Annotated in this window: 47 protein-coding genes (1 of these 47 running past the window's edge); 31 read left to right on the forward strand and 16 right to left on the reverse strand. The window is 71.7% G+C overall.

From position 1 onward, the window contains the following. Positions 1-36 precede the first annotated feature (36 nt). From AH6_RS45500 to AH6_RS32435, 6 genes are all read left to right on the forward strand, one after another. A complete protein-coding gene (locus AH6_RS45500; protein WP_067487845.1) occupies positions 37-966 on the forward strand; it encodes an AAA family ATPase in 930 nt (309 codons plus the stop codon). A gap of 284 nt (positions 967-1,250) precedes the next feature. Continuing rightward, the gene (locus AH6_RS43010; protein ID WP_083983696.1) at positions 1,251-2,057 is read left to right on the forward strand and encodes a TIGR04255 family protein; all 807 of its coding nucleotides are present in this window, start codon (positions 1,251-1,253) and stop codon (positions 2,055-2,057) included. Next, positions 2,057-2,692, forward strand: coding sequence for a helix-turn-helix domain-containing protein (locus tag AH6_RS44320; RefSeq protein ID WP_157431862.1), 636 nt, complete (start codon positions 2,057-2,059; stop codon positions 2,690-2,692). Before AH6_RS43010 ends, AH6_RS44320 begins: the two co-directional genes overlap by 1 nt. Positions 2,693-2,727: 35 nt before the next feature. Continuing rightward, entirely contained in the window at positions 2,728-3,696 is a 969-nt protein-coding gene (locus AH6_RS44325) for a hypothetical protein (RefSeq protein ID WP_157431863.1), read from the forward strand. Positions 3,697-6,401: 2,705 nt separating this feature from the next. After that, positions 6,402-6,677, forward strand: coding sequence for an ArsR/SmtB family transcription factor (locus AH6_RS32430; protein WP_067487847.1), 276 nt, complete (start codon positions 6,402-6,404; stop codon positions 6,675-6,677). Beyond that, positions 6,674-7,060 (forward strand): VOC family protein, encoded by a 387-nt coding sequence (locus AH6_RS32435; RefSeq protein WP_067487849.1) that lies wholly within the window; start codon positions 6,674-6,676, stop codon positions 7,058-7,060. The genes AH6_RS32430 and AH6_RS32435 overlap by 4 nt, the downstream gene beginning before the upstream one ends. Before the next feature lie 11 nt (positions 7,061-7,071). Here the strand turns inward: AH6_RS32435 and AH6_RS32440 are convergent, their stop codons facing one another. Beyond that, positions 7,072-7,332, reverse strand: coding sequence for a hypothetical protein (locus tag AH6_RS32440; RefSeq protein ID WP_067487851.1), 261 nt, complete (start codon positions 7,330-7,332; stop codon positions 7,072-7,074). Positions 7,333-7,421: 89 nt separating this feature from the next. On the opposite strand from AH6_RS32440, the gene AH6_RS32445 reads away from it, so the two are divergent. The 3 genes from AH6_RS32445 to egtC all read left to right on the forward strand — a co-directional run bounded on the left by AH6_RS32445 (position 7,422) and on the right by egtC (position 12,555). Continuing rightward, on the forward strand, positions 7,422-9,935 hold the full coding sequence (locus AH6_RS32445) for a carboxylate--amine ligase/circularly permuted type 2 ATP-grasp protein (protein ID WP_067487912.1): 2,514 nt from the start codon (positions 7,422-7,424) through the stop codon (positions 9,933-9,935). Between the two features lie 16 nt (positions 9,936-9,951). Then, the gene (locus AH6_RS32450) at positions 9,952-11,724 is read left to right on the forward strand and encodes an N-acetylglutaminylglutamine amidotransferase (protein ID WP_067487853.1); all 1,773 of its coding nucleotides are present in this window, start codon (positions 9,952-9,954) and stop codon (positions 11,722-11,724) included. 63 nt (positions 11,725-11,787) lie between these two features. Further along, a complete protein-coding gene (gene egtC / locus AH6_RS32455; RefSeq protein WP_067487856.1) occupies positions 11,788-12,555 on the forward strand; it encodes an ergothioneine biosynthesis protein EgtC in 768 nt (255 codons plus the stop codon). A gap of 58 nt (positions 12,556-12,613) precedes the next feature. Here the strand turns inward: egtC and AH6_RS32460 are convergent, their stop codons facing one another. Continuing rightward, on the reverse strand, positions 12,614-15,598 hold the full coding sequence (locus AH6_RS32460; protein WP_067487858.1) for an AAA family ATPase: 2,985 nt from the start codon (positions 15,596-15,598) through the stop codon (positions 12,614-12,616). Between the two features lie 113 nt (positions 15,599-15,711). Here AH6_RS32460 and AH6_RS32465 point away from each other — a divergent pair, with 113 nt between their 5' ends. Beyond that, positions 15,712-16,188, forward strand: coding sequence for a macro domain-containing protein (locus tag AH6_RS32465; RefSeq protein WP_067487860.1), 477 nt, complete (start codon positions 15,712-15,714; stop codon positions 16,186-16,188). A 42-nt stretch (positions 16,189-16,230) separates the two neighbouring features. On the opposite strand, the gene AH6_RS32470 is transcribed toward AH6_RS32465, so the two are convergent. The 3 genes from AH6_RS32470 to AH6_RS32480 are packed head-to-tail and all read right to left on the reverse strand — an operon-like array spanning position 16,231 to position 18,458. Next, the gene (locus tag AH6_RS32470; protein WP_067487862.1) at positions 16,231-16,707 is read right to left on the reverse strand and encodes a hypothetical protein; all 477 of its coding nucleotides are present in this window, start codon (positions 16,705-16,707) and stop codon (positions 16,231-16,233) included. A gap of 57 nt (positions 16,708-16,764) precedes the next feature. Beyond that, positions 16,765-17,547, reverse strand: coding sequence for an ABC transporter permease (locus AH6_RS32475; RefSeq protein ID WP_067487864.1), 783 nt, complete (start codon positions 17,545-17,547; stop codon positions 16,765-16,767). Next, a complete protein-coding gene (locus AH6_RS32480; protein ID WP_067487866.1) occupies positions 17,544-18,458 on the reverse strand; it encodes an ABC transporter ATP-binding protein in 915 nt (304 codons plus the stop codon). The genes AH6_RS32475 and AH6_RS32480 overlap by 4 nt, the downstream gene beginning before the upstream one ends. 143 nt (positions 18,459-18,601) lie before the next feature. Between AH6_RS32480 and AH6_RS32485 the strand changes: the two genes are divergently transcribed. Continuing rightward, the gene (locus AH6_RS32485) at positions 18,602-20,677 is read left to right on the forward strand and encodes a phage holin family protein (RefSeq protein WP_083983697.1); all 2,076 of its coding nucleotides are present in this window, start codon (positions 18,602-18,604) and stop codon (positions 20,675-20,677) included. Continuing rightward, the gene (locus AH6_RS32490; protein WP_067487868.1) at positions 20,674-21,429 is read left to right on the forward strand and encodes an MBL fold metallo-hydrolase; all 756 of its coding nucleotides are present in this window, start codon (positions 20,674-20,676) and stop codon (positions 21,427-21,429) included. Before AH6_RS32485 ends, AH6_RS32490 begins: the two co-directional genes overlap by 4 nt. Before the next feature lie 7 nt (positions 21,430-21,436). Here AH6_RS32490 and recQ read toward each other — a convergent pair whose 3' ends face one another. Together recQ and AH6_RS32500 are read right to left on the reverse strand one after the other, a co-directional pair. Next, positions 21,437-23,599 (reverse strand): DNA helicase RecQ, encoded by a 2,163-nt coding sequence (gene recQ / locus AH6_RS32495; protein WP_083983698.1) that lies wholly within the window; start codon positions 23,597-23,599, stop codon positions 21,437-21,439. A gap of 53 nt (positions 23,600-23,652) precedes the next feature. Beyond that, the gene (locus AH6_RS32500; RefSeq protein ID WP_067487870.1) at positions 23,653-24,306 is read right to left on the reverse strand and encodes an HAD family hydrolase; all 654 of its coding nucleotides are present in this window, start codon (positions 24,304-24,306) and stop codon (positions 23,653-23,655) included. A gap of 139 nt (positions 24,307-24,445) precedes the next feature. On the opposite strand from AH6_RS32500, the gene AH6_RS32505 reads away from it, so the two are divergent. Together AH6_RS32505 and AH6_RS32510 are read left to right on the forward strand one after the other, a co-directional pair. After that, a complete protein-coding gene (locus tag AH6_RS32505) occupies positions 24,446-24,865 on the forward strand; it encodes a hypothetical protein (protein ID WP_174555145.1) in 420 nt (139 codons plus the stop codon). A gap of 93 nt (positions 24,866-24,958) precedes the next feature. Then, on the forward strand, positions 24,959-25,330 hold the full coding sequence (locus AH6_RS32510; protein WP_067487871.1) for a phage holin family protein: 372 nt from the start codon (positions 24,959-24,961) through the stop codon (positions 25,328-25,330). Here the strand turns inward: AH6_RS32510 and AH6_RS32515 are convergent. The 3 genes from AH6_RS32515 to AH6_RS32525 form a co-directional block, all read right to left on the reverse strand. Then, a complete protein-coding gene (locus AH6_RS32515) occupies positions 25,317-28,244 on the reverse strand; it encodes a coiled-coil domain-containing protein (protein WP_157431864.1) in 2,928 nt (975 codons plus the stop codon). The two genes, AH6_RS32510 and AH6_RS32515, sit on opposite strands and share 14 nt — an antisense overlap. Positions 28,245-28,360: 116 nt before the next feature. Continuing rightward, a complete protein-coding gene (locus AH6_RS32520) occupies positions 28,361-29,359 on the reverse strand; it encodes a hemolysin family protein (protein WP_067487875.1) in 999 nt (332 codons plus the stop codon). Further along, on the reverse strand, positions 29,356-30,759 hold the full coding sequence (locus AH6_RS32525; protein ID WP_157431865.1) for a hemolysin family protein: 1,404 nt from the start codon (positions 30,757-30,759) through the stop codon (positions 29,356-29,358). Before AH6_RS32525 ends, AH6_RS32520 begins: the two co-directional genes overlap by 4 nt. 392 nt (positions 30,760-31,151) lie before the next feature. On the opposite strand from AH6_RS32525, the gene AH6_RS32530 reads away from it, so the two are divergent. From AH6_RS32530 to AH6_RS32560, 7 genes are all read left to right on the forward strand, one after another. Then, entirely contained in the window at positions 31,152-32,486 is a 1,335-nt protein-coding gene (locus tag AH6_RS32530; protein WP_245679562.1) for a hypothetical protein, read from the forward strand. 638 nt (positions 32,487-33,124) lie between these two features. Continuing rightward, positions 33,125-35,185: a serine/threonine-protein kinase gene (locus AH6_RS32535; RefSeq protein ID WP_067487877.1), complete on the forward strand. Its 2,061-nt coding sequence runs from the start codon at positions 33,125-33,127 to the stop codon at positions 35,183-35,185. A gap of 2 nt (positions 35,186-35,187) precedes the next feature. After that, entirely contained in the window at positions 35,188-36,276 is a 1,089-nt protein-coding gene (locus AH6_RS32540; RefSeq protein ID WP_067487879.1) for a PP2C family protein-serine/threonine phosphatase, read from the forward strand. After that, positions 36,273-37,610, forward strand: a complete 1,338-nt coding sequence (locus AH6_RS32545) for a VWA domain-containing protein (RefSeq protein WP_067487880.1) — start codon at positions 36,273-36,275, stop codon at positions 37,608-37,610. Before AH6_RS32540 ends, AH6_RS32545 begins: the two co-directional genes overlap by 4 nt. A gap of 3 nt (positions 37,611-37,613) precedes the next feature. Further along, the gene (locus AH6_RS32550) at positions 37,614-38,405 is read left to right on the forward strand and encodes an FHA domain-containing protein (RefSeq protein ID WP_067487882.1); all 792 of its coding nucleotides are present in this window, start codon (positions 37,614-37,616) and stop codon (positions 38,403-38,405) included. Beyond that, the gene (locus AH6_RS32555; protein ID WP_083983699.1) at positions 38,402-39,925 is read left to right on the forward strand and encodes a GlnX family signal transduction membrane protein; all 1,524 of its coding nucleotides are present in this window, start codon (positions 38,402-38,404) and stop codon (positions 39,923-39,925) included. The genes AH6_RS32550 and AH6_RS32555 overlap by 4 nt, the downstream gene beginning before the upstream one ends. A 9-nt stretch (positions 39,926-39,934) precedes the next feature. Beyond that, positions 39,935-40,765: a glutamate ABC transporter substrate-binding protein gene (locus tag AH6_RS32560; protein ID WP_067487884.1), complete on the forward strand. Its 831-nt coding sequence runs from the start codon at positions 39,935-39,937 to the stop codon at positions 40,763-40,765. Positions 40,766-40,871: 106 nt separating this feature from the next. On the opposite strand, the gene AH6_RS32565 is transcribed toward AH6_RS32560, so the two are convergent. After that, the gene (locus AH6_RS32565) at positions 40,872-41,222 is read right to left on the reverse strand and encodes an STAS domain-containing protein (RefSeq protein ID WP_067487886.1); all 351 of its coding nucleotides are present in this window, start codon (positions 41,220-41,222) and stop codon (positions 40,872-40,874) included. A gap of 306 nt (positions 41,223-41,528) precedes the next feature. Here AH6_RS32565 and AH6_RS32570 point away from each other — a divergent pair, with 306 nt between their 5' ends. Continuing rightward, positions 41,529-42,203, forward strand: coding sequence for a lysophospholipid acyltransferase family protein (locus AH6_RS32570; RefSeq protein WP_083983700.1), 675 nt, complete (start codon positions 41,529-41,531; stop codon positions 42,201-42,203). Between the two features lie 90 nt (positions 42,204-42,293). Here AH6_RS32570 and AH6_RS32575 read toward each other — a convergent pair whose 3' ends face one another. After that, entirely contained in the window at positions 42,294-42,878 is a 585-nt protein-coding gene (locus tag AH6_RS32575; protein ID WP_067487888.1) for a hypothetical protein, read from the reverse strand. 143 nt (positions 42,879-43,021) lie between these two features. Between AH6_RS32575 and AH6_RS32580 the strand changes: the two genes are divergently transcribed. The 8 genes from AH6_RS32580 (at position 43,022) to hisC (ending at position 51,075) form a co-directional block, all read left to right on the forward strand. Next, positions 43,022-43,726, forward strand: a complete 705-nt coding sequence (locus AH6_RS32580; protein WP_067487924.1) for a hypothetical protein — start codon at positions 43,022-43,024, stop codon at positions 43,724-43,726. Between the two features lie 144 nt (positions 43,727-43,870). Continuing rightward, the gene (locus AH6_RS32585) at positions 43,871-44,071 is read left to right on the forward strand and encodes an NfeD C-terminal domain-containing protein (RefSeq protein ID WP_067487925.1); all 201 of its coding nucleotides are present in this window, start codon (positions 43,871-43,873) and stop codon (positions 44,069-44,071) included. A 139-nt stretch (positions 44,072-44,210) separates the two neighbouring features. Then, positions 44,211-45,557 carry a flotillin family protein gene (locus tag AH6_RS32590; protein ID WP_067487890.1) on the forward strand — a complete coding sequence of 449 codons (1,347 nt, stop codon included), beginning with the start codon at positions 44,211-44,213 and terminating at the stop codon, positions 45,555-45,557. 79 nt (positions 45,558-45,636) lie between these two features. Next, the gene (locus AH6_RS32595; RefSeq protein WP_067487892.1) at positions 45,637-46,347 is read left to right on the forward strand and encodes an NUDIX hydrolase; all 711 of its coding nucleotides are present in this window, start codon (positions 45,637-45,639) and stop codon (positions 46,345-46,347) included. Positions 46,348-46,428: 81 nt separating this feature from the next. Further along, positions 46,429-47,994 (forward strand): serine/threonine-protein kinase, encoded by a 1,566-nt coding sequence (locus tag AH6_RS32600; RefSeq protein WP_067487894.1) that lies wholly within the window; start codon positions 46,429-46,431, stop codon positions 47,992-47,994. After that, the gene (locus AH6_RS32605; protein ID WP_067487896.1) at positions 47,991-49,577 is read left to right on the forward strand and encodes a serine/threonine-protein kinase; all 1,587 of its coding nucleotides are present in this window, start codon (positions 47,991-47,993) and stop codon (positions 49,575-49,577) included. Before AH6_RS32600 ends, AH6_RS32605 begins: the two co-directional genes overlap by 4 nt. A gap of 65 nt (positions 49,578-49,642) precedes the next feature. Further along, entirely contained in the window at positions 49,643-49,927 is a 285-nt protein-coding gene (locus tag AH6_RS32610; RefSeq protein ID WP_157431866.1) for a DUF6401 family natural product biosynthesis protein, read from the forward strand. Between the two features lie 38 nt (positions 49,928-49,965). After that, the gene (gene hisC / locus AH6_RS32615) at positions 49,966-51,075 is read left to right on the forward strand and encodes a histidinol-phosphate transaminase (RefSeq protein ID WP_067487900.1); all 1,110 of its coding nucleotides are present in this window, start codon (positions 49,966-49,968) and stop codon (positions 51,073-51,075) included. A gap of 134 nt (positions 51,076-51,209) precedes the next feature. Here the strand turns inward: hisC and AH6_RS32620 are convergent, their stop codons facing one another. Both AH6_RS32620 and murA read right to left on the reverse strand, forming a co-directional pair. Next, positions 51,210-52,556: a transcriptional regulator gene (locus AH6_RS32620; RefSeq protein ID WP_067487902.1), complete on the reverse strand. Its 1,347-nt coding sequence runs from the start codon at positions 52,554-52,556 to the stop codon at positions 51,210-51,212. Between the two features lie 523 nt (positions 52,557-53,079). Further along, positions 53,080-54,372 (reverse strand): UDP-N-acetylglucosamine 1-carboxyvinyltransferase, encoded by a 1,293-nt coding sequence (murA, locus tag AH6_RS32625; protein WP_067487904.1) that lies wholly within the window; start codon positions 54,370-54,372, stop codon positions 53,080-53,082. Positions 54,373-54,750: 378 nt separating this feature from the next. Between murA and AH6_RS46215 the strand changes: the two genes are divergently transcribed. After that, complete coding sequence (locus AH6_RS46215; protein ID WP_067487905.1) at positions 54,751-55,845, forward strand: suppressor of fused domain protein; 1,095 nt, start codon at positions 54,751-54,753, stop codon at positions 55,843-55,845. Between the two features lie 52 nt (positions 55,846-55,897). Here AH6_RS46215 and AH6_RS32635 read toward each other — a convergent pair whose 3' ends face one another. Next, positions 55,898-56,692, reverse strand: a complete 795-nt coding sequence (locus AH6_RS32635; protein WP_067487907.1) for an MOSC domain-containing protein — start codon at positions 56,690-56,692, stop codon at positions 55,898-55,900. Positions 56,693-56,732: 40 nt separating this feature from the next. Further along, positions 56,733-57,671, reverse strand: the 3' portion of a protein-coding gene (gene purB / locus AH6_RS32640) for an adenylosuccinate lyase (RefSeq protein WP_067487909.1). Its footprint extends 384 nt past the window's final position; only the last 939 of its 1,323 coding nucleotides appear in the window; its start codon lies off the right edge, out of view; it ends in the stop codon at positions 56,733-56,735.

Genomic DNA, 57,671 nt, shown 5'->3' on the forward strand with positions numbered 1-57,671 from the left:
GGAGGGGGCCAGACTGGAAGGCCGGGAGGCCACTGGATGACCACTCAGCGACGCAAGGAGTTCGGCACCTACCTGGCTCGGCTACGCGGAGACCGCAGCCAGCGCGCCGCCGCAGCGCTCCTGTGCGACCTGTCAGGTTCCAGCACCTTGACCCGCAACGAGATCTCCCGATGGGAGCGCGGCGGACGCGTCCCTGACGACTGGCTTCCCCACATCGCCCGCGGCTACGGCGTTCCACTGGCCGTCCTGGAGCACAAGGCGGCATGGGCACGAGGAGCCGACTCGGAGACGGGTTCCCTGCCCGTCGACCTGTCGCCGTTCTTCCCTCAGGCTGACGCGTTGAAGGCCCGCATCGCCAGCGCCCTGCACGCCCGCGCGGCCACCAACGCGGGAAGCCGCCCGATCCTGGTCTTGGTAGGGGGCTACGCCGGCTCGGGCAAGACCGAGTTCGCCCGCTTCCTGTCGGACCTGACCGGCTGGGCGGTGCTGGACAAGGACGCCCTGACCCGCCGCATGACCGAACGCCTGCTGCTCTCGCTGGGCGGCGACCCGCACGACCGGCACACCGACTTCTACCGGGCCGAGGTCCGCCCGCACGAATACCGATGCCTGATGAGCGCCGCCCACGGCAACATCGACTGCGGGGTGTCGATGATCCTGGCGGCCCCGTTCATCACCGAGCTGCACACCCCCGGATGGCTGGACCGCCTCACCCACCGGTGCCAGGGCCGAGGCGTAGAAGTCGCCGCCGTGTGGATCAACAGCGACATCGACACCATGCACGAATACATCGAAACCCGCGACGCCCCACGCGACCGCTGGAAGCTGTCCCACTGGGACCACTACACCAGCACCCTGACAGAAGACCCACCACCAGGCATCACAGCCACGATCGACAACCGCCTAGGCGCAGCCGCCAGCCTCGCAGACCAAACCCGCACCACCCTCCGCAGACTCATCAACTGAGACCAGCAGGACCGGAGGGCTGGATGAGAACTTTCTCTATGTTTTCAAGGGCGCCCGCTACGCGGCCGCCGGCGGCCGCCCGCCCCGGCACGCCGGGCATGCGGCCTGTTCCGTCCGGTCCCGCCGCACCGCGTCGCGCAACCGCCTTCGAAGAGACCAAAGATCTAGCAAGCGGCCAGGTCAGGCCATGTCTTAGCAATCACACATGCTGAACAAGGTTTGGTTCATCCATAGTCTCCAGATTTAGCTAGGCAGACCCGAGAGTGTGAAGTACGGTGTGAAGCATGAGTGCTCCGCGCTGGCTCAGCCCCTTCGATGATCACCCCATCGAAGAGATTCCCCTTGCACACGCCCCGCTAGTTCGCGTACTAGCCCAGGTTCGCTTCCCCCGCCTCACCGCACTGGATGACCCTGCGACAATCCGGCAATTTACGTCAAAGATGTCGGAAGATTATCCCCTTCTTGAAGAGAGCAAGGAAATAAGCCTAATCGTTTCTCCGGGATCAATAGCGCAGCAGCAGCAAGAGGTTCCTATTTGGCGCATCCGCAGTCTCGATGAATGCTGGACTGTCACTATAGCTTCCGGATCGCTCGCTATTGAGACTTCTCAATACGAAGGGCGTACAGACTTCGTCGCCAGATTCAATAAGGCATTGGCAGTCTTTTTCGACATTGTCAGTATGCCATTTATTGAGCGACTGGGAATTCGGTACACGAACAGGATCGAGCAAGCTGACCTGGTCGAGCGAATCAAAGATTTCTTTGAGCCAGCAGTTATGGGTGGGGCAGCAATACCCCTCCCCTCAAACGTGACTCAAGGTCACGCATTGTGTGATGCTCTATTCCACCTCAAAGGTAGGTCCATTCAGGTCAGATGGGGTCTGTTGCCAGCCCGCGCAGTGCTTGACCCATCACTCGCTCCAGTCGATAGACCTAGCTGGATCGCCGATCTCGACAGTTTTACGACTGAACGAATGTCATCAGCCCCTCGAGAAATAGAGCTGAAAACAAAAGAGCTTGCCGAGCAAGCTTATCGAATGTTTCGATGGATGGTCACCGATCACTTCATCGATCACTTCAGGGGGTCCTAATGGACGGGTTCTCTAACATCGGCGGTATCCCGACTGGAGGGCAAGTCTCAATAGGAGCTGGAGAAAATAGCCAGGACAAAGCACGTGTTGGCGTCTGGTTGATTACCGGTGGGATGATCGTCGTAGCCTTGAGCGGCTCGACTGTAACGAGTGTAGGAACCCAGCAGCCTCTATCGGCAATCCGCAATGTTACCGACTGGACTTCTTCTGGCAATTTTGATGCCAAACCGGTAGCGCCAAGCCGAGTTCATTGGCCGCCAGCAACAAAGGACGAGGATGTCGATGCAGAGAACGATCTGGCTAGTTCCGTAATTAGACTGCATGAAGAATCTGGTCTTACATGGGAACAACTCAGCCGTCTGTTCGGCGTTAGCCGCCGTGCATTGCATCACTGGGCTGTGGGGGGCCGAATCAGTGCTGGCCATGCCGAACGCCTTGCCATGCTTACATCAGTGATCCAGAGCCTCCCAGCGACCGAGCCAGCCGTGCGACGCGCAAAATTGCTGGCTCCCCGCGACGATGGACGTAGCATGTTTGACATCCTGCGATCTCTCGTAAATCGTGGCGATCCCATCACTGGTAGCTCTTTCCGAGTGGAGGCGCTTATTGATGCTAGGCATGATCGAGATGATTGAATAATCGGACTCTGAAAGGTGGCTTGCGAGAAAAGGTGGACACTGCTGACTTCCCCCGAGAAGGCGAGTGCGATGCAAAGCTGACGCAGTCGCGCATGCGCTTCTTTCGTCAAGGTGACATTGTCTCAGTAAAGTCAATTCCAGTGATTGGTGATGATGGAGCGATAGAAACGACTAAGACCCCCTTTGGCGCCGTCGTTATATCTCAAACCTGCGACCTTGTTCAGGCTGATCGCCTCACCGTTCAACTCGCCACTATTCGAGAACTGTCGCCACAGATTTACAAGGAGGTAGTTGCAGGGAAGCGTCCTCGTTTTGTTGCTCTTCCCATGATCGAGGCAAATCTAGTTGCTGACCTCGAAGTCATTGGCACGATCTCCAAGGCGCAACTCGCTTCCCTTGGTAGAAAGCCAGGAATACCTGAAGGTGATGATGCAGGCGGATGGTTTGGAAGGGCGGTAGGGCGTCGCTTCTCGCGATTTCCCTTCCCGGACGAGATATACTCGTGGATCCGTCCTTTGCAAGAATTGCTGCAGAGCAAGGCGGCGAAGAGGGCCAGTCCTATTGGGAAAATAATGGATTCAGTGACGACTCTACGATTGGAGTGCGTAGGGGGTTGGCGTCAGACGCCTCCCCTTGAGCTAGTCCTGCTGATTATTGTCAAGCCGGGAGTCCTGCCGACGCTCGCGGACCCGTTGACTCCTATACCTGATCAGCTCAGTCGCTGGGCTTACACGGAAGGCGCCCTATCTCGCCAGCCGGCCGAGGTTGCTCAAAAGCTTGTTGAAGCGAAGACGGGCCCGGATCTTCTTCACCTCTGGCAAATGTTTGGCGACTCACTGGCAGAGAAGTGCTATGCTTCGGGCCAGTCAGATGACCGGTATAGCGATGCGGTTGCGTCGATCGAGGCCGAGGTACTGGCCGAGGATGAGTTCACCTTTGACCGTTACCGGCGATCTGAAGAGTTGGATCTTGACCATCTATCTCCGCCCGAACCTGTCTGAACTAAAGCTATCGGACCGGCGAGGTGAGTAAATTGTCCGACTCTGGAGAGTGCTCACCAGTCCTGTTACTCGCTGTTAGATATGTCGGCCACTGTCGATGAAGAAAGCTGCACTTTTGCGTTGCACGGAGAACAGCGGACAGAGCCAGGTCAGAGCAGGTCAGAGCCGCAAGAGTACAGTGGTGTACAGCTACAGAGGCTTCTGACTGCGTACGGCCCCACACACTTTTAGAGCCGCGGCGGGAGACCGCCGGGTTGTGCTGCCTATCTCTTGTAAAGAGAAGGTTAGGGGTTCTAGCCCCTCGTTGGCTCCCAGGCTAAGGTCTCCAAGGTTCCGGATGCGAGTTACCCCACCGATCTAACCAGGGGAGTGAGACCAGAGCCTTCCAGCTTCTGCGGCCACCTGTGACTACGCTGGATCTCTGCCTTGCGCCGTACTGCTTCCCTTCCCCTTGCCCGGACGCCGCCAAGTTCTGAGGCGAGTTGTTCAACTGCTGCTAGCTCGAATTGCTCCTTGAGGAGAGAGGTGAGCCTGTGCGGGCGGAGGAGGTGATGAAGCTCAGCTTCCTTCGATTCACCACCCCCAACCGTGGCAAGTAGCTCAACTTCGCCTCCGAAGGCAAGTTCGAGTTCATTGAGCCGATGGGCGAGTTGCTCAGAGTCGCTACGTGTTACGCAACCGATCTTGCCGTTCCCGTTTGGGAGCCGTACAAGATAAGTGATCCCTCGCGTGTGGCGGCGACCCTCTGAGTAGGCTCTGAGTAGGTTGGTGACTAGATTCTCTCGATCAGTTCCAAAGATATGGTGGACCATCGCACGGTGCTTATCGCACACAGGTATGGGGATGTCGTCGCGGATCCATCCAGTCATCCGTGACTCACAGCCGCTGACAGGACATTCGTTGCAGATAGCTGGAGTCTCGGGGGACTCAACAGGCGATAACTTTTTGGTGTCACAAGTTCTCTCGGCTGGCGAGTGCTTCGTCTCGGGGCTGTTGCTTCGGATCTGGATGGGGCGAAGCTCCCTGCCACGCACTTCCTGCTGGTAGTGGGCTGAACACCAACCGTTTGCGGTGTGCTTTCGTCCACAGGGTACCCCTTCGTTACTGACGAAGTCACACAGCCTCATGCAAATCATGCCTCTCTGGGGCGGAGCGAAGACGAGTCTTGTCCAGTTGCTGGTATCTAAGGCTGGCACTGACAAGCAAAGAAGGGGTCTGATATTATATTTGCGCATGATTCGTAACTCTATGTAGTCAAAATAAGCTTTGCTGCCTATCTCAGACGTGCTTGGCAGAGCAGGAGGGTGAAGCTTGTGGTGCGGCGCTCGCGGAATCGGGCGGCGAGCCGGGGCAGCCTCGTGGTCAGGAGGGTTGGGCGAACTCGAACCAAAGGGCGCGCCGCCCTCTGGACTCCTCGCGGGCCGGAGTGCATGATCGCGCGAGACTGTCTGTCACACATGACGATCGTTCGCGCGATCATTTACTCCGGATCGGGGTTGCGGCGAGGTGGGCTGCTAACGGAGGCGCTAACAACGGCTCTGGATGACCTTGGACGGTTGTGCGTCGAGGAGCGGCCTTAGTGCAGGTCAGAGGACAGGTCTGGATGAGTATGGACAGCCCTGACCTGACTACGGATCAGAAGGTTAGGGGTTCGAATCCCTTCGGGTGCACAGCAGAACGAAGGCCCTCTCCGCAAGGCGGAGAGGGCCTTCGTCATTTCATGTACGGCTGCGAAGTGCAGTTCGCTCGTTCCTGGAGCCGTGGGCCGCGGTGCTGAAGGATCACCGTCGAGGTCGGCGGGATGGTGTTCCGGAGCTCGGGCGGTCCGCTCCAGCGCTGGGTGGGGCACCGGTGGCCGAGGCTGCTGCGCCCAGGGAAGGGCGTGCGTCTGGGCGCCTTCGGGCTTTCGGGGTCGGGCGTGGGCGGATGCTTTGGATCTTCGAGGTCTCTCAGATCGCCGGTTCTCGGCTGCTTCTTCCGCCGGCTTGTGTCGGTTGCTCATTGGGACCGAGCGGTTGTTGTGGGGGCGTGGCTGGTTGTGGGGGGTGTCAGTATCGTCGGGCTTCCGTTGGGTGGGTGTGGGTTGGGGGCTTCGTGGGTGTTGGTGCCGGGGAGCGGCGGGAGCCGCCTGTTGAGTTGGTCGCTGCTGCTGCCGCTCGGCCTGGGGGGTGGGTTTACGAGGTTGATCCTGCTTGGGTTGATGATCCTGGGGGGTTCGTGCCGGCGGCTGCGGTTCGGGGTGGGTGGAAGGTTGATGACGGCGGTGCTCTGACTGGGGAGTATCGGCGGAACGAGCGGTATGGGCCGCCGGGGGACGACTTCGGGGTGTTGCGGGATGTGCCGCTGGGGTGGGTTGGGGATGAGCCTGCTGCGGCTGTTCGGGAGCAGGTTGCTGATCTTCTTAACCGGCAGGTTGAGGGGTCGGTTGTTGAGTGGATGTTGCTTCGGGGGCGGGTCGCTGTTGTCGAGGGGGACGGGGCGGCTGGGTTTGCTGTTGCGTTTGCTCTGTCTGTTCGGCCGCCTGTTGGGGAGCGGGTTCTGCTGCTTGGGGTCTTTTCCTGGGCTGCTGTCTGGGGGGTTCGGCGGCGGGATCGGGTCTGGGTCGATCTTGAGGTTGAGGTCGAGTGGGCTGAGGAGCGGTTGGGGGAGCGGATTTTGCAGCTCGGGGGTTGATAGGCAAGTCGTTGCTTGCCTATGGTGGGGGTGTGGGCGATCTCTTCAAGGCGTTGGCCGACCCTACGCGGCGGGTCATTCTTGACGAGCTCGTTGAGAGGGACGGGCAGACCTTGTTCGAGATCTGCACCCGCTTGACGATGCGGCACGGTGTCGCGTCGTCTCGGCAGGCCATCTCGCAGCATCTCGCCGTGCTGGAGGAGGCCGGGCTCGTCGGCGTCCGCAAAGAGGGGCGCTACAAGTTCCACTACCTCGATGTCGGGCCGCTTCGGCAGATCGGCGAGCGGTGGCTCAAGGAGGAAACGTGAAGCTCTACGTGACCAGCGTCTTCGTGGACGACCAGGCTGAGGCGCTGCGGTTCTACACCGAGGTCCTCGGGTTCGAGAAGAGGACCGAGGTTCCGCTCGGGGAGGGTACTTCCTGGTTGACGGTTGCTGCGCCTGGGCAGGAGGTCGAGCTGCTGTTGGAGCCGGCTGGGCATCCGGCTGTGGGGCCTTATCGGGAGGCGCTGGTGGGGGACGGGATTCCGCTGGCTTCCTTTGCTGTCGAGGATGTCGCTGGTGAGTTCGCTCGGCTTCAGGGGCTCGGGGTGCGGTTCGTCCAGGAGCCGCTGGAGCAGGGGCCTGTCGTCACCGCTGTGTTCGACGACACCTGCGGCAACCTCATCCAGATCGTCCAGACCATGCAGTGATCAGATCCTCGTCATTTTCTGGTGTTCTCCAGGCTTCGGCCTGCGGCCACGCCCATCTCCGCCACCGTCACCAGGTAGTGCCTCAGCACCTCGACGGGGATGTCCGGCGCCAGGGTCCGCACCTCGCACGGGCGGCCCGGGTCCTCGTCCGGGATCAGCGTGTGCGCGAGTGGGCGGCCGTCGGTCAGGTCGGTCAGTTCCACGCTCCACGCGTCGTCCGGCACCGCGTAGAAGGCCAGGAGCTCGTACAGTTTCCCGTCGTCCTCAAGCATCACTCTGACAGTCTCGCGCCCCAAAAGACTGAAACAGTTTCGCCTCCATGTGATATTTCCGCGTAACAAGGGGCACTTACGCTCGCGTGATGGGCGACCGTGCAGAAGTGGTGGCCGTCGGTGTCGAAGAGGAGTTCCACACCGTCGACCTGGACACGCATCGGCTGCTGCCTCGGGCGGACAGCCTGCTGCAACAGCTTCCTCCCGACCGGTTCGGCGCTGAACTCCAGCGCTCGGTCGTGGAGACCAACAGCCGGCCGTTCGTGCGGCTGGTCGACCTGGCCGAGGATCTGGCGGCGCTGCGGCGCGGGGTCGTCGCGGCGGCCGAGCCGCTCGGGCTCGGGATCGTCGCGGCGGGCACCGTGCCCGTGGCTGACCTGGAGGCGCTCAAGGTCACGCCCGATCCCCGCTACGAGAACATGCTGGAGGAATACCAGGCTCTGGCGCGCGAGCAACTGATCTGTGGCGCCCAGGTTCATGTGGACGTGGGGGATCGCGATCTGGCGGTCGCCGTCGCGCATCGGCTGGGACCGCGGCTGCCCGCGCTGCTGGCGTTGTCGGCCAGCTCGCCGTACTGGCAGGGCGCCGACAGCGGGTATGCCAGCTATCGGTCGCTGATCTGGTCGCGGTGGCCTACGGCTGGGCCTTTTGGGGAGTATGGGTCGGCTGCTGAGTACGACCGGGTTGTGGCTGATCTGGTGCGGTCCGGGGTCATCACCGATCCGGGGATGATCTATTTCGACGTGCGGCCTTCGGCGCATCTGCCGACGGTTGAGCTGCGCATCTGTGATGCCTGCCCGCGTGTGACCGACGTGGTGCTGCTGGCGGGGCTGTTCCGCGCCATGGTCATCGAGGAGCTGGAGGGCGCGGAGGCCGGGCGGCCCGCGCCGTCGGTCCGGCCCGAGATGGTGCGGGCGATGACCTGGCGGGCGGCCCGGTCCGGCCTGGAGAGCGAGCTGATCGGCACTGACGGGGTGCCGATGGCCGCGCCCGAGTACGTGCGCGGCATGGTGAACGCGCTGCGGCCCACGCTGGAGCGGCTGGGCGACTGGGATCTCGTCGCCGAGCTGACCGAGGACGTGCTGCGCAGCGGTGGGTCCGCTGCTCGGCAGCGCGCCGCCTTCGCTGAGGGGGGTGTTGGGCGGGTTACTGAGCTTCTCTTGGCCGAGACTCGGGCCAACACCGAGTGGACGGCTGGGGCCGGGCCCGCGCGTCGGCACGTCACCGAGATGTTGTCCGGGTACGACACCGAGGTCGATGAGGCCGTTGTTTTCGACGGCAGCGCCCGGGGTCCCTACGGCCTGCTGATGAACGCCCTGGACCGCATGGGCCGGGACGGGCTGCTCGAACGTGAGCGGCGGCGGGATGAAGTCCAGCGCCAGCTGGGCATGACCTTCCAGGTGGAAGGTGAAGAGGAACGGCTCTTCCCGGTGGACGTCATTCCGCGCATCGTGGCCGCCGAGGACTGGACGCCCTTGCAGGCCGGGCTGATCCAGCGTGTGCGGGCATTGGAGGCGTTCCTGCACGACGCCTATGGCGGGCGGCAGGTCGTGCACGACGGGGTGTTGCCTGCTTGGGCTGTGGATGATTCGCCCGGAATGAAGGCAGATGGGCGGCTTGTGCCTCAGTCGGTCGCTCGGATCGCCGTTGCGGGTGTTGACCTGGTGCGGGACGGGGCAGGGCGCTGGGCCATTTTGGAGGACAACCTTCGGGTGCCCTCGGGGATCGGTTACGCCTTGGCCAACCGGTGGCTCGCTGCGCGTGTTCTGCCTGAGCTGGTCCGCGCCGCGCCTACGCCCAGTCCTGTTCGGGCGGTCAACACGCTGCGGGAGGCGCTGGGCGGCGATAGTGAAGGCTTGGCGCTCGTCACGTCGGGTGAGGGGGACTCGGCCTTCTTCGAGCACGAGCTGCTGGCCCGGGAGATGAGCGTTCCGCTGCTCACGCCCTGCCAGCTGCGGGCGGATCAGTCGGGCGTGTGGGCGGACGGCCGCCGGATCGAGGTCATCTACCGGCGCATCGACGAGGACGAGTTGTTCGACGCGGTCGGCGAGGACGGCCGTCCGCTTGGCCCGGGGCTGCGCGCCGCGATCGAGCGTGGTGCGGTGCGCCTCGCCAATGCTCCGGGGAACGGCGTCGGGGACGACAAGGCGCTGTACGCCTATGTTCCGAAGCTCATCGAGTACTACCTCGGTGAGCAACCGCTGATCGACAACGTCCCCACGTATCTGTGCCGCGATCCCGAGCAGCGCGAGCAGGTGCTGGACAGGTTGGCGGAGCTCGTCGTCAAGCCGGTGGACGGTTACGGCGGCAACGGTGTGCTGATCGGGCCCGACGCCTCCAAGGTCGAGCTGGCCGAGGTGCGGGAGAAGATCCTGGCCGAGCCCGCGGGCTGGATCGCGCAGGAGACCGTCCGGCTGTCCACGCATCCCACGTTCGTGGACGGGCGGCTGCGTCCCCGCGCGGTGGATCTGCGGGCGTTCGTGGCGCTGTGTCCCGAGCCGGAGGTCCTCCAGGTCGCCATGACGCGGGTCGCGCCGGAGGGCAGCCGCGTCGTGAACTCCTCGCGCGGCGGCGGCTCCAAGGACACCTGGTTGATGCGCTGACAAGGGGGAATGGAGAATGTGCGGGCTCAGTGGCGAGGTGCGGCTGGACGGCGGGAGCGCCGACGCCGCGGCGGTCGCGCGGATGACCGCGGTGATGGAGCCGCGCGGCCCGGACGGGGCGGGGCTCTGGTCGGCCGGGCCGGTCGCGCTCGGGCACCGGCGGTTGAAGATCATCGACCTGTCGGACGCGGGCGCCCAGCCGATGGTCGACAACGACATCGGCGTCACCGGCGTCTTCAACGGCTGCCTCTACAACTACCGCGAGCTGCGCGAGACGTTGCGGGCGGAGGGCTACCGCTTCTTCTCCACCTCCGACACCGAGGTGCTGCTGAAGGCCTACCACCGGTGGGGGCTCGACTGCGTCGATCACTTCAAGGGGATGTTCGCGTTCGCGCTGGTGGAGCGCGATTCCGGGATGGTCGTGCTGGGCCGCGACCGGCTCGGCATCAAGCCGCTGTACGTGACGCGCGACGCGTCCCGCATCCGCTTCGCGTCCACGCTGCCCGCCCTGCTGGCGGGGGGCGGCGTGGACACCGACCTGGACCTGGTCGCGCTGCACCACTACATGTCGTTCCACTCGATCGTGCCGCCGCCGCGCACGATCCTGAAGGGCGTCGAGAAGCTGCCTCCGGCGACGGTGCGCGTCATCCGGCCGGATGGACGGACGGATGACCGCGTGTATTGGCGGCCCGACTTCACGCGCGGCCAGCGCATGGAGAAAGAGGAGTGGACGACCGCCGTCCTGGAAGGGCTGCGCACCGCCGTCGACCGGCGGATGGTCGCCGACGTCCCGGTCGGCGTGTTGCTGTCGGGCGGGCTGGACTCCAGCTTCATCGTCGCACTGCTGGCCGAGGCCGGGCAGCGCGGGCTCAGCACGTTCAGCATCGGGTTCCAGGAGGCCGGGGGCGAGTCGGGCGACGAGTTCGTCTACTCGGATCTGATCGCCGAGCGGTTCGGGACCGATCATCACCAGATCCGCATCGACGACAGGCGGCTCCTGCCCGCCCTCACCGGTGCGATCGGCGCGATGAGCGAGCCGATGGTCAGCCACGACGTGGTCGCGTTCTACCTGCTGTCGCAGGAGGTGTCGCAGCACGTCAAGGTGGTGCAGTCGGGGCAGGGCGCTGATGAAGTGTTCGCTGGGTACGACTGGTATCCGCCGCTGGCCGGGGTTTCGCGGGGCGGCGCTGTGGACGCGTACGCGACGGTGTTCTTCGACCGTTCCTATGGGGAGCTGGCTCAGATTCTGCGCCCGTCCTATTTGTTGGACCACGATGCGGCTTGTGAGTTCGTCCGTGAGCATTTTGCTATGCCGGGCGCGACTACGACCGTGGACGCGGCCTTGCGAATCGACAGCACCGTCATGCTGGTGGACGATCCCGTAAAACGCGTGGACAACATGACGATGGCGTGGGGATTGGAAGCCCGCACGCCGTTCCTGGACCACGACCTAGTGGAACTGGCCGCCGCGTGCCCGCCGGACCTGAAACTGGCCTCCGGCGGTAAGGGCGTGCTGAAGGACGCCGCGCGCGGCATCGTCCCAGACGAGGTCATCGACCGTACTAAGGGCTATTTTCCAGTCCCGGCCATCCGGCATCTGTCCGGCCCTTATCTGGAGCTCGTGCGCGAGGCGTTGAACGCACCCGCGGCTAAGGCGCGTGGTCTGTTCCGTGCTGAATATCTGGAACAGCTGATGGACGCGCCCAGCGCGCACCGCACAAATCTAGGCGCGAGCCAGTTGTGGCAGGTCGCCTTGTTGGAACTGTGGCTACAGGGGCATGGCGTGTGAGCGGGGCATGTGAAGGGAACGACGACGGCGACAGTCGTCCCCCGACGAAGGAGCCCCCGTTAGATGTGCCGTCACTTTGCCTGGGTCGGAGCGCCCACGAACCTGCACGCGCTGGTGTACGGCCCCGGATACGGGCTCGTCGAGCAGGCCAAGGTGCCGCGGTGGCAGCAGATCGGACTGGTCAACAAGGACGGCTTCGGCGTCGGCTGGCACCCGGCCCCCGGCACCGCCACGGTCTACCGCACCACCACCTCCATCTGGGAGGACGCCACCTTCCCGGCGCTGGCGCGTGAGGTGGAGTCCCGGTGCGTGCTGGCGGCGGCGCGCGCGGCCAGCCCCGGCATGCCGATCGAGGAGACCGCCAACGCGCCGTTCACCGACGGCCAGATCCTGCTGAGCCTGAACGGGCACCTCAACGTGGAGAAGACCGGCGCGCTGCTGGAGGCGGGGCGCATCCCCGAGTCGGGGTGCGACTCGGCGTTCCTGGCGGCGGTGTTGTGGCAGCGCCTGGAGGCGGGGCGGCCGCTGGACGTCACGATCGAGGACCTGCTGTACGACATCGTCGCGCTGGACCCCAACGCCTGCCTGAACATGCTCGCGACGGACGGGCGGCGGGCCGTCGCCACGACGTGGGCCGAGACGCTCTGCTACCGCAAGGCCCCCGGCGGGGTGCTGGTGGCGAGCGAGCCGCACGACGACGGCGACGACTGGGTGACGGTGCCGGACCGGTCGATCGTGGTGGCCGACGGGTCGTCGGTGGTCGTGCGGGCGCTGGAGGCCGTGGTGGGCGCGGCTCCGACCGTGCTGCCCGGCGAGGCGGTGCCGGGCTGACCCCAGGCCGGGCTGATCCCAGGTCGGCTGACGATGCCGGGCCGGACGGGGCGGCGGGTCAGCCCGCCAGGTCTTCGGGCGTGAACGTCGACAGCTCCTCCGCGCTCAGCCGCCGCCCGCCGTCCGCCAGCCGCCCCGTGCGGCGGGCGTGCGCCGTGACGGCCGCGCGGAACAGCTTGTCGACCTCGCGCGCGTTGCCCTGCTGGTAGCGGGCCCGCTCGGCGCGCAGGTGCGTCAACAGTGCCGCGCGGGTCTCGTCCGGCACCCGGTAGTCGGCGGCCCCGGCCTTGGCCGCGAAGATCTCGGCCAGCTCGTCCACCTGGTACGACGGGAACGTGATGGTGTGCGCGAAGCGTGAGGCGAGGCCCGGGTTGGCCGCCAGGAAGCCCGTCATCTCGTCGGTGTAGCCCGCCGCGATCACGATGACCTCGTCGCGGTGGTCCTCCATGAGCTTGACCAGCGTGTCGATGGCCTCCTGGCCGAAGTCGTGGCCGCCGCCCGTCTCGCGCGACAGCGTGTACGCCTCGTCGACGAACAGCACCCCGCCGCGCGCCCGCTCGAACACCTCGCCGGTCTGCGCGGCGGTGTGCCCGACGTACTGCCCGACGAGGTCGCCGCGCGCCGCCTCCACGACCTGTCCCCCGGCCAGCACGCCGAGCGCCGCCAGCAGCTCGCCGTACAGCCGCGCGACGGTCGTCTTGCCGGTGCCGGGCGGCCCCGCGAAGATCAGGTGGCCGGTGACCGGGTCGGCCTCCAGCCCCGCCTCGCGGCGGCGGCGCGCCGATTCCAGCAGCGCCAGCAGGTCGCGGATCTGCGCCTTCACCTCGGCCAGCCCGATCATCGCGGTGAGCCGGCCGAGCACCGCCTCGACCTGCTCGGGGTCGCGGGCCTCGCCGAACCGGGCGGCCAGGCCCGCCGCGACGTCCAGGTCGTCGGGCAGGATCAGCGTCAGGCTCTCCACCGACGGGTCGTCCTCCTCGGCCAGGCGCTGCGCCTGCCGCTCCACCGCCGCCTCGAACATGCGGCGCGCCTCGCGGCCGTTGCCGAAGTCGGCGTCGCGGCGCACGCTGGTGAAGTGCGCGACGATCGCCTCGCGCGTCTCGGGGGCGATGCGGTACCCGTCGCGCTCGGCGTGCGCCTCGATGATGTCGGCCAGCTCGGCGGGGCTGTAGTTCTCGAAGTCGATGGTGCGGGAGAAGCGCGACTTCAGGCCCGGGTTGGCGGTGAGGAAGGCGCGCATCTCGGCGGTGTAGCCCGCGACGATCACCACGACCTCGTCGCGGTGGTCCTCCATGAGCTTGACCAGCGTGTCGATGGCCTCCTGGCCGAAGTCGGTGCCGCTGGACTTGCGCGACAGCGTGTACGCCTCGTCGAGGAACAACACCCCGCCCTTGGCGCGCTCGAACGCCTCGCGGGTCTGGATGGCGGTGCCGCCGACGTTCTCCGACACCAGGTCCGAGCGGCTGACCTCCACGACCTGGCCGCCGTCCAGCACGCCGAGCGCGGCCAGCATCGTGCCGTACAGCCGCGCGACGGTCGTCTTGCCGGTGCCGGGCGGGCCCGCGAACACCATGTGGCGGCTGATCGCCGGGCCGGGCGGCAGGCCCGCCTCCCGCCGCCGCTCGGCGATCTTCTGGAGGTTGGCGATCTTCTTGATCTGCTGCTTGACCGCCGCCAGGCCGATCATCGCCTCCAGTTCGGCGAACCAGGGGTCGCCGCTTGGCGCGGCCTCGGCCCGTCCGGCGGGGCGCGGCGTCGCCTGGGTCTTGGCGGACGGGTCCGGGGCCGGGACCGGCTCGTGCACGACCGGCTGCGGCCCGGCCGCGGTGGCGGTGCGGACCTGCGCGACGTCCTCGAAGCCCGTCAGGTCGGGGCCGCCGTTGTGCTCGCTCGACCCGCCCTGCATCCGGAACCGGGCGTCGCGGGAGGTCACGACGCCGCGGTCGGCGTTGCCGGTGATCGTGCAGTCGCGCAGCAGCACGTCGGTGTCCCGGTCGGCCTCCACGCCGAACAGGCCGCTGTCGCAGATCGTGGTGCCGGTCACCATGACGCGCGCGCCCGGCATGACGCGCAGCCCGAGGATGCCCGCGCCGCTGATGATCCCGCCGGTGACGGTGGTGCCGCGCGTCTCGCCGATCGCCATGCCGTTGTCCCTGGTGCCGCGGATCTCGCAGTCCTCCAGCGTGGCCGTGCCGCGCTCGCCGACGCTGACGCCGATGCGCTCGCCGCCGTGCACGGTGATCCGGCGGCCGGTGAGCCGGCCGCCCTCGGTGACCCACACGCCGTCCTTGGTCGCGCCGGTGATCCGGACGTCCTCGGCCAGCGCGGTGGCGTTGTCCCGCACCACCAGCGAGCTCTCGCCGCTGCGCTCCAGCGTGGTGTCGCGGATGGTGGCGTCGGCGCGGTCGGCGACCAGGACGGCGGCGTTGGCCGGGTCGGTGACGGTGCACCGCTCGATCTCCACGCGGGCGCCCTCCCCGGCGAACAGCGCCGACAGTCCCGCGTCGGCGAACCGGCTGGCGCGGACCGTCACCGTGCTGCCCAGCGTCATGGTCAGCGCGTTCTCGGCGCAGTCGCGCAGCACGCAGTCCTCGATGACGCCGCTCGCGCCGTGGTAGAGCACCGCGCCGTCGCGGACCACGCACGAGCGCAGCGCCACGGTCGCGCCGTCCCAGCAGTTGACGGCCACGGTCCTGGGGCGGCTGACGAACTCGCACTGCTCGGCCAGCACGTTCCCGCCGGGCACCCGCAGCGCGCTGCCCTGGGCGCTCCAGTTGCGGACGACCAGGCCCTGGAGGGTGACGCTGCCGGTCAGCCGGATGACGGCGTCGTCGGTGGAGCCGTCCAGGGTGACGGTGCCGGGCCCGCCGACCGCCGTCAGCACGAAGTCCGACGAGCTCTGGAAACCGGTGCCGGGGTACTGGCCGGGCTCGACGAGGATGTGCTTGGTCTGCGGCCCGTACGGCGGCAGCGGGGCGCGCAGCGCGTCCAGCACCGTCCGGTACGCGCGCGGCGCGGTTCGCGACACGACCAGCTTCAGCAACGCGGTTCCCCCGTCCTCGGCCCGGCAAGATCGACCATCGTGGGCTTTATCGTCCCACCCGTCCGGGCCGTCGCGCGATGGATCCGTCGGAGGCGACCCTTAGGGTGCGGCTTGTGAGGGAGATCCGTTACGTCCGGGGCGACGCCACCTCGCCGCAGGCGAAGGGCGTGAAGGTGGTCGCCCATGTCTGCAACGACCTGGGCGGATGGGGCAAGGGCTTCGTGCTGGAGATCTCGCGCCGCTGGCCGGAGCCGGAGGCCGACTACCGGGCCTGGCACCGTGACCGGGCGCGCAACGACTTCGGGCTGGGCGCGGTGCGGTTCGTGCGGGTGGAGCCGTACATCTGGGTCGCCAACATGGTCGGGCAGCGCGGTATGAAGCGCGGCAGCAAGGGCGTGCCGATCCGCTACGACGCGCTGGGCCGCTGCCTGGCCGCTTTGGGGGACGAGGCCCTGGAGTTGGGGGCGTCGGTGCACATGCCGCGCATCGGCTGCGGCCTGGCGGGCGGCAAGTGGTCGCAGGTGGAGCCGCTGATCGAGGAGCGTCTGAGCGGCCGGGAGGTGCCCGTCACCGTCTACGACTTCGACTGAAGGGGGAGGCGGCCCCGAGCGGGGGACCCGGGGCCGCCTGGCTCACTTCTTCGGCGCGCGGACGAGCTTGGCGGTGCGCGTGTTCCCGTCGCGCTGGCCCACCACGATCACCCGGTCACCGGTCGCCAGCGCGGCCACCGACGACTTCGCGCCCTTCTTGCCCACGCGGGTCTTGGCGTCGGTCGTCCACTGCCAGGTCACGCCGTCCTCACTCTTGACGGTCAGCGTCGCGCCGGACTTGGCGGTGAGCTGGCCGCGCTGCCAGGTGCGCAGCGTGAACTTGCCGTCCTTGGCCTTGACGGTCGCCTCGCCGTGCACGCCGCGCTGGCCCCAACGGGCCAGCTTGTGCTTGCCCTTGGCGTCGCCCGGATGGCGGTTGGCGCGGTCGTGCCGCTCGCTCGCCGACGGGGACGGGGCGGGCGACGGGTTGGCCGCCGCGGGAACGGCCAGGTAGAGGCCCAAGCCGAGCAGGCTGGCGGCGCCGACGCCGGCGGCCACGGTCTTCTTGTTCGCTCTCATGGCAAGTACCAAACCAGACGGACCTGAACGGAACCTGAGAGCCAGGCGAGAGTCCGTTCAGGCATCGCGGCGGCGCATCGACGTGCGGGCGGCCACCGTCGCGGCGACGGCCCACGCGACCAGGATCGCCAGGCCGGCGGCGGGCGCGTACGGGCTGTCCTCGCCGTTCATGAAGTAGCGCCCGGCGGCGGACGGCAGCGCGTCGCCCACGTGCCGCACCAGCGGCACGCCCGCGTTGGTCAGCAACATCGGCAGCGCCATCAGCAGCAGGAACGAGAGCGTCAGCGTGGCCGCCGTGCTGCGCAGCAGCGCGCCCACGCCCAGCATGAACACGCTGATCAGCGCCAGGTACGCGCCGATCGCCAGCGAGTCGCCGAGGGTCTGCGCGAGCGTCGTGCGTCCCCACTCGCCCATCAGCACGGACGCGACGGCGGTGCCGGTCAGGCCCAGCAGGACGCCCAGCGGGAACACGACGGCGGTCACCACGGCGGCCTTGGCCGCCAGGACGCGGCCGCGCGGCGGCACCGCCTGGAGGGTGGTGCGGATCGAGCCGGTCGCGTACTCGCCGGTGATCGTCAGGATGGCCAGGCCCAGCACCACGAACTGGACGATGTCGATCGCCGCCACCACCAGGTCGCTGGTGACCAGCACGCCCGGGTCGTCCTGGGTCAGCTCGTTGGTGTTGTCGTGCACGGTGTCGGTGGCCAGGATCGAGGTCATCAGGCCGCACAGCGCGAACGCGCCCGCCAGCGTCCACCAGGTGGAACGCAGCGACCAGAGCTTGGTCCACTCGGCGGCGACCGCGCCGGGCAGCCCGCCGTCGCGGGGTCGGGAGGTCATCGCGCGTCCGCCTTCCCGCGCACGCCGTACTCGACGCTGCCGCCGGTGAGTTCCATGTACGCCTCCTCCAGGGACGCCGCCTGCGGGCTGAGTTCGAGGACGGGGACGCCGAGCTCGTGGCAGAGCATCCCGAGGCGCTCGATCGGCACGCCGGAGATCGTCAACGTGTCGGGCCCGGTGCGCCGGATGTCGGCGTCGGGCAGGTGCGGGGGCAGCAGGTCGGCGCGGGGGCTGCGCAGCCGCACCGCGTTGCGGGAGCTGCGCGCGATCACCTCGGCGACCGGCGCGTCCGCGATCAGCCGGCCCTTGCCGATCACCACCAGGCGGTCGGCGGTCAGCTCCATCTCGCTCATCAGGTGGCTGGAGACGAACACGGTGCGGCCCTCGGCGGCCAGCGTGCGCATCAGCCGCCGGACCCACAACACGCCGTCGGGGTCCAGGCCGTTGACCGGCTCGTCGAACAGCAGCACGCGGGGGTCGCCCAGCAGCGCGCCCGCGATGCCGAGGCGCTGGCCCATGCCGAGCGAGAACGTCCCGGCGCGGCGGCGCGCCACCGCCGCGAGGCCCACCGTCTCCAGGGCCTCGTCCACGCGGGCGGTCGGGATGCCGTTGCTGCGCGCCAGCGCCACCAGGTGGGCGCGGGCCGACCGGCCCGGGTGCAGCGCCTTGGCGTCCAGCAGCGCCCCGACCTCGCGCAGCGGGTGCGGGAAGGCCGCGTAGGGGCGGCCGTCGATCAGCGCGGTGCCCGACGTCGGCCGGTCCAGGCCGAGGATCATGCGCATGGTGGTGGACTTGCCCGCGCCGTTGGGGCCGAGGAAGCCGGTGATCTTGCCCGGTTCCACCGTCAGCGTCAGGTCGTGCACGGCGGTCTTGTCGCCGTAGCGCTTGGTGAGCTCACGCAACTCGATCATGGGTGTGACGCTAGGGAGCGGGACGGGCCCGGCGCAGTGCCCGAACGTCTGGGACCGACCCCGACTTTCGTCAGGGCGGCCTTGCCAGGAACTGGCACACCGTTGACGAAAGCGCAGGTCGATGGCCTGATTTACTCGATGGCATGATCACCGAGCCCGCCGGGCGCCGCCGGCGGCGGCTGGCCGGGCGGCTGCTGCGCGGCCGCCGGCCCCGCCCCGGCGACCTGCTCAGGCTGCTGTGGAACTGGCTGGCGGGCGTGCCGGTGCTCGGCGCGATCATCGCGTTGCGCGGCGGCATCGAGGCCGACGGGCCCGGCTGGGTGGTGCTGGCCGCGCTGGTGCTGGCGCTGGTCAACGCCGTGCTGCTGCCGGTGCTGAACCTGCTGGCGGTCGCGCTGAGCTGGTTCGGGGTGTTCGCCATCGGGCTGCTGGCCCAGGCGGTGACGACCTACGCGGGGCTGCTGCTGGCGCCCGGCATCCACGTGAACGGCTTCTGGGAGGCGCTCGTCGCGTCGTGGTTGTACGCGCTGGCCGCCACCGTGCTGGGCTGGTTGTTGTCGGTGGACTCCGAGGACGCCTTCCTCGCCCACTGCGTCCGGCAGGCGACCCGGGGCCGCCGCGCCGTCGAGCCCGGCGACGTGCCGGGCGTGCTGTTCGTGCAGCTCGACGGCGTCCCGAAACCGGTGCTGGACTGGGCGTTGCGGGCCGGGAACCTGCCGACGCTGGCGCGCTGGACCCGCTCGGGCGGCCACCGCGTGACCGGCTGGACGGCGCGCGTGCCCTCCACCACGCCGGTGTCGCAGGCCGGGCTGCTGCACGGCACCACCGAGGGCATCCCGGCGTTCCGCTGGTACGAGAAGAAGGCCGACCGCACGATGGTCGCCAACCGGCCGCGCGACGCCGCCGAGATCGAGGCGCGCATCTCCGACGGGCGCGGGCTGCTGGCCGACGACGGGGTGAGCGTCAGCAACCTGTTCTCCGGGGACGCGCAGGTCAGGCTGCTGGCGATGAGCGGCGTCGGCGACCGCGCCGAGGGCGGGCTCGGCCCGTCGGCGTCCTACGCGTCGTTCTTCACCCACCCGTACGGGTTCAGCCGCGCGCTGATCCTCACCGTCGGCGAGATGATCAAGGAGCTGTACCAGGGGCGGAGCCAGCGGGTGCGGGGCGTGGAGCCGCGCATCCGGCGCGGCGGCTCGTACGTGCTGCTGCGCGGCGTCACCAACGTGATGTTGCGCGACCTGAACATGGCGCTGGTCACCGAGCAGCTCATGCGCGGCGCGAAGGCGGTCTACGTGGACTTCGTGGACTACGACGAGATCGCCCACCACGCCGGGCCGGTGCGCCCGGAGTCGATGCGCTCGCTGGACGGCCTGGACCGCGTGCTCGGCCAGCTCGAACGCGTCGCCGGGCAGGCCCCGCGCCCCTACCACCTGGTCGTGCTGTCCGACCACGGGCAGAGCCAGGGCGCGACGTTCCGGCAACGCTTCGGCGCGCCGCTGGAGGACGTCGTCCGCGACCTGATGGGCGGCGCGCCGAGCGTTGCGGCCGGGACCGGGCCGGTGGAGGAGTGGGGGCCGGTCAACACCTTCCTCGCCCAGCTCACCCGGCAGCACAGCGTCAGCGCCGAACTGGCCCGCCGCATCCTGGGGGACCGCGCCGAGACCGGCCTCGGCCCGCAGGAGGTCCCCGACGCCGCGGACCGCCCCGAGCTGACGGTGTTCGGATCGGGCAACCTCGGCCTGATCTACTTCCCCCGCCATCCGGGGCGGCTGACCTTCGAAGATGTGGAGCGCCTGTGGCCCGGCCTGGTCGCGGGGCTGGCCTCGCATCCCGGCGTCGGGTTCCTGGTGATGGACTCGGCGCTGGAGGGGCCGATGGCGATCGGGCACGCGGGCATCCGGTACCTGCGGGACGGGCGGCTGGACGGGACCGACCCGCTGGCCGCGCTCCCCGCGAACGCGGCCGACGACCTGCTGCGCGTCTCCGGCCTCGATCATGCCCCCGACATCTACGTCGGCAGCGTGTACGACCCTTCGACGGGCGAGGTGGCGGCGTTCGAGGAGCTGGTGGGCAACCACGGCGGCCTGGGCGGCTGGCAGACCGAGGCGATGCTCGTGCACCCCGCCGACTGGCCGCTGCCCGACGAGCCGCTGGTGGGGGCGGAGGCGGTGCACCGGGTGCTGGTCGGCTGGCTGGAGAGGCTGGGGCACCGGACGTGAACATCACCTGGTGGGGGCACAGCACCGCCACGATCGAGGACCGGGGCGTGCGGCTGCTGACCGATCCGGTGCTGACCGGCCGTCTGGGGCACCTGCGGCGTCGCCGGGGACCGGCTCCGGGTGGGGCGGCGCTGCGTGCGGACGCGGTGCTGATCTCGCACCTGCACGCTGATCACCTGCATGTTCCGTCGTTGCGGCGGCTGCCGGAGACGACCGTGCTATTGGCCCCGCGTGGCGCGCGGGCGTTCCTAGAGGCCGTCGCGCCGGAGCTGGCGCCGAGGTGCGTGGAGCTGGCCGCCGGGGAGCAGGTGCCGATGGGCGGGCTGACGGTGCGGGCGGTCCCGGCGGCGCACGACGGGGGGCGTACGCCCTGGTCGAAGCACCATGCGGACACCGTGGGCTACGTGGTCAGCGGTGATCGCACGGTGTGGTTCGCGGGGGACACGGACCTGTTCGACGGGATGGCGGGGCTCGGCGCGCTGGACGTCGCGCTGGTGCCGGTCGGGGGCTGGGGGCCGAGCCTGGGGCCGGGGCATCTGGACCCGAGGCGCGCGGCCGAGGCGGTGCGGCGGGCCGCGCCTGCCGTGGCGGTGCCGATCCACTACGGGACGTTGTGGCCGGTCGGGCTGGAACGGGTGCGGCCGGGCCTGTTCCTGGGTCCGGAGGACGACTTCGTGCGGTACGCGGCGGAGAGCGCGCCCGGCACCGAGGTGCGCGTCCTGGCGCCGGGCGAGGCGATCACGCTGGACTGAGGGGCCCTCAGTCGTAGTAGCCGTCGTCGTAGAAGTCGGGCTCCGGGGGCAGGCCGGGGTCGTCATCGTCGTGGACGGCGGGCCGGGGCGCGGGCGGGGTGGCGGACGAGGCGGACCGCTTGGCGGCGGGCCGTCGATCAGCCGCCGGAGCCGAGCCGCTCGACGTGGGCGTGCCACCTGACGTGGACGAACCGCCTGGTGTGGAAGCACCACCCGACGCGGATGAACCGCCCGCCGGGGCCGTGCCGCCCGACGTGGACGCGCTGCCTGGCGTGGCCGAGCCACCCGATGCGGACGAGCCGCCCGACGCCGGTGCGCCGCCCTCGGCGTCGAACTCCGCCAGCGCCTCCAGCACCTGCTCGCCGTACTTCGCCAGCTTGTTCTCGCCGATGCCGCTGATCGAGCCCAGCTCCGCCAGCGACGCGGGGCGTGCGGTCGCGATCTCGCGCAGCGTCGCGTCGTGGAAGATCACGTACGCCGGGACGCCCTGCTCCTTGGCGGTCGCGCCGCGCCAGGAGCGCAGCCGCTCGAACAGCGGCGCCAGCTCGGCCGGCATGTCCACCGGGGCCTTGCGCTCGCGCGCGGCCCGCGTCGTCTTGGGCGCGGCGGCGCGCTCGGGGTCGCGGCGCATCATGACCTTGCGCTTGCCGCCCAGCACCTCGCCGCTGGCGTCGGTCAGCACCAGCGAGCCGTAGTTGCTCTCCACCGCCAGCAACCCCTGCGCCAGCAGTTGGCGCACGATGCCGCGCCACTGGCCCTCGCTCCAGTCGGCGCCCTTGCCGAAGACGTTCAACGCGTCGTGGTCGAACTGGATGATCTTGGCGTTCTTCTTGCCGCGCACGATGTCGATGATGTGCCCGGCGCCGAACTTCTGGCGGCGCTCGCGGTCCAGCCGCCACACCGCCGACAGTGCCATCTGCGCGGGCAGCGTGCCGTCCCAGGTCTCGGGCGGCGTCAGGCAGGTGTCGCAGTTGCCGCAGGGCTCGCCGGACTGGCCGAAGTAGTTCAGCAGTTGCACGCGGCGGCACTCGACGGTCTCGCACAGCGCCAGCATCGCGTCCAGGTGCTGGGAGAGCCGCCGCCGGTGCGCGGCGTCGCCCTCCGAGCCGTCGATCATCTTGCGCTGCTGGACGACGTCGTTGAGCCCGTAGGCCAGCCACGCGGTGGACGGCAGCCCGTCGCGGCCCGCGCGGCCGGTCTCCTGGTAGTAGCCCTCGACCGACTTGGGCAGGTCGAGGTGGGCCACGAACCGCACGTCGGGCTTGTCGATGCCCATGCCGAACGCGATGGTCGCGACCATGACCAGGCCGTCCTCGCGCAGGAACCGCGCCTGGTTGGCGGCGCGGACCCGGGCGTCCAGGCCCGCGTGGTAGGGCAGCGCCGGGATGTCGTTCGAGGTCAGGAACTCGGCGGTCTTCTCCACCGAGTTGCGCGACAGGCAGTAGACGATGCCCGCGTCCCCGGCGTGCTCGGTGCGCAGCAGTTGCAGGAGTTGACGCTTGGCGTCGGTCTTGGGCTCGATGCGGTACTGGATGTTGGGCCGGTCGAAGCTGGCCACGAAGTGCCGCGCCTCGGTCAGGTCGAGCCGGGTGGCGATCTCCTCGCGGGTCGCCTGCGTGGCGGTCGCGGTGAGCGCGATGCGCGGCACCTCCGGCCAGCGCTCGTGCAGGTGCGACAACATGAGGTAGTCGGGCCGGAAGTCGTGCCCCCACTGCGACACGCAGTGCGCCTCGTCGATGGCGAACAGCGAGATGGAGGCGCGGTCCAGCAACTCGACGGTCTGCCCGAGGCGCAGCCGCTCGGGCGCGAGGTAGAGCAGGTCCAGCTCCCCGGCGACGAGCTGGGCCTCGGTGACGCGGCGCTCGTCGAAGTCCTGGGTGGAGTTGAGGAACCCGGCGCGCACGCCCACGTTGCGCAGCGCGTCGACCTGGTCCTGCATCAGCGCGATCAGCGGCGAGATGACGACGCCGGTGCCCTTCCGGACCAGCGCGGGGATCTGGTAGCAGAGCGACTTGCCGCCGCCGGTCGGCATCAGGACCAGCGCGTCCCGCCCGGCCACCACGTGGTCGATGATCTCCTGCTGGTCCCCGCGGAAGGCGTCGTAGCCGAAGACGCGGCTCAGCGTCTCCAGCGCTTCGGACACCTCGGGGGCGTTCGCGGGGGAAGTCATCGCGCCATACTACGAACACCCGGTGACGTTCCGGGTCCGGATGGGCGACGGCGTCAGAGGGAGTCGATCTTTTCGGGGGTCAGGTCGGCCAGATCGTCGGCCACGTAGGCGGCCAGGGCCAGGGCGTCCTCGGCGGGCGGGTAGCGGGGGTGCGGGACGGCGATCACGCGCATCCCCGCGTTGTGCGCCGCGCGCAGGCCGTTGCTGGAGTCCTCGATCGCCACGCACTGCTCCGGCGGCGTGCCCAGGCGGGCGGCGGCCAGCAGGTAGCCGTCCGGGGCGGGCTTGCCGCGGTCGGCCTCCTCGGTGGAGACCGTCGCGCGGAACAGCCCGGCCACGCCCATCTCGCCGAGCACGAGGTCGATCAGCGCGCGGGGCGAGGAGCTGGCCAGGCCCAGCGTGCGATCGGACGCCAGCCGCCGGACCGCCCCGACCGCGCCCGGCAGCAGCGGCAGGTGCTCGGCGTAGCGGGCGCTCATCCGGTCGATGACCTGGTAGGCGACGTCCTCGGGGTCCATGCCGCCGATCAGGTCCTCGGCCAGGTAGGCGGACCACTCCTCGGTGCTCATGCCCATCAGCCGCTCCTGCGAGTCGGCTTGCCAGTGGCCGCCGTGGTCGGCGACGAAGCCGCGGCGGACCTCCTCCCACACCGGCTCGGAGTCGATCAGCACCCCGTCCAGGTCGAACACCACCGCCCGCACGGCCATCGGGCCTCCTCTCACCCCAGCGATCACTGCCCGCCCGGCGACCGCGCAAAACCGTGCCGACCGGGACGGAGAAGCATGATCCAGTCGGGATCTGGCAGGGTGGTGGGCCTCCCGACCCCGCTGGAGAGGAGAACCGCACATGGTGTTGTTCCTGGGACTGGTCCTGGTCGGCGCGGCCGTCGCCGCCGCCGTGGGCGTCGCGCTGGCCGACGCCGGGCCGGTGACGCTGACGGTGTTCGGCGAGAACGTGCCCGGCGTCACCGAGGTCTGGCAGGTCTTCTTCGCCGGAGTCGCCGTCGCCGTGGTCTTCGTCGTCGGCATGATGATCACGTTCGTGGGCGCGGGGCGCTCGCGGCGGGCCCGTCGCGACCTGCGCGAGCTGCGCGCCGAGCACGAGGATTCGCTGACCACGCTGGAGATGGAGAAGCGCCGCCTCCAGCAGGAGTTGGCGCACGCCCGCCGCGCCGACCCGGCCGCCGCGCGGCAGCGCACCCCCGCCGGGGCGGCCCCGCGTTCGCAGGTCACGGCCGCCTCGCCGTTCTTCGATCGTTCCGAGTGACCCTCCGGGCTCGTACCGGATGATGAGTCCCGGCGGGCGGATATCGCATCGCAGGGGGATGAAACCGGCACCGTGCCCGACCATGATCGAGATGTGCGGATTCTTCTGAAGGTAGGCATCACCGCCGTCGCGCTCTGGGTGGCGACCCTGGTGATCGACGGCATCACCCTCACCGGCGACGACACCGCCCGCCGCGTGCTCACGCTGGTCGGCGTCGCCGTCATCTTCGGCCTGGTCAACGGCGTGATCAAGCCCATCGTCAAGACGCTGGGCTGCGCGTTCTACGTGCTCACCCTCGGGCTGTTCGGCCTGGTGGTGAACGCGCTGCTGATGTTGCTGACCGGCGAGGTCGCGCAGCGGCTGGACCTGCCGTTCGACGTCGCCGGGTTCTGGGCGGCGTTCTGGGGCGCGATCGTCGTGGGCGTGGTCGGCTGGCTGCTCGACCTGCTCATCAAGGACGACTGAGGTCCTCCACCGGCAACACCGCCGCGGCGCGCTCGAACAGGGCGTGCCGCGGCTCGCCGTACTCGGGGTGCTCGGCGGGCCGCTCGGCGGCGTCGCCCACCAGGATCCAGCGGCGCGCCCGCACCGCGCCGACCAGGAACTCCGCGTCGGTCAGCGGGCCCACGGCGATCAGCGCGTCGAAGTCGTCGCCGGGGTCGGCCGACCCGACGGTGACGGGCGTGCCGCACACGACCTCGGCAGTGCGGAACAGCACCTCGGTCTCGGTGTGGCCGTCGGCCGCCAGATAGGCCGACAACTTCTCGATGCGCTGCATCGCCCGTTCCTGCTCGACGGCCAGGGACTCGGGGTCGGCGGCCGGGTCGGGGCCGCAGATCTGCTCGACCTGCTCGCGGGAACGCTGCTCGGCTTCGGTGAGGGCCGCCAGCTCGGTCCGGTCGGCCTCCGCGCGCTGTTCGGCGGCGGCCTCGTGGTCCTTGAGGGCCGTCTCCGCTTCGGTGAGGTGGTGCGCGGCGGTCTCGGCGTCGGCCTGGGCGCGCGCGGCGGCCGACTGCGCCACCTCGTGCTCGGTGCGGAGGGCCGCCAGCTTCTCTTCCAGGGCGCGCACGGACTGCTGGGCGAACCGGGCCGTCGCGCTGGTCTGCGTGGCGCGGTCCACGGCCTCGGCCGCCAGACGGGCCTGGTCGCGGTAGGCGACGGCGGCCGACTCGCGCTCGACGGCCAGTTGCTCCAGCTCCGCGCCCAGGCGCTGCTGTGCCTGCTGGGCCGCGACCAGGCCCGCTCCGCCTTCGGAGATGAAACGTTCGAGCCCCGCACGGCGCGCGGCGGCCTGCTCGGCGGCGTCCTTGGTGCGGCGGGCCCGGTTGGCGGCCTCGTCGGCCTCGCGCGAGCGCGCCTTCACCTCGGCGCGCAGCCGCTTCATCTCGGCGGGCGGCGCGGCCACGTGCAGGCGTTGGCCCAGCGTCATCTTCTGACGGAGCGCGCCCAACGCCGATTCCGCCGACACCATCCGGTAGTAGCTGGCGTGCCCCTCCGCGACGGCGTCGGCGTCCTCGGTGACCAGGCGCTCGGCCTCCTCGACGGCGCGCGGCAGTTCCTCGCGCGCGCGGGCCAGCTCGCCGGTGAGCGACTGCTCCTGCTGGCGGGCCGCGTCCAGCTCGGACTGGGTGCGGCCGGTCTGCTCGACGAGGGCGGTGCAGCGCTGGTGGGCGGCGTCGGCGGCGCGAGTGAGGTTCCCGGCCTCGGCGGCGGCGGTCTCGGCGACGTCGTGGAGGCGGGCGGCCTCGGCGCGCGGCTCGGTGATCTCCCCGGCGGTGGTCTGCTCCTCGGCGGCCAGGCGCTCGACCTCCTGGCGGGAGGACTCGATGGCCTCCTGCGCGGCGGTGACGTCGTTCCTGGCGCGCTCGACCTGCGCGGTGAGCTGGGCGAGGGTCGCCTCGTCCTCGGTCTCGCGCTGCGTCCGGCCCTCCTGGAACGCTTCCATGGCCGCGACGTCCCGGGGCCACTGCTCCAGCCACAACATGCCGCGCTGGAGGAGGCGCAGCTCGTTCTGCCAGGCTTCCTGCCAGGCGTTGCCGACGGTGCGGACCACGGCCCGGCGCACGCGGGTTTCGGGGGCTCGGTCGGTTTCGGGGACCGCCGAGGCGACCTGGGTGTCCTCGTCGGTGCCTTCGGACTCCGCGCCGATGATGGGCGTTACCGCCAGGGGCTCGGGCACCGCTTCCTCGGCCGGCTCCGGGGCTGCGGGCGCGTCGGCGTCCGTGGGAGGCGGGACGTCTACGGGCGGCAGGTCCGGGACGGTCTGCGGCGGCTGGGCCTGGACGGCGGGCGACGGCGTGGCATCGGCCGGGAGTTCTTCCAGCGGCATCGTCCCGGTGGGGTTTGGGGCCTCGACGGGCACGGGCTCGACGGCCTCGGCCTCTGCCACGGGCTCAAGGGGCGGGAGGGCCTGCGTCTGCACGCTTGGTTCGGCGGGCGGAGGCGCCTGCTCTTCGGGGCTGGGCTCGACAGGCGGGAGCACCTGGGCTTCCGGGGCGGGCTCTACGGGCGGGAGGTTTTGCGTCTCCACGCTGGGCTCGGCTGCCGGAGGTGCTTGCTCCTCCACGCTCGGCTCGATGGGCGGGAGGGCCTGCGTCTGCACGCTCGGCTCGGCCAGCGGAGGTGCCTGCTCCGCCAAGTCGGGCTCGATGGGCGAGAGCGACTGTGTCTCCACGCTGGGCTCAAGCGGCGGGGGCACCTGCTCCCCTGCGTCGGGCTCGACGGGGGTCAGGGCCTGCGTTTGCAGGCTCGGCTCGACGGGCGGGGGCGCTTGTGTCTCCACGCCGGGGCCGATGAGGGACGGTGACTGGGTGTCCAGGGGAGAGGCGTCGGGCGCGGGCGCTTCCTCGGCCGCCTCCAGCGGGTCCGTGATCGCGCTCGGCCGGTCCTCCAGCAGCGCCGCCGCCGGTTCCTCGGCCGTGTCCCCGGTCCGCATCGGCGGCCGGAACTCCACCGTCCCGTTGGAGCCCTGCTCGCCCCGCCCCTTGACGGGCGGGATCGGCAGCGGCTTCGGCAGGTACTCCGGTGCCGCCTCCAGCACGAAGCCGTTCTCGTCCAGCGCCGTCAACAGTTCGGTGACGTGCTCGGGCGTCGGGGCCAGCACCAGCGCGCGTTCCCCCTTCGCCAGCAGCCCGTCCACCAGCGCGCGGACCACCGGGCCGGGGGCGTCGCCGCCGCGCACCAGCCGCACCGGCGCGTCCTCCGGCAGTTCTTCCGGCGCGAACAGCAGCGTGGACAGGGCGTCGCCCGGCCGCAGCGCGCGCAGCGCCGCCAGGTGGGGGGCCCAGCCGACGGGGGCCAGGTCCTTCTCGCGCAGGGACTCTTCCAGGCGCGCGTAGAGGTCGGTCAGTGGGCCGTAGAGGTCTTCGCTGGTCGACACCGCACCCATTCCGTTCCCTGTCGCTTCGGGGCCGTATTTCTCCCCTTCTGCCCGCGTCTAACGTCCCACACGTTAACGATCTTCGGCGGGCGCCCGGCCGGACGCCCGCCGAAGGGCTAGTGCGGGTTGGTGGCCAGCAGCTCGGCCAGCAGATCGTCCAGCGTGACGATGCCCGCGAAACCGGTGTCGTCGTTGACGACCGCGAGCTGCGCGCGGCCCCGCCGCAGCCGCGTCACCGCGTCCAGCACCGTGGTGCCGGTGGTGAGCGTCGGCGCCGGGTGGGCCAGCTCCGCCGCGTGCCGCGCGTCCGGGTCGGTGATCGCCGCCCGCACGTGCACGATGCCGGTCGGGACGCCGCCGTCCAGCACCACCAGGCGGCTGTGCCCCTTGGCGGTGGCGGTGCGGCGGATCTGCGCGGCCGTCGCGCCCGCGTCGATCGTGGTGACCCGGTCGGCCGGGACGACCAGGTGCCCCACCGTCGCCTCGCGCGCCGCGATCGAGCGCCGCAGCAGCTCGTGGTCGTGCCGTCCGATCAGCCCGAGCCGCCGCGACTCGCCCAGCAGGTGGCTGAGTCGTTGCGGGTCGGTGTGGTCGTCCAGCTCGTCGCGGGGCGTCACGCCGACCAGCCGCAGCAGCCCGTTGGTGGTGGTGTTCAGCGCCGCCAGCACCGGCCGGGACACCTTCGCGAACGCGCGGAACGGCAGCGCCAGGATCAGCGCCGACCGCTCCGGGTTGGCGATCGCCCACGACTTGGGCGCCATCTCGCCCACCACCATGTGCAGGAAGGTGATCACCGCGAGGGCCACCGCCAGCGCGATCGCCTTGGTGCCCGCCTCGGGCACGCCCAGCGCGTGCAGCGGCGGTTCCAGGAAGTGCTCGAAGGCGGGCTCGGTGACGATCGCGAGGCCCAGCGAGCACATGGTGATGCCGAACTGCGCGCCCGCCAGCATCAGCGACAGCTCGCGGACCCCGGCCACGGCGGCGGCGGCCGGACGGCCGCCGGTCGCGGCGGCCTTCTCCAGCGCGGGCCGGTTGGCCGCCACCAGCGCGAACTCGGCCGCCACGAAGAAGCCGTTGCCCAGCAGGAGCAGGACCGTGATCAGCAGGGTGGTCATCGGGCCACCGCCGCCTCGGCCGCGGCCGCCGCCTCGCAGGGCGTGCCGAACCCGCCGGGGCCGGTCGCGTCGGGCGCGGCGGCCTCGGCGTCGCCGGTGACCGCGCGCAGCCGGACCTCGGCCGCCACGCGCCGCGCCACCGTCACCACCTCGACCTCGACCCGGCCTCCCGGCCCGAGGTCCAGCGTCAGCCGGTCCGACGCGCACGGCAGCCGCCGCAGCTCGGCCATGACCAGGCCGCCGAGGGTGTCGTAGGCGTCGCCCTCGGGCAGGCCGAGGCCGGTCAGCCGGTTGATCTCGTCGATGCGCAGGCCCGCGTCCACCAGCCACGAGCCGTCGGGCGCGGAGGTCGGGGCGGTCTCGCGGGCGTCGGTCTCGTCGGCGATCTCGCCGACCAGTTCCTCGGCCACGTCCTCGAAGGTGAGGATGCCGGCGAGGCCGCCGTACTCGTCCACCACGCACGCGAACTCCTCGCCGGAGTCGCGCATCCGCTCCATGACGCCGTACAGCGGCTGGCTGCCGGGCACCATCAGCGCCGGGCGCGCGATCGTGCGCAACGGCGTGGCGGGGTCGAGCTCGTCGTCGGCGACCTCGCGGACGCCCGCGACGCCGAGCACGTCGTCCACCTCGCGGTCGTACACCGGGTAGGCGGTGTGGCCGGTCTCCCGGATCAGCGCGATCAGGTCGGCGGCCGTCGCGTCGCCGGGCAGCGCGCGCACCTGCGGGCGCGGCACCATCACCTCGTCGGCGGTCAGGTCGCCGAACGACACGGCGCGCTCCAGCAGGCCGGACAGGTCGGCGGGCAGGTGCCCGGCGACCTGGGAGCGGTCGATGATCTCGCCCAGCTCCTCCAGCGTCGCGCCGCTGTGCAGCTCCTCGACCGGCTCGACGCCGACCGCGCGCAGCAGCCGGGTGGAGGCGGCGTCGAAGAAGCGGATCAGCGGCCCGAAGACCGCCAGGTAGACCAGCGTGGAGGCGGCCAGCGCGCGGGCCAGCGGCTCGGCCTTGGCGAGCGCCAGGTTCTTGGGGAACAGCTCGCCCATCAACATCTGGACGAGGGTGGCCAGCACGAAGCCGGTGGCCAGCGCGATCGCCCCCGTCGCCCCGGCCGGGACGCCGGCGACGCGCAGCAGCGGCTCGATCAGCTCGGCCAGCGCGGGCTTGGCGATGAAGCCGACGATCAGGGTGGTCATGGTGATGCCGAGCTGCGCGCCCGACAACATGAACGACAGCCGCCCGATGACCTTCAGGGCGCGGCCGGCGGCGGCGTCCCCCTCGTCGGCGGCCTGGGTGAGGCGCGCCCGGTCGGCGGCCACGAACGCGAATTCCTGGGCGACGAAGTATCCGGTCGCCGCGGTGAGCAGCAGGACGGCGAGAACGCCGAGGACCGCGGTCAGCATGGGCCACCGGGTCTATGACTGGGGTCCGACACTGCGGACTCTCAACTCCTTCTCAAGAGACGGTCTTCAACTGCGGAACGTCACTCCACACCAGGACGTTCCCGCCGCACAAGCGCCCCCGATGTGATGAACGCCTCAGACTCGCAGGTCAGAGCGGTATCAGAGAGGAGGAATCCCCGCTGGCGCGAAAAACGGGGCGACGGCGGATGAAGCCCCAGGTCGAGGCCGTAACCAGAGTGAAACGGGATACGGACGGCGCGCAAGTGGCCGATGGCGGCCAACGGTGCCGCCGCGCCCGCGAGCGGGGTATCCCGCCTGTGGCCGCCGGAGCCGGAGAAGCGGCTTGTCGGGAAAAGTGTCACCGATCACACTGAACGGAAGACGCCCGGCCCATGCTGGGGACGGCCGGACGCCGGAACGACCACGGGGAACACCACATCCACGACCACCAGGGGACGGGCGACAGCGAACGCGGGGTGGCAGTGAACGACAGCGGGCCCGGCGCCGCCGCGCCCATGAGCCGCGAGGGCGTCGACCACGCCCTCGGCGAGCTGCGCGACGAGCGGGACCGCATCGCCGCGGCGCTGCTGGACCTCGACCGGCACGACGGCTTCCGCCTGCTCAACGGCGCCAGCCTCGCCGGCGAGACCTGGCAGCGCTGGGACGAGGCGCGCACCCGCGTCGCGCTGCTGTGGCGGTTGTTCGAGTCCTACCGCACGGTGCTGGACACCGCCGCCGAGCTGCGCGCCCGGCACCCCCGCCCCGGCCTCGGCGTGCTCGCCGAGCTGACCGGCCTGCTGGCGGGCACGTCGGTGGAGGTGCCCGGCGGCGAGATCCCGCTGGAGCGGCGCACCCTGCTCGGGCCGCCGCGCGAGCGCGTCACGCTGGACGAGGCCGTGGCGATCATGTCGGAGTCCTACGAGCGGTCCGCCGAGGTCGTCGCGGCGGCCGACGCCGCCTGGACGGCGCTGCTGGTGCCGCTGGAGGAGGCCGAGGAGGGCTGGCGCGCCACCGCGCGGCTCGCCCAGCAACTCGACGGCTCGCGCCGCCCCGAGCTGGACCGGCTCGGCCGGGAGCTGACCGCGCTCGGCCAGGTGGTGCGCACCGACCCGCTGTCGCTGGTGCGCGGCGGGCGTCCCGACACCGTCCGGCTCGACCGGCTGCGCGCCGGGATCGAGGCGTTGCGCGGGGAGCTGGCCGAGGCGGTCCGGCTGCGCGACTCCTACGCCGAGCAGGCCGCCCGGCTGGAGGCGGCGGTCGCCGAGGTGGCCGAGGTGGAGGGCCGCGCCCGCGCGGTGCGCGCCGACGTCCTGGTCAAGATCGACTCGCCGGGGCCGCCGGAGCCCCCGCCGCTGGCGGCGGCGCTGCGTGAACGCCTGGCGGCGCTGGCCGGGTTGCGCGAGGGCGGCCGGTGGGCCGAGCTGGCGGGCCGCGTCGCCGAGCTGGAGCGCGCCGCCGAGGCCGCGCGGGAACGTCTCGCCGAGCACGTACGTCTCAGTCAGGGGTTGCTGGACCGGCGCGCGGAGCTGCGCGGTCGCCTGGACGCCTACCGCGCCAAGGCCGCCCGGCTCGGCCTCGCCGAGGACGACAGCCTCACCCGCCTGCACGGGCAGGCCCGGGACCTGCTCTGGACGGCACCCTGCGACCTGCGGCGGGCGACCGCCGCGGTGGCGGACTACCAACGCGCGATCAAGGCGTGCGAGAACGGGACGGGAACACGCCGATGACCCGATGCACCCAGCCGGGCTGTTCCGGCGCCGTCCACGACGGCTTCTGCGACACGTGCGGCATGGCCCCGCTGCCCGCGCCGCCCCCGGCGACGGTCCTGGACCCCGGCGGCAGGCCCGGCACGGGCAGAGGCCCGACGGGCCCTGGCCAGACGGGTGCAGGCCCGTCCGGCACCGGCCCAACAGGCGGCCCGTCCGGCATTAGCCCGTCCGGCGCTGACCCAGCAGGCACCGGCCCAACGGGCATCGGTCCAGCGGGCACCGGTCCAGCGGGTACCGGTCCGTCCGGCGCTGGCCCAGCAGGCAGCCCGTCCAGCCCCAGCCCTTCCGGCACCGGCCCGGCAGGCGGTCTGTCCGGCGGTGCGCAGCCCGGCGGCGGGTTCGGCGACGGTGGTCCTCCCGGCAGTCCCCCTGACGCCGCCCCCGGCAGGGCCGCAGGCGTCTCCCTCGCCTCGTCCTCCGCCTGGCAGGTCGCCCCCACCACCCCCGCCCCCGCCCGCGTCCCCGGCCCCCGCCGCGAGAGCGGGGGTTCCGGGCCGTCCGCTTCCGGCGGGACCGGAAGTTCCGGCCGTACCGCCACCCGCGGCTCCGGCACCGGCTCGCACGGCTCCGACTCCACCGGCTCCGCCCGCCGCGGCATGCTCGGCGCGGGCCTGGTCGAGATCCCGCCCGTGCCCTCGCGCGACCCCGCCACCGCCGTCATGGACAAGCCCGAGGTCCCGGAGAACCGCCGCTTCTGCAGCCGCTGCGACGAGCCGGTCGGGCGCGGACGCGACGGCAAGCCCGGCCGCACCGAGGGCTTCTGCCGCAGTTGCGGGCACCCCTTCTCCTTCACCCCCAAGCTGCACGAGGGCGACCTGGTCGGCGGCCAGTACCAGGTCCTCGGCTGCCTCGCGCACGGCGGCCTGGGCTGGGTCTACCTGGCCCGCGACAAGAACGTCAGCGACCGCTGGGTCGTGCTGAAGGGCCTGCTCGACACCGGCGACGCCGACTCGCTCGCCGCGGCCGCCGCCGAGCAGGCGTTCCTGGCCGAGGTCGAGCACCCCAACATCGTCAAGATCTACAACTTCGTGCGGCACGCGGGCTCCGGCTACATCGTGATGGAGTACGTCGGCGGCGAGTCGCTGAAGGACATCCTGCTCCAGCGGCGCACGGCCGAGGGCGAGCACGTCGCGCTGCCGCTCGGCCAGGTGATCGCCTACGGGCTGGAGGTGTTGCGCGCGCTCGGCTACCTGCACGGCGTCGGGCTGCTGTACTGCGACTTCAAGCCCGACAACGCGATCCAGTCGGAGGAGCAGCTCAAGCTGATCGACCTCGGCGGCGTGCGGCGCGCCTTCGACGTCAACAGCCCGATCTTCGGCACGCCCGGCTACCAGGCCCCCGAGATCTCCGAGCGGGGCCCGTCGGTCTGCTCGGACCTCTACACCGTGGGCCGCACGCTGGCGGTGCTGAGCTTCCCGTTCAAGGGCTACACCGGTCGCCACCTGCGCAGCCTGCCGCCACGTACCGAGGTGCCGCTGCTGCTGCGGCACGAGTCGTACTACCGGCTGCTGCGCCGCGCCTGCCACCCCGACCCGGCGCGCCGCTTCCAGAGCGCCGCCGAGATGGCCGAGCAGCTCACCGGCGTGCTGCGCGAGGTGCTGTCCACCGACGACGGGTTGTCGCGGTCCGCGCCGTCGGTGCTGTTCGGGGCCGAGCAGCACGCGGCGGGCACCGACGTCGTCCCCGTCCAGGCGGGCACGGCGTCCAACAACGAGGGCGGCGTCTCCCCGGGCGCGGTACTGCCCCCGCTGGTCCCGGCGGCAGCCGCCGCCGCGCTGCCGGTGCCGCTGATCTACGCCTCCGACCCGGCCGCGGGCTTCCTCGGCGGCCTCACCGCGCGTGACCCCGGCGACCTGGCCGCCGCGCTCGACGCCGCGCCGATCAACTCCCCGGAGGTGCGGCTCGCGTCGGCGCGCGCCCGGATCGAGCTGGGCGACCTCGACCCGGCCGCCAAGCTGCTGGACGAGTACGAGGCCGACCACCCCGAGGACTGGCGCATCGACTGGTACCGGGGCGTGCACGCGCTGGCGGCGGGCCGGGCCGAGCAGGCGTCGGTGATCTTCGCGGAGCTGTACGACCTGATGCCGGGGGAGACCGCCCCCAAGCTGGCGCTGGCGTTCTGCCACGAGCTGCGCGGCGACGCCGGGCAGGCCGAGCGCTACTACGAGCTGGTGTGGCGCACCGACCCCACGTTCGTGAGCGCGGCGTTCGGGTTGTCGCGGGTGCGGCTGGCGGCCGGTGACCGGGGCGCGGCGGGCCGCGAGCTGGACGCGGTGCCGCGCATCTCCAGCTACTACGTGCCCGCGCAGCTCGCCACCGTCGCCACCGCCGTGCGGGGCCGCCGCCCCGAGGAGCTGAACGCCGCGCTGCTCGCCGAGGCGGGCCGCAGGCTGCGGTCGTTGCGCCTGGACAACGAGCGCTACGCCCGCTTCGCCGCCGAGGTCCTGGAGGCGGCCCTCGCCTGGCTGCGTGCGGGCGCGCCGGGCGGCCGTCCCGCCGGGCTCGACGAGGTCCTCGGCGTGCCGCTCAAGGAGACCGAGCTGCGCCGCAGGCTGGAGGGCACCTACCGGCAGCTCGCCAAGCTGGCCGCGAGTCCCGGCGAGCGCCACGTCCTGGTCAAACGGGCCAACGCCGTCCGCCCGAGGACGCTGTTCTGACGATGGGCGCGGACGCCGAGAGCGGCAACGGCATCGTCCTGGCGGTCTGCGCCGGGTGCGGGGAGGCCCTGCACGCGCGCGACCGCTTCTGCGAGGCGTGCGGCCGTCCCCGCCCGGCCAAGCCGCTGGTGCCCGCCACGCTCGTGCTGCACGAGGGCCGGGGCCGGGTGCCGCCCGCCGGGTGCGTGGACTGCGGCGCACCCCTGGTGAGCGACGACGGGTTCTGCGAGGCGTGCGGGCTCCGGCAGCCGGGCCCCCGCGACCGGATCGAGTTCGAGCTCGCCGGGCCGGGCGCCGCGCCGTCCGGCCCGTCCCGCGCCGCCGGGATCAGCGACATCGGCCGCCGCCGCAGCCGCAACGAGGACGCGTTCGCGATGACGTCCTCGCCCGGCGCGGTCTGCGCGGTCGTGTGCGACGGCGTCGCGTCGGCCCCCGGCTCGGAGGCGGCGGCGCTCGCGGCCGTCGAGACCGGCGCGGCGGTGCTGGCCCGCCGTCTCGCCGTCGGCTCCGACCACCAGGACGCCACCCGCGCCGCCGCCCGCCGCGCCGCCGACGCCGTCGGCGACCTGGCGGGAAAGCCGCACACCGCCCCCGCCTGCACCTACGTGTCGGCGATCGCCGCCGGTGACATGATCACCGTGGGCTGGGTGGGCGACAGCCGCGCCTACTGGCTCCCGGAGGGCGCCGCGCGCGTCCAACGGGGCGAGGTGCTGACGCGGGACGACACCTGGGCGGTGCGGATGGTGGCGCGCAAGGCGATGAGCGAGCGGGACGCCTGGGCCGACCCGCGCGCCCACCTGCTGACCGCCTGGCTGGGCGCCGACGCCGGGACCGTCGACCCGCACGTGGTGACGTTCGCGCCGCGCGGGCCCGGCGTGCTGCTGGTGTGCAGCGACGGCCTCTGGAACCACTTCCCCGGGCCCGCCGACCTGGCCGCCGTGCTGGACGCCGGCCCCGACCCGGCCGCCGCGCCGCTGGCCGCCGCCCGGGAGCTGGTCCGGGCGGCCCTGGACGCCGGCGGCCACGACAACGTCACGGTGGCGCTGATCCCCTACCCATCGGCCGAACCGACCAGGGAGCCCCCTCGATGAGCGACCTTCCCGAGTTCACGATCGACGTCGACCAGAACCCCTACCTGCCGGCGGGCGGCCGCGAGATGCACGCGGTGGTCACCGTGCGCGCCGCGGGCGCGGCCGTCCGGGCGCGGCCCGCCGAGGCCGCCGAGATCATCATCATCGACACCTCCGGCTCGATGTCCTACGGCGGCAAGATGGCCGCCGCCAAGCAGGCGGCGAAGGCGGCGCTGACGGTGCTGCGCGACGGCGTGCGCTTCGCGGTCGTCGCCGGGGCCAACCAGCCGCGCATGATCTATCCGGCCGGGGAGCGCCTCGCCAAGATGGACGCGGGCACCCGCAAGGCCGCGCTGGCGGCGGTCGGCCGGCTGGACGCGGCGGGCGGCACCGCCATCGGCACCTGGTTGCGGCTGGCCGACCGGCTGCTCACCGAGGACCGGCAGGACGTCCGGCACGCCACGCTGCTCACCGACGGCAAGAACCAGCACGAGACCGCCGCCGAGCTGGACGCCGCGCTCGCCCAGTGCGCGGGCGGCTTCGTGTGCGACGCGTTCGGCGTCGGCACCGACTGGGAGGTCGCCGAGCTGCGCAAGATCTCCTCGGCGCTGCTCGGCACGTTCCTGGACGTGCCCGATCCGGCCGACCTGGAGGCGCGCTTCCGGGAGATCACCGAGGCGGCGATGGGCAAGGAGGTCGCCGACGTGTCGCTACGGCTCTGGACGCCGCAGACCGCGCGCGTCCGGTTCCTCAAGCAGATGGAGCCGACCGTCGAGGACCTCACCGACAGGCGGGTGGCGTCCGGCCAGCAGACCGGCGACTACCCGCTGGGCGCGTGGGGCACCGAGGACCGCGACTACCACCTGTGCGTGGAGGTGCAGCCCGGCGACGTCGGCCGCCAGATGCGCGCGGCGTGGGTGAAGCTGGTGGTGCCCGGCAGCGGGGCCGCGCCCGTCGAGCGTGCGGTCGGCCCGGTGAACGTGCTCGCCGAGTGGACCGACGACGAGGCCAAGTCCACCCGCATCAGCAAGGGCGTGGCGCACCACACCGGGCAGTCGGAGCTGGCCGAGGCCGTGCAGACGGGCCTGGAGGCGCGCCGCGCGGGCGACGAGGACCGCGCCACCGCCCGGCTCGGCCGCGCGGTGGTGCTGGCCAAGCAGGTCGGCAACGAGCAGGTCGCCGAGCTGCTGGAACGGGTCGTGGACGTGATCGACGAGGAGTCCGGCACGGTCCGGCTGAAGAAGGACGTGGAGAAGGCCGACGAGATGTCCCTCGACACCCGCTCGGTCCGCACCGTGCGGACCGGCCGGGGCGCGCGCCCCGCGGGGCCGGGCGCGCCGAACGCCGGGAGCTGAGCCATGCCGCGCTGTCCCAACGGGCACACCTCCGCCGACGCGCACTTCTGCGACATCTGCGGCGAGCTGATGGAGGGCGCGCCGCGCGCCGAGCTGTCGGTGCCGTCGGAGTCGCCGGACCGGGGCACCGGGGCCTCGCCCATGAGCGGGCCGGGCGGCCGGGAGCCGGTGGCCTCGCCGCCCATGAGCGGGCCTGGGCCCGTCGTCGAGTCCTGCCCCAACTGCGGGACGCCCAAGTCGGGCCGCTTCTGCGAGGAGGACGGCTACGACTTCGAGCTGGGCACGACGCCCGAGCGCTTCTTCGGTGACCTGCACAGCGAGCCCGTCCGCGTCCCGCAACCGCTGCCCCCGCCGCCCGGCGCGCCCCGATGGACGGCCGTGGTCAGCGCCGACCGCGCCTACTACGACTCGGTGGTAGCGCAGGAGGGCCCGGACGCGGCGACGCTGGCGTTCCCGCCCGCCTACCCCGAGCGGCGGGTGCCGCTGCTGGGCGGCATGACCGGCGGCAAGGTGCTGATCGGACGGCGCAGCGCCTCGCGCGGCATCGCGCCCGACATCGACCTCGGCCTGCCGCCGGAGGACCCCGGCGTCTCGCACACCCACGCCGTGCTGAGCGCCCGCTCCGACGGCACCTGGGACCTGGTCGACCCCGGCTCCACCAACGGCACCACGCTGAACGGCGGCACCGAGCCGATCGCCGTCAACACTCCCGTCCAGGTGGGCGACGGCGACCGCGTCCACGTGGGCGCCTGGACCACCATCACGCTGTCGTCGCGCCCGGAGGACCCGAGATGACCACCACCCGGCAACCGGCGGTGCCGACCATCCGCCCGCCCGCGCCCGACCGGCCGTCGTCACCGCCGCCCGTCCCGGCGCGGCGTCCGAGCCGGGTGACGACGTTCGTGCGCGGCCACTGGCTGCGCACCATCCCCGGGCGGCTGCGCGCCTACGCGGCCGCCGCGCTCGTCGCCGTCGCGGTGCTGACGGTGGTGCTGACGGTCGCGGTCGACAACGCCCGCGACGGCGTGCAGACCATCGGCCACGACGCGGGCCCGCAGGTCGTCGCGACCGGCACGTTGTACTTCGCGCTCAGCGACATGGACGCGCAGGTCGCCGACATCCTGCTGATCGGCCGCGAACGTTCGCTCGGCATCGGCTACGACGGCTCGCTGCGCCGCTACGAGCAGCGCCGCGCCGCCGCCGGGCTGGCCGCCGTCCAGGCCGCGCAGCTCGCCGGGAACGACCCCAAGCGCCGCAAGAACGTGCAGGACGTGCTGGACGGCCTCGGCCGCTACGAGCGCCTGGTCGGCGAGGCGATGCTGCTGGACCGGCAGGCCGACCACGAGGCCGGGAAGCTGCCCGCGAACGTCGTCACGACCTACCGGCAGGCCACCGACCTGATGAAGCTGGAGCTGCTGCCCAAGGCGTACAACCTGACCCTGGACAGCGGCGCGACCGTCCGGCAGTCCTACGAGTCCAAGCGCTCGGCGGTGCTCACCGGCCGCGCCTGGGTCGCGCTGACCGGCGCGCTGGTGCTGCTGATCCTGCTGGCCGCCCAGATCTACCTGGCGCGCGGCTTCCGCCGCCTGGTCAACCCGGCGCTGGCGGCGGCGACGCTGCTGACCGTCGGGCTGGTCGCGGTCGCGTTCGGGATGTTGTCGGCGCAGGCCGGGCACCTCCAGCGCGCCAAGGAGGACGGCTTCGACTCGGTGCTGGCGCTGTCGCGGGCGCGCGCGATCAGCCACAGCGCGTTCGCCGACGAGAGCCGCTTCCTGCTCGACCCCGGCCGCGCCGACACCTACGAGCAGGTCTACCTCGACAAGGCGCTGTCGGTGCTCTACGTCGAGCCGGGCGCGAACAAGCCGGTCAACCTGGAGAGCTACTACACGCGGCTGGAAGAGGAACTGGACGACTTCGCCGCCAACCCCCGCACCATCCGCTTCCTCGGCTTCTTCGGCGACGAGGCGCGGCAGAGCGCGACCGGGGCCGAGAGCGTGGCGCTCGGCCAGGCCCTCCAGGGCTACCGGACCGTGCTGCGCAACGACCGGAGCATCCGCGAGCTGGCCGCCCGGAACGACCGCGCCGGGGCGATCAGGTTGCGGATGGGCCGCGACCGCGGCGCGATCCGCGACTTCGACGCCTACGACGCGGCGCTGGTGAAGCTGAGCGACGCCCACCACGCCGCGTTCACCCGGGCCATCGCCGACGCCGACGGCGGGCTGGGCGGCTGGCGGGCCGTGCCGCCCGCCGGGGCGGCCGTCATCGCCGTGCTGGTGCTGGCCGGGCTGCGGCCCCGGCTGGCGGAATTCCGCTGAGGAGTGCAGATGCGCGTGTCCACCAACGTGGCGGTCGCCGCCGCCCTCGCCGTCCTGACGGGCGGCGTACTCGCGGGGTGCGGCCTGACCGCCCCCGAGGACGACTCGATCGTGCACAAGCGCTCGCTGGTCATCGGCGTGAAGGCCGACCAGCCGGGCCTCGGGCTGAAGAAGGGCGACCGCTACGAGGGCTACGACGTGGACGTGGCCACCTACGTCGCCGGGAAGCTGGGCGTGCCGCCCGAGCGGATCACCTTCCGCACCACCCCGTCGTCGGAGCGGGAGAAGGCGCTGCGCGACGGCAAGGTCGACATGATCTTCGCGACGTACTCCATCACGCCCAAGCGCAAGACGCAGGTCACCTTCGGCGGCCCCTACTACGTCGCGCACCAGGACACGCTGGTGCGCGAGGGGGAGAAGGCGGTGACCGGCGTGCGCGACCTGAAGGGCCGCCGGATCTGCGCGGTGACCGGGTCCAACTCCTGGAAGCGCGTCACCGAGGAGCGCAAGGTCGCCGCCGCGCCGGTGGAGGCCGCCGACTACGGCGACTGCCTGGCCAAGCTGTCGGCCGGGCAGGTGGACGCGATCTCCACCGACGACCTGATCCTGGCGGGCATGGCCTCGACGGGCGCGGCGGTGCGCATGGTGAACGCGCCGTTCACCGACGAGAAGTACGGCGTCGGGCTGCGCAAGGGCGACCTGGCGGGCTGCGAGGCCGTCAACCGGGCGCTGACCGAGATGTACCAGGACGGCAAGGCGGGCGAGCTGCTGGACCGGTGGTTCGCCCGGTCCAAGCTGCGCACGGTGCGCAGCGTCCCGCAGTTCGAGGGCTGCTCCTGACGCCGGGCCCGCGGCCCCGGGCCGCTCGGCTTGGGGCGCGCTCGGCTCGGGGCCTGCGACTTGGAGCCGCGCGGCCCGAGGCATGGGGCCCGGCGTGCGGTGGCCGTCAGGGGGCGGGCGAGGGGAAGGCCCCGATCGCCGCCCGCAACGTGTCGTAGACCGGCACGTACTGGTCGATGCCGGTGATGCGGAGGATGCGGGCGATCCGCGGCGGCGGCGCGATCAGCGCGATCGGCGTGCCGCGCTCGCCCGCCCGCCGGTTGGCCGCCACGATCGCGTTCAGCCCGGTGGAGTCGCAGAAGGTGACCTGGCGCATGTCCACCACCAGGGGCGAGCCGAGGTCCAGGACGCCGAGCATGGCCTCCTCGAACCGCTCGCGGGTCACCACGTCGAGCTCGCCCTGCACCCGTACCAGGGTGCAGCGGTCGTGCCGCATCAGGTGCACGTCGAAGTCCATGGGCTACCTCCCGCTCCGGCCGAGAGCCCGCGACCCGTGTCCGGTTTCCCAGGATCGCGCACGGCGCGCGGCATTCCAAGCGCCCGCGGGAAAAAGCTACTCACCGGGAACTTACTAATGGGTAAGAAATAGTCCCGTGATAGTGCCGCGCAGGACCTGCCGGTCGTTATGGGATATGCCACCGTTCCCGGGCGTGACCTGCGCGATAGTCATTCCTGGCGCACCGGTGCGGGGCAACGGACACCGCTGACCCCGGCGCGGTCCGGCGCAGACGTTACAGTGGCGGAGCCGATTTCTGGAGGACAGGTGTTCTACACGTTCATGTCGCGGGTGGTCGCCCCTATCCTGCGCCTGCTCTTCCGGCCGCGGATCGAGGGCGTGGAGAACGTGCCGCGCTACGGGCCGCTGATCGTGGCGAGCAACCACCTGTCGTTCATCGACAGCTTCATCATCCCGCTGGCGGTGCCGCGCCCGGTGACCTACATCGCCAAGGCCGACTACTTCGCCGGGCGGGGGCTCAAGGGCCGCTTCGTGCGCTGGTTCATGACCACGCTCGGGCACGTGCCGGTGCAGCGCGGCGCGCGGCGCGCGGCGATGGGCGCGCTGGAGCAGGCGGTGGAGATCCTCGGCAACAGCGGCGCGTTCGCCATCTACCCCGAGGGCACCCGCTCCTCCGACGGCCGCCTGTACCGGGGCCGCACCGGCACGGGCTGGCTGGTGCTGGCCTCCGGCGCGCGGGTGTTGCCGATCGGGCTGGCCGGGACCGAGCGCGTGCAGCCGATCGGCGCGTCCTGGCCGCGCTTCTTCGGGCCGCGCCCCACCGTGCGCATCGGCGAGCCGATGGACTTCTCGCACTACCGCGACCTGCCCCCGGCCAAGGCCCGCCGCGCCATCACCGACGAGATCGTCGCCGAGATCCAGAAGTTGTCGGGCCAGGAGTTCACGGGCGTGTACAACGAGCGGGCGAACACCCCGGGGTAGTCCCGGCGGCGTCCGCCCGCCCGTCGTGCCGTGGCCGCCGTGCCGTGGCCGCCGTGCGGTGGCCGTCGCGCTGTGGCCGTCGTGCCTCGGTCAGTTGGTGTCCAGCGAGGGCGGCGTGCGCTCGGTGATCCCGGCGCCGTTCTTGCTCGCGTCGCTCTTGAACGAGTCGATGGCGCCGCCCACCGCACCGATCTCGGCCGGGTTGATGTCACCCGACTTCAGCTTGTCCACCATGCCGCCGAGGCTGTTGGTCAGCGAGTCCAGCGGCTTCTTGAGCGCGCCGCACAGCTTGGGGTCGGCGTTGACCATCTTGCGCGCGGCGTTCAGCCGGTTGGCCGCGAACGCCGCCGCCGCGCCCGCCTTCACGAACGCCTTGGTGCGGCCCTCGGCGTCCTTGTTGAAGGTGCCCGCCTGGTAGGGCTTGTAGATCCAGCGATGGAAGGCGCCGAACGCCAGGCCCGCGTCGGCGGTGAAGCGCGTCTTGGCGAACTTCTTGGTCTGCTCGCTGGGGCAGACCTCCGGCGAGTCCGACGCCGTCGGCGTGATGCTGGTCGCCGGTGTCGTCGTGCTCCCGACGGCCCCCCTGGTGTCGGCGCTCTGGCTGTTGCCGCCGCACGCCGACGACACCGCCAGTGCCAGCAGGAGCACCGGCAGCACGAGAATTCTGCGGAACATCGCTTATCCCCCGAGTGTCGTTCCGCGTCCCGGTCACGGAACGCAACGGCACTCCTACCCACTGTGCCCGCCTTGTGCACGGGCGACCCGGAACGCGTGTCGCCGCCCCCGGAACCGGACGGATGCGCCGTAAGGTCGCCGACATGGCGCACCGTCTCCTCCCGACCACGGCGGCACTGGCCGCCCTCGCCGCCGCCCTGACGGCCTGCGGCGGCGACGGCGGCGGTCCGGCCGAGCCCGCGCGGGCCACCGGCCGCGCCGCGCTGGCCGGCACCGGCTACACCTCCGACCAGCTCAAGGAGGCGCTGCTGCGCGAGCTGCCCGGCTACCAGCGGGCCGGGGAGCCCGACTCGGGGGAGTACGGCACCCGCAAGGCCATCCAGAACTTCGAGCAGCTCCAGCGGGAGGTCCAGCTCGACAAGAAGAGCTGCGCCGCCGTCCAGGCCGGCCAGAAGGTGGACAAGAGCATCCCGGCCGCGCTCGCCACCTTCAGCAAGGGCGGCAGCCAGTACGTCACCGAGACGCTGATGGCGATGCCCGACGACGACGCCGAGCAGCAGGTCAAGGCGCGCGTCCCGGCCGGGTGCCAGACCTTCCGCACCCGCGTGGGCGCGCAGTGGTCCGAGCACACGGTGGTGGAGCCGCCGCCCGGCACCATCGGCGCGGGCTCGCGCACCGTCGGGGTCACCACCACCACGGGCGGCTCCAACACCCGGACCTGGTACGTGGTGCTGCGCGGCCGCCGCTACCTGGCGACCATCAGCCTCTACGGCCCCACCGCCACCCGCGCCGAGGCCGAGGGGCTGGCCCGCCAGGCGCACGAGCAGGCCCAGCGCATCCTGCCCTGACCCGGCCGTCGCGCCCTGCCCGCGCGTTCCGCCGCGCCCCGCCGCCGTCTCCCGCCTGCGCGTCCGGTGCGGGCGGGTGGTGCGCCCATGCGGGACGAGCGGATAGCGTTCGCCCTACAACGACGCGCGGGAGCGGGGGTGCCCTTGATCGGCAAAGAGGGTCGGGTCACCGGGAAGATCGGTCCGGGGCTGGTCGGCGAGGTCATGATCCCGATCCGCGGCGGGGTGGAGGCGTTCTACGCCCACCCGGTGGTGCCGCAGGACGAGATCGGCGTGGGCACCATCGTGGTCGTGGTGGAGTACCACCCGCCGCGCACGGTCTACGTCGCGCCCGCCCTCGGGTGATTCGCCGACCTTTGGCCTGATCCGGCCTGATCTCCAGTGGGCTGAACCGTTCCTCCCGGTCCTGCGTCTATGTGTGCACGACGGCCCGCCCCGGCCCTGCCGTCCCGGGGCGGCCGCCCCCAGCCCGTAGGAGGTCCGTATGCCCTTGATCGGTGTGGCGATCGCGGTGGTGGTCGCCGTCGTCGTGTTGATCGTCCTGTTCAAGATGGTCTGGCGCGTCGCCGAGCCGAACGAGGCGCTGATCATCTCCGGCCTGGGCGCCCGGTCCAAGCCGATCGACGGGGTGGACAGCCTCGGCTTCAAGATCATCACTGGCAAGGGCACCTCGGTGCTGCCCGGCTTCCAGGTGGCGCGGCGGTTGCGGCTGGACAGCCGCGCGGCCAACCTGGAGGTCAACTGCGTCACCCAGCAGGGCATCCCGGTGAAGGTGCGCGGCGTGGTCATCTACAAGGTCGGCGACGACTTCGTGTCGATCGCCAACGCCGCCCGCCGCTTCCTGGAGCAGCAGGGCTCGATGGACGGCGCGATCCACGAGCTGTTCACCGGCCACCTGCGCTCGATCATCGGCGGCCTCACCGTCGAGGACCTGATCCTCAACCGCGAGCGGCTGACCGGCGAGACCCGCAGCTCGGCCGCCGACGAGATGAACAAGCTGGGCCTGGTGGTGGACTCGCTCCAGATCCAGGAGATCGACGACGAGACCGGCTACATCACCAACCTCGGCCGCCCGCACGCCGCCCGCGTCGCCGCCTCCGCCCGCATCGCCGAGGCCGAGCGCGACCAGGAGGCCACCCAGCGCGAGCAGGAGACCATGCGGGAGAACGCCGCGGTCATCCGGGACACCGAGATCAAGAAGGCCGAGTACGAGGGCCAGGTGCAGCAGGCCGCCCAGCAGGCCCGCCAGGAGGTCATCCTCAAGGAGACCCGCAACGCCGAGCTGGAGGCCGAGCGCACCGAGAAGCGGCTGGAGAGCGAGATCCGCAAGCCCGCCGACGCCCGCGCCTACGAGCAGGTGAAGCTGGCCGAGGCCGAGCGCGACCAGCGGTTCGCGCTGGCGCAGGCCGCCGCCAAGGAGGTCCAGCTGAAGGCCGAGCGGGAGGCCGAGGCCACCCGCCTGCTCGGTGAGGCCGAGGCCGACGCCACCCGCAAGCGCGGCCTGGCCGAGGCCGAGGCGATCAAGGCGCGCGCCGAGGCGCTGGCCCAGAACCAGGAGGCGGTCATCGCCCAGCAGCTCGCCGAGCAGTGGCCGCAGATCGTCGAGGCCGGGGCGCGGGTCTTCGGCAACGTCGACAACATGGTGGTGCTGAACGGCGCCGACGGCGTGGAGGACCTGCTCGCCAAGGCCCTCACCCTGGGCGGCACCGGGCTCGGCCTGGCCCGCTCGCTGCTGTCGAACGTCAGCGGGCAGAACGGCCAGCAGAACGGGCACGTCCCGGCCCCGGCGCTGGACAGGACGACCCCGGTCGAGGCGCCGCGCGAGGGCTGATCACTCCAGCGGTGCGAGGAACGCACGGGCCGTCCGCGAGGGCGGCCCGTCGCCGTTCTCCAGTCGGTACCTTTGGGGCATGCCCGTGCCCCGGCTCGCCGTCACCGTCGATCTCGTCGTCCTCACCGTGCGCGAGCAGCGGCTCAGCGCGCTGATGTGGCGGCGCGACCGGGCCCCCTACGACGGCGCGTGGTCGTTGCCGGGCGGCTTCATCCAGCTCGACGAGGACCTGCCGGCCGCCGCGTCCCGGCTGATGGCCGAGCGCGCCGGGCTCGCCGACGTGCGCATCCACCTGGAGCAGCTCGCCACCTACGGCTACCCCGACCGCGACCCCCGCCAGCGCGTGGTCAGCGTCGCCTACCTGGGCCTGGCCCCCAACCTGCCCGCCTCCACGCGCGCGCAGGTGTTGTGGGCCGACGTGGCCGAGCTGATGCACCGCGACAAGCCCGCCTTCGACCACCGGCGCATCCTGGGCGACGGCGTCGAGCGCGCCCGCGCCAAGCTGGAGTACACCTCGCTGGCCGCCGCGTTCTGCCCGCCCGAGTTCACCGTGGCCGAGCTGCGCCGCGTCTACGAGATCGTGTGGGGCACCCCGCTGGACCCGCGCAACTTCCACCGGAAGGTCACCGGGGCCGACCGTTTCCTGATCCCGACCGGCCACACCACCACCCGCGACGGCGGCCGACCCGCGCGCCTGTACGTCCGGGGCGACGCCGAGCAGCTCCGCCCGCCGATGCTCCGCCCCCGCCCCGAGAACGTCTCGCCCGCACGCGCCGCCGCCGCGCACTGACACCGCCTCCGCCGGGAGTGGTACAGCCGACAACGCTCGGGGAGCGACAAAAGAACAGCCTTGTTTGTAGGGTTCTGTCGCGTGACGGTGGACACGGTGGGACCGTTCCGGGTGGTCGGCGAGCTCGGGCAGGGCGGCATGGGGCGGGTGCTGCTCGGCGCGGGCCGGGACGGGCGGCTCGTCGCGGTCAAGCAGGTGCACGAGGAGTTCGCCGAGGACGAGGCGTTCCGGGCGCGGTTCCGGCGGGAGGTCGAGGCGTCCCGGCGGGTGTCGGGGGCCTACACCGCCGCCGTCGTGGCCGCCGACACCGAGGCCGCGACGCCCTGGCTGGCCTCGGAGTTCGTGCCGGGCCCGTCGCTGCGGCAGGTGCTCGACGACACCGGGCCGCTGCCCGAGGACGCCGCGCGCCGGCTCGCGGCCGGGCTGGCGCGGGCGCTGCTGGACGTCCACGGGGCCGGGCTCGTGCACCGCGACCTCAAGCCGTCCAACGTGCTGCTGGCCGAGGACGGCGTGCGCGTCATCGACTTCGGCATCGCGCGGGCCGCCGAGGAGGGCGGGCAGACCCGCATCACCCACACCGGCGCGCTGGTCGGGTCGCCCGCGTTCATGTCGCCCGAGCAGGTGGAGGGCCGGGACCCGACGCCCGCCTCCGACGTGTTCGCGCTCGGCGCGACGCTGGTCACGGCCTGCACCGGCAAGGGCCCGTTCCCCGGCCGGTCCGCGCCGCAGATGTTCTACGCCATCGTGCACTCCGAGCCCGACCTCGGGGCCGTGCCGCCGGGACTGCGCCCCGTCGTCGCCGCGTGCCTGGCCAAGGACCCCGCCGCGCGGCCGACGCCGCAGCAGGTGCTCCAGATGGTCGGCATGGTCGCTCCGGCGGCGCGGCCCTGGCCGGAGGCGGTGCACCGGCTCATCGCGGGGCAGCGGGCCGAGGTCGCGCGGCAGGTGGCGGCCCCGGTCCCGCGGATGGACCCGACCGTCCCGGGGACGCGGCCCGCGCGCGGCCGGAAGCTCGCGGTGCTCAGCGGGGTCGCGCTGCTGCTCGTCGCGGTCGGCGCGGGCGTGCTCCTGCTGGGGGACAAGGACGAGAACGGCGTCCCGAGCGCCCTCTGGGTAGTGGTCCCCGAGGAGGTCCCGACGCCCGGAGGCACGCCGTTGTCGCAGGTCAGCGACCGTTACACCGGCAAGCTCCCGGACTGCGAGCAGGCCACCGCCGCCGTGCGGATCCCCGGCGGGTTCGCGCCCTTCGGCAAGGGCGTCGCCAACTCCGTCTTCAAGAGCGGGGACGGCACGAGCCTGCACAGCGGCTGCACCTGGACCAGCCGCTCCGGCGACAAGATCGTCCTTGACTGGCAGCTCTTCAGCACCGGCAAGGGGCCCGGCACGGGCGCCGAGCAGGCCAAGGACCGACACGAAGGCCTCTACCTCCGAGGTCGTAGCAAGCGCGAGAAGGACGTCGGGTACGCGGAGGAGGTGCACCGGCTGGCGGCGGAGAAGTCGTTGAGCGACAACAACTGCGTGTACTACGTCCGGGACGTCAACCTGACGGTCTTCCTCGCCCTCAGCGGCCCCCGCTTTCCCCGCGGCGGTTGCGACGCCGACGCCCACGCGTTCGCCAAGGGCGCGGTGCAGGCGGTGCCGCGATGAGGGCGCTGCGCGACACCGACCCCCGCCAGGCCGGGCCGTACCGGCTGCTCGCCGAGGTCGGCCGGGGCGGCATGGGGCGCGTGCTGCTCGGCGTCGCGCCGGACGGCCGCCTCGTCGCGGTCAAGCAGATCCACGCCCGGCTCGCCGCCGACGCCGGGTTCCGCGCCCGGTTCCGCCGCGAGGTGGACGCCTCCCGCCGGGTGTCGGGGGCCTACACGGCGGCGGTGATGGACGCCGACCCCGACGGGCCCGCGCCATGGCTGGCCTCGGCGTTCGTCGCCGGGCCGTCGCTCGGCGAGGTGGTGGACGCCCTCGGCCCGCTGCCCGAACCGGCCGTGCGCGTCCTGGCGGCGGGCCTCGCCGCCGCGCTCACCGAGATCCACCGCACCGGCCTGGTGCACCGCGACCTCAAGCCCGACAACGTGCTGCTGGCCGAGGACGGCGTCCGCGTCATCGACTTCGGCATCGCGCGGGCCGCCGAGGGCGGGGACGCCACCGAGCTGACGCGCACCGGCTGGGTCGTCGGGTCGCCCGCGTTCATGTCGCCCGAGCAGGCCGACGGGCGCGAGCCGTCCCCGGCCGGGGACGTGTTCTCGCTCGGCGCGGTGCTGGCGCTGGCGGCGACGGGCGCCAGCCCGTTCGCCGGGGCCTCCACCGCGCGGACCCTCTACAACGTCGTGCACGCCGATCCCGACCTGAGCGCCGTGCCGCCCTCGTTGCGGCCGATCGTCGCGGCGTGCCTGGCCAAGGACCCCGCCGCCCGGCCCACGCCTGAGCAACTGCGCGATCTCGTCGGCCCGGTCCCGCCCGCCGCGCCGCGCTGGCCGCCGCGCATCCACCAGATGGCGCAGGCGCGGCAGGCCGAGATCGCCGGACTGCTCGGCGACCCGGACCGCACCCTGGTGCCGGGCGGGCCCGTCCAAGCGCCGACGCGCGTGGCGGAGCAGGCGGCCACCAGGATCGCGCCGCCGGGGGCCATGCCCACCATCGGCACGCCTGCCGCCCGGCGTCGCCCGACGGCGGCCCTGCTCGCGGCGGGCGCGGGCGCGTTGTCCCTGGCCGTCGTGGCCGCCGTGTACGTCGTGACCTCCGGCGGCGCTGCGGCCAACGGGTCGTTCTCGTCGGACCCCGACCGTTACACCAAGGCCCCGATCTGCTCCGAGGCCGCGCCGAAACTGCCGCTGCCGCCGCGCTCGACCGACAGGGACGCCTACTCCGAGCGGTCCGACGAGGCCGAGACCTCCTGCGAATGGGGAGCCTCCTCGAAGGACCGCTGGGCACCGAGGGCGCACACGACCGTCCGCTGGCGGCTGGAGCGGAGCATCGGCGGCAGGGGCAACGGGACCGACCGGCAGCGCCGGGAGTTCGCCGATCTCGCCAAGGACGGCGAGCGCGAGAGCGGCATCGGTGAGGAGGCGTTCTGGGACACCACCCTGGCCGTGGACGACCACTGCGACCTCTCCGTCCGGGACGGCAACCTCCAGGTGACGGTGACCCTCGGCGGCGACCAGAACCCGCCCGCGACCTGCAAGGACAAGGCCCGCACGATCGTCCGCGCGGCGCTGGCGGCGATGCCGCGCTGAACCGGGACGCCTCGGGGCACGCCGGTGGACGACGCATGGCCGGGTCATTGCTAGCTTTTGCCGTTATGAGCGATTTGTCCGAAGAGCTGGGCCTGATCGTCCGCGACATCGGGGCCGCCGGGGTCGCCGAGATGGCCTGCTCGCCGGGGCTGGCGGCGGCGGTGGACCAGCACGTGGCCGCCCTCCGCGCGCAGGTGCCGGACCTCGGGCACGACGCGCTGATGGGCTACCTGCACGGGTTCGCCGAGGACGCCTTCCGGCGCGGCTGGTGGCCGGACGACACCCGGGACTGGGAGTTCGTCCGGATTGTGGCCGTCTGCTGGCTGATGCGGCAAAGTTCGGCTCAGTAAGCTGGGATCATCCCCGCCCCGTCTTCAGGAGGACAACGGTGTCCGACGTCAGCGCAGACCAGACCGCCGACGGCCAGAACGCCCCGGTGCGCTTCCGTTCCGTGCTGGAGCGGTTCGTGGCCTACAAGCCCGGCAAGGTCGTGGTGTCGCCCGAAGGCCGCTCGTTCAAGCTGTCGTCCAACGAGTCGCCGCACGGCCCGCTGCCGTCGGTGCAGGAGGCCGTCGAGCGCGCCGCCCGCGACGTCAACCGCTACCCCGACAACAACGCCACCGCGCTGATCGAGGCGATCTCCGCCAAGTACGGCGTGCCCGCCGCGCACGTCGCGGTCGGCTGCGGCTCGGTCGGCGTGACGCAGATGTTGCTGGCCGCCGTCGCCGAGCCCGGCGCGGAGATCGTCTACGCCTGGCGCTCGTTCGAGGCGTACCCGCTGCTGGTCGGGCTGTCGGGCGCGACGTCGGTGCAGGTGCCGCTGCGCGAGGAGGCGCACGACCTCGACGCGATGGCCGAGGCGATCAACGAGAACACGCGGCTGGTGTTCGTCTGCAACCCCAACAACCCGACCGGCACGGTCGTGCGGCGCGCCGAGCTGGAGGCGTTCCTGGACCGCGTCCCGGCCGACTGCCTGGTGGTGCTGGACGAGGCGTACCGCGAGTACGTGCGGGACGAGGAGGTCCCCGACGGCCTCACCCTGTACCGCGACCGCCCGAACGTGGTCGTGCTGCGCACCTTCTCCAAGGCGTACGGGCTGGCCGGGCTGCGCATCGGCTTCGTCGTCGGGCACCCGAAGGTGGCCGAGGCGATCCGCAAGACCTACCTGCCGTTCAGCGTCAACTCGATCGCCCAGGCCGCCGGGGTGGCGTCGCTGGCGGCGACCGGCGAGCTGATGGACCGGGTCGAGGGCACCGTCAAGGAGCGTGAGCGCGTCCGTGACGCGCTGCTGGCGGCGGGCTGGACCGTCCCCACCACCGAGGCCAACTTCGTGTGGCTGCGGCTCGGTGAGCGCACGATGGAGTTCTCCGCCGCGTGCGACGCGCGGGGCGTGAGCGTGCGGCCGTTCCCGGGCGAGGGCGCGCGGGTGTCGATCGGGTCGCCGGAGGAGAACGACGAGTTCATCGCCGTCGCCGAGGCGTTCCCGCACCGCAACTAGCCGGCTTTCGGGTAGGACAGGGCTGAGCAGGGCAAGGCCGGGCGGCGCGACGGCGAAGTGCCGTCGCGCCGCCCGCCAACGCTCTTCGGCCCGGCCTTCGGGCCCGGCGCTCGCGCCCGGCCCTCAGGCCCGGCTCACGTGGCGGCCTTCGGCCCCAGCTTCTCCACGATCAGCCGGTAGAGCTGGCGCGGGCGTCCCGGCTGCGGCGTGCGGTTGGGCGGCAGCGGCCAGGCGAGGCCCTCCTCCACCAGCGTCCGCAACAACCGCCGCGCGGTGCGCGGGGTGACGCCGAGCATCTTGCCGGCGTTCTCCGCGTCCACGATCAGCGGCTGCTCCTGGTCGCCCAGCTTGTCGGCCAGCCGCGCCAGGATCTCCAGGCCCTTCGGCTTGGCCTGCGGCTGCGCCCGCGGCGGGGTGCGCGGCGCGGGCACCAGGGCCCGGCCGTCGCGGTCCAGGGCGAAGCCCTGGGCCCGCTGCGAGCTCTGCGACCGCGCGAGCGCCGCGCGCGCGTGCGACTCGGCCTCGTGCGCGGTGCGGCCCATGCCGATGCCGACCTCGATCGCGAGCCCGAGCTCCTCGCGCACCCGCTCGACGAACGGCGGGGTGCGGAAGCCCTCGGTGGTCGCGGTGACCGAGCCGCGGGTGGCGATGACCAGGTAGCTGTGGTCGTCCAGCGGCCACACCGAGGCGTTCATCCGGTGCGCCTCCTGGAGCAGCACCCGGTGCAGCGCCAGCTTCAGCTCGTCGCGCCAGTACCGCGGGGTGACCCGGCGCGGCGTCTCGCGCAGCGTCGGGACGTCCACCAGCACCACCACCAGCTGCGACTCCTCCAGCCGGTGGTGGGCGCCCAGCAGCGCCGCCGTCTGGAGCGAGCTGCGGATGGCCGCGCCGGTCGGGCGCACCCGGATGGTCGGGACCCCGGCCATCTCCATGCGCTCGGCCGTGGCGTGCACGCACGTCATCGCGACCGTGGTCGCGCCGCGCCGCCACAGGCGCTCGTGGAAGGCGGCCAGCGTTCCCGGACCGGCCGCCTCCTCCCGCAGGTGCACCTGCTCGGTGCCCAGGCTGATCTCCGCGTAGGCCTCCTCGACCTCGGCCCGGCCGAGCACGTCGATGCTCACCCGCGCCGGGTCGAACCGGTCGTCCAGCGACGCCCGCAGCAGCGCGCCCTGGAGGGCCGCGCCGTTCAGCGGGACGTAGGTGGCGGGCATGGTGAGCACGCCCGCCTTCCGGGCGAAGTCGTAGGGCACCGGGCTGGCGAACAGGCACACGTCCACCCCCGACCCCAGCCGGACGACCTTGTCGGCCGCCTCCTGTTCGTCGCGGTAGGCCGCGGCCACCAGCCGGCTCGGCACCGGTGTGGGGCCGTGGCCCATCAGCATGACCCGTTCGACGAGGTCATGCGGCCCGACGACTCCGATCGTGAGGTCGGGCGTGACCGACCCCGTCCGCGCGGCCGTCACCGGCCGCTCGCTTCCCATCCGGAATGGTGGCGAGGGTCCACCCCCGGCCATGCGTTCGCGCACGCTCCGCCCAACCGTTGACTCATGGCTTGTCGCCCCTGCCTTCTGACCCAGCACCGCAGTTCCCGTGCGATTCGTTCCTCAGTGGGCAGATCGGGTCAGGGCGACCGTGTGTGACGCCCAGACGCGAAATCGAATCAAGAGTGCGGCGAAAAAGTAACCTACGCGACCCCTTGGTCAGTAATTTGTCACCATTCGGCCAGCCTTGATCCTGCATCTTGGGTCGTCCGAAGTTGAAAAACAAGACCCGAAAACGCCGCGAGGGGTCTCCCCTGGCGCTGATGCGCACTGAGGAGACCCCTGCGGCGTCCGTTTGGTTTACCCGATGGCCGAAATCCGGCCGACCCGGCTCCAAGCGGACCGGAAAGCCAAGTGATCCGTTCGGCCGAACCGGTCCGCCCTGACCTGGTGATTTTCTAACGGTCTGACCGTTAGTCCACTTTGCGGTGGTAAGGGCAATTCAGGCGGTTGTTGAGAACGTTCAGCCCGTAACGCGCTCGATGTCGGCGCCGAGCTGCGACAGGCGCTCGGCGGTGTGCGCGTGGCCCCGGTCGAGGTAGTAGGCGGAGGTGATCGTGGTCTCGCCCTCGGCGGCCAGCCCCGCCAGCACCAGCGCGCTGCCGCAGCGCAGGTCGTGCGCCTCGACCTCGGCCCCGCGCAGCGTGTTCGGGCCGTTCACCTTGGCGCGGTTGCCGTCCACCTCGATGGCGGCGCCCATCTTGGCCAGCTCGCCGGCCAGCTTGAAGCGGCCGTCGAAGATGCGCTCGTAGATGTAGGACGGGCCGTCGGCCAGGCAGGACACCGCCATGATCGGCGACTGGAGGTCGGTGGCGAAGCCGGGGTACTCGTCGGTGATGACGTTGATCGGCCGCAGCGGGCGGTCGCGCCGCACCTGGAGCACCGCGCCCTGCTGGTGGAACTCCACGCCCATCTGCTCCAGCTTGTCGGCCGCGACGCCGAGGTGCTCCAGGGACGCGCCGACCAGGTTGAGGTCGCCGCCGGTGATGGCCGCGGCCATCACGAACACGCCGGCGTCGATGCGGTCGGGCATCACGGTGTGCTCGACGGCGGTGAGCTCGTCCACGCCCTCGACGGTGATGAAGCCGGTGCCGCCACCGGTGATCTTCGCGCCCATGGCCTGGAGGATCTTGATGTTGTCCAGCACCTCGGGCTCCAGCGCCGCGTTCTTGATCAGCGTGGTGCCCTGGGCCAGCGCGGCCGCCATGATCAGGTTCTCGGTGCCGGTGTGCGAGGGGGTGTCGCAGTACAACGTGCCGCCGCGCAGGTCGCCGGCCTTGATGTGGATGACGCCCTCGCCGTTGTCGGCCACCTGCTCGGTGACGGTGGCGCCCATCCGCTTGAAGCCGTTGTAGTGGAAGTCCAGGTTGCGGCTGCCGAGGTTGCAGCCGCCCACGCCCTCGATGACCGCCTCGCCGAGCCGGTGCAGCAGCGCCGGCACGAACAGGAACGAGCCGCGGAAGCGCGCGGCGATGTCGGCCGGCAGCACCGGGCTGGACAACGAGGAGGCGTCGATCACCAGCGTGCGCTCGGCCTCGTGCAGCTCGGCCTTGGCGCCGATGGCCTGGGCGAGCTCCACCGCGCGCTTGACGTCCTCGATGATCGGGACGTTGCGCAGCACCGTGCGGCCCTTGCTGGCCATCAGGGAGGCGCCGATCATGGGCAGGACCGCGTTCTTGGCGCCCTGGACGAAGACGGTGCCGTGCAACCGGCGGCCGCCGCGCACGCGATAGCGAACCTCGTGGCCCGTGCTCATGCCGTGTGACTCCTTAGGTGCCTTGTTGGATGCCCGGGTGCGGGGTACGGGGTACGGCGCAGACCGGTCGACGGGGACCGCACGGCCGCCCCGCGCCGGGGCGGCGGGCCACCAGGGCCGAGCGCGCCGAGAAGGTGTCCCCTCCGTGCCGACGCGACCCCAGTAAACCACCGCACCGAGGGTGAGGCGGCCGCCGCGCGCCTGCGCCGCGCCACGGTCCGATCATTGAGATGGCGGGCGGAGCGCCAAAGGTTCGGATCGCCGGGAAAGTTGTTCCGTGCCCGACTCGGTGTGCGCGTTACCCGCAGGTGGGACGGATAGCGCGATAAGGGGCAATAGGGGTATGTGTCCTTTCGGACAGGGCTAGGGTGCGGTGCCATGGAAGACGAACGCGGCGGACGTGACGGACTCGATGGACTCGACGGGCCCGACGACGCCTCGCCCGGATGGGACGCCATCGACCAGGCGTGCCGGCGGCTCTACGGGGACACCGAGCCGGTGCACTACGGCACCATCCACAAATGGGCGCTCGGCGGTCCCGATCCGCTGGACGGGATCAGCGCCTACAAGCGCGACGCTCCCGTTCCGCACTGGCACCTGGTGTCGTACGGGATGAGCGAGTTGTACGACAAGTCCTCGGAGAACCTCGAAGAATCGGGCTGGGGATTCGAGTTCACCTTCCGGGTGGCCCGCGACGCCGCCGACGAGACGCCTCCCGCGTGGGCGCTGAACCTGCTGCAGAACCTGGGCCGTTACGTCTTCAACTCCGGCAACTGGTTCGAGCCCGGCCACCACATGAACATCAACGGCCCGATCGAGGCCGACCGCGAGGACTGCGAGATCCGCGCGCTCGCCTTCGTCCGCGACCCCGAACTGGACCGGATCGACACCCCGCACGGCACCGTGGACTTCCTCCAGGTCGTAGGGCTGACCGCCGACGAGTACGACGCCGCGCAGCGCTGGAACACCGACGGCGTGCTGGACCTGCTCGCGCCCCGGACGCCGCTGCACGTCACCGACTCCGGACGCGGCTCGCTGCTGACCGACCCGGAGCTGCTCGCCGCCGTCGAGGCCGGGATCGAGCGCGACGGCTCCAGTTCCGGCGCCCTGTACGTCACCACGGCGGGCTGGGAGCGCGACGGCGCGGCCACGACGCTGAAGGTGGGCGCGCTCCAGGCCCCGGCGATCGCGCAGGCGCTGCGCGGACGGTTGCCGTTCGGCCGCGACCTGCTGCTCCAGGCGGAGGAGTCGGCGCTGTACTTCCAGCCGGAGGAGACCCCGGCGCTGCGCGAGGTGGACGGGACGTCGCTGGTGGTCGCCGTGCCGCAGGCCGCGCTGGAGGACCTGGTGGCGGCACTGGTGCCCGAGGCGGGGGTGCGGGAGGTGCGGTCGTTGCCGGGGGTGTCGGTGGAGATCGTGCCCACGGCGATGCGGGATCAGTACGGGGCGGAGACGGGGGAGATCGTCGGCTGAGCCGTCCGGCCGTCAGAGCGTCCGGTCATCCGGCCGTTAGGTCCTTGGACCGTCAGGCCGTCTCCAGAACTTCGACCGGGTCGCCGACCCTCAGCGTGCCCTGCACGCGCGGCACGGCGTTCTGGCCGAAGCGGATGCCCCGGTCGATGGTGCGGTAGGTCGCCAGCGTGCGCAGCGGCTCGCGGCCGCGCTCGCCGGTGTCCTGGTCGGTGGTGGTGATCACGCACCGGGCGCACGCCTTGACCAGCTCGATCTCGACGGCGTCCGGCCCCGCGCCGATCCGCATCCGGCGCGCCCGATCCTCGCCGAACGCGCCCAGCCCGTCGATCACCAGGCTGGGCCGGAACCGGTTCATCGGCAGCGGCTCGGCCAGCCGCCCGTTCAGGTCGGCCAGCGACTCGGCGGAGATCACCAGCAGCGGGTAGCCGTCGGCGAAGGCGACCTCGCCGCCGCCGCGCGAGGTGGGCCGGTGCCCGGTGAAGCGCACCAGGCGGCACTCGGTGTCCAGCAGGCCCGCGAACCAGGCGGCGGCCTCGTCGCCCTGGTCGACGCCCTGGCAGTCGCTGCGGTGCACGGTGACGTCCCGGACGGGGCCCTCGTCCACGGCCTTGTGGACGAGGGGCTCGCGGCCGTCGGCGCGCACGGTCAGCTCCGTGCCGTCGTAGGCGGGCCGGAGCCGGGCCATGGCGGCGTGGTCCCGCTGGGACAGGAACCGCCCCTCCGGGTTGACGAGCATGAACTCGCGGTCGAAGCGCAACCCCGTCGGAAGCAGTTCGGCGCTCGACAGGGCCGTGCCGCCACCGCTCTTGAGCGGGTACACGGTCAGCTCGGTGAGGGTGGCGGGCACGGTTCTCCTGTTCGGGGCGGAGCGAGGCGGGGCGCGGTGCTCAGGTGAGCGCCTGGAGGCGGTCGAACATCGGGGCGAGCCGCTCCACGAACCGCTCGGGGCGGCAGACCTCGTCGAGGCGGGCCTCGTCCAGCACCAGCCCGGCGCCGTCGTGCCACAGGGCGGCGCGCTTGCGCAGCGTCTCGCGGAAGGGGACGCCGGTCTCCCAGGTCTCCATCGCGGCCTGCTGCACCAGCGGGTACGCCTCGTCGTCGCGCGACATCCCGGCCTCGACCAGTTCCAGCAGCACGGTGGAGGTGTAGATCAGGCCGCCGGTGGAGTCGAGGTTGGCGCGCATGCGGTCGGCGTCCACCACCAGGCCCGACATGAGCCGGTTGGTGAGGTTGAGCATGTAGTCGAGCGCGACGGAGGCGTCCGGCAGCGCGATGCGCTCGGTGGAGGAGTGCGAGATGTCCCGCTCGTGCCACAGCGGGATGCCCTCCATGACCGGGACGATCTGGGCCCGCACGATCCGCGCCATCCCCGCCAGCCGCTCGGAGATGATCGGGTTCTTCTTGTGCGGCATGGCCGAGGAGCCCTTCTGCCCCTTGCCGAACGGCTCCCACAACTCGCGCACCTCGGTGCGCTGCCCGTGCCGGACCTCCAGCGCGATGGCCTCCAGCACCGTCGCCATGATCGCCAGGCTGGACACCCACTCGCTGATGCCGTCGCGCAGCACGACCTGCGTGGACACGTCGGCGGCCGTCAGCTCCAGCTTGCGCGCGACGTGCCGCTCGATCTCGGGGTCGATGTTGGAGTAGGTGCCGACGGCCCCGGAGATGGCCATGACGCCGACCGCCTCACGCGCCCGGCGCAGCCGGTCCCGCGAGCGGGCGAGCCCGAACGCGAAGTCGGCGACCCGGTGCCCCCAGACGTCGGGCTCACCGTGGATGCCGTGCGTACGCCCGACGCGCAGCGTCGCGCGGTGCGCGAGCGCGTG

The sequence above is a fragment of the Actinomadura hibisca NBRC 15177 genome (genome assembly GCF_001552635.1).
GTDB lineage: Bacteria > Actinomycetota > Actinomycetes > Streptosporangiales > Streptosporangiaceae > Spirillospora > Spirillospora hibisca.

Coding starts and splice junctions, on each gene's coding strand:
- AH6_RS45500 (WP_067487845.1), top strand. CDS start 37: ATGACCACTCAGCGACGCAAGGAGTTCGGCACCTACCTGGCTCGGCTA.
- AH6_RS43010 (WP_083983696.1), top strand. CDS start 1,251: ATGAGTGCTCCGCGCTGGCTCAGCCCCTTCGATGATCACCCCATCGAA.
- AH6_RS44320 (WP_157431862.1), top strand. CDS start 2,057: ATGGACGGGTTCTCTAACATCGGCGGTATCCCGACTGGAGGGCAAGTC.
- AH6_RS32440 (WP_067487851.1), bottom strand. CDS start 7,332: ATGCTTGAGGACGACGGGAAACTGTACGAGCTCCTGGCCTTCTACGCG.
- AH6_RS32445 (WP_067487912.1), top strand. CDS start 7,422: ATGGGCGACCGTGCAGAAGTGGTGGCCGTCGGTGTCGAAGAGGAGTTC.
- AH6_RS32450 (WP_067487853.1), top strand. CDS start 9,952: ATGTGCGGGCTCAGTGGCGAGGTGCGGCTGGACGGCGGGAGCGCCGAC.
- egtC (WP_067487856.1), top strand. CDS start 11,788: ATGTGCCGTCACTTTGCCTGGGTCGGAGCGCCCACGAACCTGCACGCG.
- AH6_RS32470 (WP_067487862.1), bottom strand. CDS start 16,707: ATGAGAGCGAACAAGAAGACCGTGGCCGCCGGCGTCGGCGCCGCCAGC.
- AH6_RS32475 (WP_067487864.1), bottom strand. CDS start 17,547: ATGACCTCCCGACCCCGCGACGGCGGGCTGCCCGGCGCGGTCGCCGCC.
- AH6_RS32480 (WP_067487866.1), bottom strand. CDS start 18,458: ATGATCGAGTTGCGTGAGCTCACCAAGCGCTACGGCGACAAGACCGCC.
- AH6_RS32485 (WP_083983697.1), top strand. CDS start 18,602: ATGATCACCGAGCCCGCCGGGCGCCGCCGGCGGCGGCTGGCCGGGCGG.
- recQ (WP_083983698.1), bottom strand. CDS start 23,599: ATGACTTCCCCCGCGAACGCCCCCGAGGTGTCCGAAGCGCTGGAGACG.
- AH6_RS32500 (WP_067487870.1), bottom strand. CDS start 24,306: ATGGCCGTGCGGGCGGTGGTGTTCGACCTGGACGGGGTGCTGATCGAC.
- AH6_RS32505 (WP_174555145.1), top strand. CDS start 24,446: ATGGTGTTGTTCCTGGGACTGGTCCTGGTCGGCGCGGCCGTCGCCGCC.
- AH6_RS32520 (WP_067487875.1), bottom strand. CDS start 29,359: ATGACCACCCTGCTGATCACGGTCCTGCTCCTGCTGGGCAACGGCTTC.
- AH6_RS32525 (WP_157431865.1), bottom strand. CDS start 30,759: ATGCTGACCGCGGTCCTCGGCGTTCTCGCCGTCCTGCTGCTCACCGCG.
- AH6_RS32530 (WP_245679562.1), top strand. CDS start 31,152: ATGCTGGGGACGGCCGGACGCCGGAACGACCACGGGGAACACCACATC.
- AH6_RS32535 (WP_067487877.1), top strand. CDS start 33,125: ATGCTCGGCGCGGGCCTGGTCGAGATCCCGCCCGTGCCCTCGCGCGAC.
- AH6_RS32540 (WP_067487879.1), top strand. CDS start 35,188: ATGGGCGCGGACGCCGAGAGCGGCAACGGCATCGTCCTGGCGGTCTGC.
- AH6_RS32545 (WP_067487880.1), top strand. CDS start 36,273: ATGAGCGACCTTCCCGAGTTCACGATCGACGTCGACCAGAACCCCTAC.
- AH6_RS32550 (WP_067487882.1), top strand. CDS start 37,614: ATGCCGCGCTGTCCCAACGGGCACACCTCCGCCGACGCGCACTTCTGC.
- AH6_RS32555 (WP_083983699.1), top strand. CDS start 38,402: ATGACCACCACCCGGCAACCGGCGGTGCCGACCATCCGCCCGCCCGCG.
- AH6_RS32560 (WP_067487884.1), top strand. CDS start 39,935: ATGCGCGTGTCCACCAACGTGGCGGTCGCCGCCGCCCTCGCCGTCCTG.
- AH6_RS32565 (WP_067487886.1), bottom strand. CDS start 41,222: ATGGACTTCGACGTGCACCTGATGCGGCACGACCGCTGCACCCTGGTA.
- AH6_RS32575 (WP_067487888.1), bottom strand. CDS start 42,878: ATGTTCCGCAGAATTCTCGTGCTGCCGGTGCTCCTGCTGGCACTGGCG.
- AH6_RS32580 (WP_067487924.1), top strand. CDS start 43,022: ATGGCGCACCGTCTCCTCCCGACCACGGCGGCACTGGCCGCCCTCGCC.
- AH6_RS32590 (WP_067487890.1), top strand. CDS start 44,211: ATGCCCTTGATCGGTGTGGCGATCGCGGTGGTGGTCGCCGTCGTCGTG.
- AH6_RS32595 (WP_067487892.1), top strand. CDS start 45,637: ATGCCCGTGCCCCGGCTCGCCGTCACCGTCGATCTCGTCGTCCTCACC.
- AH6_RS32605 (WP_067487896.1), top strand. CDS start 47,991: ATGAGGGCGCTGCGCGACACCGACCCCCGCCAGGCCGGGCCGTACCGG.
- AH6_RS32610 (WP_157431866.1), top strand. CDS start 49,643: ATGAGCGATTTGTCCGAAGAGCTGGGCCTGATCGTCCGCGACATCGGG.
- AH6_RS32620 (WP_067487902.1), bottom strand. CDS start 52,556: ATGGGAAGCGAGCGGCCGGTGACGGCCGCGCGGACGGGGTCGGTCACG.
- murA (WP_067487904.1), bottom strand. CDS start 54,372: ATGAGCACGGGCCACGAGGTTCGCTATCGCGTGCGCGGCGGCCGCCGG.
- AH6_RS46215 (WP_067487905.1), top strand. CDS start 54,751: ATGGAAGACGAACGCGGCGGACGTGACGGACTCGATGGACTCGACGGG.